The organism is Clostridium tetani (genome assembly GCF_900167265.1).
Classification (GTDB): Bacteria; Bacillota; Clostridia; order Clostridiales; family Clostridiaceae; genus Clostridium_G; species Clostridium_G tetani.
In genome coordinates, this window is record NZ_FUWT01000011.1 from 57,672 (window position 1) to 115,342 (window position 57,671).

Sequence of the window (57,671 nt, forward strand, 5' to 3'; positions counted from 1 at the left end):
AAGGGTAAAGGGGATAAAGGGGACGGTTAATAGAATTTGGATAGAATTTGGATAAAGGGGACGGTTAATAGAATTTTATAAAGATAGAAAGTAAGAATAAATCCAGAGAAAGGGATGATTTGAAAGTGTTTTTATATTTACGAAACAACAAGTTATTAAATAAATTTAAAAGCTAAAAAGCTTGTCCATTAAAAGTGTAATATGTATTATGTAAAAAGAAAATAAATTAAATTAGAGAAAGTAATAAAGTAACAAAAATTAATAAATTAGATATATGAATTATATATAAATCAAGAGGCTAAGTGGAGTATATTTCTACAAAATTATTTATAATATTTCTAAAATTTTTATCTTCATCAATAGCATTAATAGCCAGTTTACACATATTAGATACAGTAGATTGAGTAATGTTTCCAATTGATTTACATATATCTGCACATCTAAAATCACAAAACCCTCTCATTAAAAGAACAGCTAGGGCTCTTGGTTTTATAGTGTTTCTATTATTTTTAATATAAAGTTTTATTTTATCTGTTTTAGTTTGCTTTGATATGAAGTTTATCACATCTTCTGGTGTGCAATCTCTAATTATTGATTTTCTTTCACTATTATAAATAGTTTTTTCATTTTGGAATTTAAAAGAGTTAATTGATTCTTCATCATTAGACATACATATAAGTCTTATGTAATTTTTACGGGCTGCTTCTAAATTATTTCCTAAAAATTGCATTATATAATTTTCATCTAATATTTTAAAAGGGTCTTTTTTAAGTCCTAGATATACTGCTAAGCTTGAAAATCTATATTTCTCTGGATGCTTAGAATATTTTTGTATATCTATAGGATTATTATGTATATAAGCAGAAGCGGTAATTAAATATTTTTGACTATCAATTATCTTGCTTTTAAACCTATCTTGAAAAAGGTGACCACGTCTTTTATATCTTTTATTAAAATTTAGGGAATATTTTAGATTAAGACCATGCATAATCTTTGATATATCAGCACCATTGGCATCTATTATGAAATGTCCATGGTTACTCATAAGACAATAGGCGTAGACTTTAAAATTAAAGATTTCTTTATAAAACTTCACAAAATTCAAGTATTGTATTTTATCGAAGTCAGTTTGAAAAAGATTTACTTCACTTATACTCCTTACCATTATATGAAATATTGAGTTATCAGTTTTTACTCTTGCAGATCTAGGCAATAAAAACACATCCTTTGATATATTATTTTCTAAAATTATTACCAAAGCATGTGTTTTTATTCAATTATGAGGATTTTTATTTAAATTAATTAACCGTCCCTCGTTTTTCCCTTGCTTTCCTTTTATAGGATTTCATAACTACTCATTATTACAGGCATATTTAAAGTATTTAAAACTCTTTCTAAAAGTACACCTTCTCTATTTGGATATTTAAATCCATAGCTCGCTTTTATGCAGGTAGTTATAAATTGGGTACTTCTATCTAGGGCTATAGGAAGGCTGTCTCCTTGGAGAAGACTTCCTGTAAGTACACTGGTAAATATATCTCCAGTACCAGGATAAGATGCAGGAATATATTTACAACCTATTTTCCAGAACATATCATCTTCTTTATTATAAGCCATTACGTTGGTGCATTGGTTGTGATTAATATCTGGTACACTTGTTATTATTACTATTTTAGGCCCATTATCGGCAAGCTTTCTAAGCCAATCTTTTATAGTGCACTCATTTATATCATCATCTATATTTTTATCTAAAAGGTATGCAGCTTCAGTAAAATTAGGTGTTATTATATCAGCTTTTTTGATAAGTTTCCTCATATTTTCTACCATCTTACCACCCATAGTAGAATAAAGTCTTCCATTATCACCCATGACAGGATCTATAACTTTCAAGTTATTTTTATTTCCAAATATGTCTATAAACTCTGATACTATTTCTATTTGCTGTGAAGATCCCAAAAATCCACTATATATGCAATCAAACTCTAAATTTAAACTTCTCCAATGGTTCATGAAATCTATCATGGAGTTTGTTAAGTCTAGAAAAGTATAATCCTGAAATTCACCAGTGTGAGTTGAAAGTATAGCTGTAGGCATAGGACATACCTGAAAACCCATGGTAGATAGTATAGGTATTACAGTTGCAAGAGAAGCCCTGCCAAAGCCAGACAGATCATGAATAGCTGCAATTTTCTTTACAGGTTGTGTCATATTTATCATCCTTTCTATTTCAACCTATAGGTGTGAAAACCTTTATAGTTTAAAATTTCTATATTATTATCTTCTTTTAATCGGAGAAAAAGATTTTGAATCTCTTCTTCATTTATTCCTCTTATTGATAAAAATCCTTTTAGCTCATGTTGATTCATTGGATGTCTTTTTATTATACTTAGTATAGCTTGATAATTATCTTTTATTTCACTGATAAAGTTTCCATTACTAAGCATATCGATAGAAATTCCATCTAAAAGACTTACAGCAAAATCTATGGTCTCTTTAGATGCAGGTTTTACCCAAGATTCAGCAGGAGGTCTTACGGCAGTATTAATATATATTTTTGAATAATTTATGTTTTTTATAAGTTCTTTTAATTTTAATAAGTCTTTTTTAGAGCTATTTATATTTTCGATAAGCATTACCTCAAGCCATAGTTGTCCTTTGAATTTCTTTGAAAATTCTACTAGACCATCGTAACTTTGTTGAAAATCTAGTTTCCCATAAGGTCGATGAAGAGATCTAAAGGATTCTTCATTAAAAAAATCCATGGACGGTAAAACTATATCAGCATTTAAAAGTTCTCCTTGTACATTTTTATCATATAATAGTCCTGTATTAGTTATAACTGCGATTGGTTTATCAGTAAGGTTTTTTAATGAACTTATAAGTTTACCTAGTTTACTGTATAAAGTAGGTTCACCTTCTCCAACTATTGATATTACGTCAAAATTTTTATCATAAGAAATATACTTTTTAAACTCATTTATTATATCTTCTAAAGGAAAAAATTCCTTCCTAGTATTTGTAAGATTATGAGTTAAACCTATTTGACAATATACGCAAGAGTAATTACAAAACTTTTTTGGGATGGGGCTTACCCCTAAAGATAGTCCCAATCTTCTAGATGGAATAGGACCGTAAATATATTTAAAATTATCCACAATATTCACCTCTTAGTTAACTTTTTCTTAACTTTCTATAAAAGCTATTTTTAAAACTCTAACTTTGATGTAGAATTATATAGTACCATGCATAGGTTATAGGCTAGAGTTTATAATATAATTTATTTCAATGTAGGTACTATAAATATTATTTCATAATATTTTAAATACTTCAAATGTATTGGTACACTTAATAAGTTCTGTATAAAGAGAACAGTTTTAAATAGGAGGAAATTATATGGAAAATAAAATTAAAGGATTTAATAAAAAAATTGTTGCATTAATCATGATAGCATCAATATCTGTAGCAGGAATAGGATGTTCAAGTAAAAAAGGAGATGCTTCTTCTAATAAAGATAATAGAACTAAACAAGAAGAAAGTGTTAAAAAAGATGTAGAAGTAAAAGAAAAGGAAGATCCAAAGAATAAAATAGAAGAGGATGAGAAGTTAACTAACAAAATAAAGAAAGAAAAGATAGTTTCAGATGGACAAGTATATGAACAAGGGGAATATGTATATGCTACCCTTATAATAAAAGAAGATGCTAAAAAAGAAGAAATAGACAAAGTAGCTAATGAGTATGCAAAAAAGCTAAAATCAGAACATAAAGATAAAAAAGTAAGTGTTCAAGCAGTTCAAGGTGGGAAAAACGTAGCAGATATAACTTTGAAATAAAATCAGGAAAATTAGCGGAAAAATTAGGGACAGTTAATAAAAATAACTAAAATACCAAGGGGGATACTCTTGGTATTTTTTCGTAGGCGTAAGGGATAAGGGTAAGAGGGGACGGTTAATGAAAGAATACCAAAATAAGCAGATTGAATGGAGATATAATGATGAATATAAGTAAAAATTGTAAGAAAGTTTTTAAATATATTTTAGTAATAGTATGGATGGTTATAATATTTAAATTTTCATCAGATCCTGGAGAAATATCAGATGGTAAAAGTGGACTTATTGTAGAAGTTATAAACAGTCTGGGGATAAATATGAGTAGTGTATTAGGAGAATGTGCTAATTTCATCATAAGAAAAACAGCACATATGGGAGAATATTTTATATTAACTCTCCTTTTAATAGTATCTTTAAAAGAGGACTTTAATTTGGAAAAAAACTGTTGGATAAGCATTTTAATAACTTTTTTATATGCATGTAGTGATGAAATACATCAAAGATTTGTACCAGGAAGATGTGGGCAATTTTCTGATGTATTAATTGATTTATTTGGAGGGATATTAGCTATTTTTATCGTTAAAGTTGTTAATAATTTTAAAAAGCAAAAATGGGGGAGTCAACAAAGGAAATAAGAAGGAAATAAGGGACAGTTAATAAAAATAAGTAAAGATTTGAAAATAAAATTTAGAAATAAAACTAAAAACTTAGAATAACAAAAAGAGAATTTAGATGGGAACTTAATGAAAATTCTTAAAAGAAAATGCAAATTTTGATTAACCGTCCCCATAGCTTATAATATAATAAAAATTATATAACAAAAAAAGGGGGAGAAAAATGAACAAAAAAAGAACAATTTTAAACTTACTTGCAACCATAACTATTTCAGTATTTTTATCAGGTGTATGTGTAGAGTCAAAAGTATCAGCTGCTACTTACTCAAAAAGTGAAAGAATTTGGGGGAAAGATAGATATGAAACAGCAGTAAAGATATCACAAAATGGATGGAAAGACGGTGCAAACTGTGTAATATTATCCTCTGGTGAAGGATATGCAGACGCATTATGTGCAGCTCCATTAGCTAAAATTAAAGATGCACCTATACTTCTTACAAAAAAAGATACATTAGATTCAAATACTTTAGAAGAATTAAAAAGACTTGGAGTTAATAGAGTATATATTGTAGGGGGACAAGGCTCTGTTGCAAAAGAAGTAGAGAACAAAATAAAATCTGAAACAAATTCAAAAGTAGAAAGAATAGAAGGAAAAGATAGGTATGAAACATCTATAAAAATTGCAGAAAAATTGGGGACGGTTAATAAAAATAACCAACCCAAAGAACTAATATTAGCTTCAGGAGAAAATTATGCAGATGCTTTATCAGCAGCACCAGTTGGAGCTATAAGAGAGATTCCTATTATACTTACAAAATCAAATGAACTTCCAAGTAAAACAAAAGAATATATAAAAAAGTGCAATGCAAATAAAACATATGTAATAGGAGGACAAGCTTCTATTAGTAATTCTATAAAAAATTCACTACCAAGAAGTAAAAGAATATATGGTAATGATAGATTTGAAACCAATGTAGCTGTAGCAAAGGCATTTCCATCTGATTTTGAATTTAGAAAACCTTATGTAGCTCTAGGAGCAGGTTCTACAGGAAATGAATTTGCAGATGCACTTGCAGTATCAGCTTTGGCAGCTAAAAATTCAGCACCAGTAATTTTAACAGGAAAAAACTTAAGTGATTCAACAGAAACTTTAGCTAAAGAAAACTTTTTACCTTCAAGTAAAATTACAGTTTTAGGTGGAATTAATAATGTACCAGAAAAGATAGTACAGGACATAAGAGCTGTAGCAGAACTTATGAATGAAGAAGAGGGTTTATATGATCAAAATATAGAAGGAAATGCAGCAATTACTGCAAAAGATATAACAGTTAATTATATAACGATAAATGGAAACCTATATATAGAAGAAAAGGATGCAGAAATAGTAAAAGTAAAAGTAAATGGAACAATATTTATAAATCCAGGTGAAAATGGAGAATGTAAATTAGAAGATGTAGAAGCAGATAAAGTAGTAATATTATCAGGAACAGAAAGAGGAATTTTCTTTAAAGATGTTAGAGCAAATGAGTTAGAACTAAGAAATAAAAATAAAACAAGAGTTGTACTAGAAGAATTATCAAAATTTAATAAAACAGAAGTATTAACAGCAACAATTCTTCAAAATGTGGTAGGTTCCTTTGGAGAAGTTACTATAAAGGATACATTAAAAGATAAAGATGTAGAACTTCATGGATCATTTCATGAAAAAATAGTATTAGAAGGATCGGTTAACTTAAATGCATTTCCAGCAAATTATATAGAAAAAATAGAAGTAAAAACAGAAAAAGGTGAAGATATAATGTTGGATGGAGATTGTAGGGAAGTAGAAGTATATAGTGGAGTTAATATAAAGGTTACAAAAAACACTAAAGGAGACATAATAGCTAAAAGCTTAGAAGCAGAAAACTATGCAACAATAGATATGCCTAAAAACTTAGATATAAAAGTGAAGAATTTTAAATTGGATAATATAAAAGGCCAAGGCAAGGAACAGTTTATATAAGTTGAGTTTATAAATAAAGAAGAGTTATTAATTTTAAAATAGAAAAGGAGCTGTCTTTTGCATTGATTAAAAAATCATTCCAAGAGAGCTCCTTTTATATCTAATCTATAAATTATCCGATATAATAAGTTCTATATTATTTTTATTAAAAAAGTCTAAATAATCATTATTAAGAGGTTCATTTGTAATAAATGTATCTATATCTTCTAAATTACAATAAGTCATTAAAGAAGCCACTCCTAACTTTGAACTATCTGCAAGTAAGATAATTTTAGAACTTTGTTTTACTACAGTTTTTTTTATTTCATATTCAAATGAAGAGGAGTTAGTAACACCTTTTTTTATAGATACTCCTGTAGAAGCCATAAAACATTTAGATATATTATAATTTTTTAAAAAGTTTATTGATTCTATTCCGATTAAAGAATTAGTATTTCTAGAAAGAGAACCTCCAGTTGATAATATATTTAGATTTTTATATGGAAATGAATTTACTATTACATTTACATTATTAGTTATTATATTTACATTTTTTTTATCGGATAAAAACGGAATCATGTGCATAGTTGTAGTTCCGGAATCTATATATATTATGTCACCATTTTCCACTAAATTACTAGCGGCTTTAGCAATAGTTTTTTTAGTTTCTTTGTGTTTAATTTCTCTTTGTTGAAAAGGAACAGTGGATGTTTTATTTTTTAAGGTTATACCGCCATATATCTTTTTTATTACTCCCTTTCTTTCTAATTCTGAAATATCTCTTCTTATAGTATTTTTTGATACATCAAATAAAGAACATAAAGTATTTATAGATACATTCTCATGTTTTATAACATAATTTTCTATTCCTTTTATTCTATCTTCCTTTAACATTAGAACCTCCACTAATAAAACATTAAAATAAGTTTCATATGTAATTATATAATAATGACATGAACATTACAAGCAAAGTTTTGAAACATAACCAACAGTTAACTATAACATACAAATAAGAACATAAATTATTGACAGAATATTAATTAAATGATAGAATGTAATCAAAAGTTAACCATAAGATGGGAATATATAATCATAAATGTATCAATATGTACTATTGATTTGAAATGGAGGGGGATTAATGGCATATAAAATTAATATTCCTGGAAATATTATATATGGAAAGAATGCTCTGAAGGAATCATCAAAAAACATAAAAGAGCTAGGAGGAAAAGCTTTAATAGTTACTGATAAAATAATGATTGAAATAGGTAATGTTAAAAAAGTCAGTGAAGTTCTTGATGATATTGGTATAAAATATGAAATATATGACGGAATTAATTCAGAACCTACAGACGTAATGGTAGATAAAGGAATAGAAATATATAATAATTCTCATTGTGATTTTTTAATTGCTATAGGAGGAGGAAGTCCTATAGATGCTTCAAAGGCAATTGGAGCTATGATAACAAATTTAGGAAATATAAATGACTACATGGGAAAAATAATAGAAAATGCCTCGCCAAGCATTGTAGCAATTCCAACCACTGCTGGAACAGGATCAGAAGCAACCGAATTTACAATCATATCAAATACAAAAGACAACATAAAAATGTTGCTAAAAGGAAAAAGTTTAATTCCTACTTTGGCAATAGTTGACCCGCAATTTTCTATAACAGTACCCCAAAACATTACGGCAACTACAGGAATAGATGCTTTGACGCACGCCATTGAATCATATACATCAAAACATGCAAATTCATTTTCAGATACCTTCGCACTATCAGCAGTAAAGCGTATTTTTAATAATTTAATAAAAGCATATAAAGATGGGAAGAATTTTGAAGCTAGAAATGAAATGGCTCTAGGTGCCTTAGAAGCAGGAATTGCTTTTAATAATTCTTCGGTAACTATAGTTCATGGAATGAGTAGACCAATTGGAGCTTTATTTAAAGTACCACATGGGCTTTCTAATGCAGTACTTTTACCCAAATGTTTAGAATTTGCAATTCAAGGGGAAGAAAAAAGATTTGCAGATATTGCAAAAGCAATAGAAATATGTAAAGAAGAAACATCAGATAAAGAAGCTGCAGAAAAACTTGTAAAAGAAATTGAAAGTTTGTGCAAAGATATTAATATACCAACCTTGGAGGAGTACGGTATAGAAAAAAATGAATTTTATGAAGAAATAAATAAGATGGCAGAAGATGCATTAAATAGTGGAAGTCCTGCAAATACTAGACGACAACCTACTAAAGAAGATATTGTTAATATATATAAACAGTTGTATATATAAAGAATTGAGAAGTTAAAGTTCTTATATTCCTAATATGGTTTTGAGAAAAAGGAGTAAATATCATGTCGATTGTAAAAATGAAACAACTTTTAAAAAATGCTCAAAAAGGTCAGTATGGAATAGGGGCTTTTAGTATATCCAACATGGAAACCATTATTGGAGCTGTAAGAGCAGCTGAGGAGTTAAAATCTCCAATAATACTTCAAATTGCGGAATCTAGACTAAAGCATTCGCCCCTTTACTTAATAGGACCGGTAATGATTGAAGCAGCTAAAAAATCATCTGTTCCAATAGCGGTACATTTAGATCATGGCGAAAGCATTGATACCATAAAAGAAGCTTTAGATTTAGGTTTTACTTCTGTAATGTATGACGGTTCTCATTTTAATTTAAGTAAAAACATTGAAAACACAAAAGAAGTTGTAAGTTTAACTAAAGAATATGGAGCTTCTGTAGAAGGAGAAGTTGGAAAGGTTGGAAAAAAAGAAGATGGTTTAGGAGATGACACTATATCAATAACAACTGTAGAAGATGCGGAAAAGTTTTATAAAGAGACAAATGTAGATGCTTTAGCTATAGCTATTGGAAATGTTCATGGTATGTATGTTGGGAAACCTAATCTTGACATCAAAAGGTTAATAGAGGTTAATAGTAATATAGAAGTGCCTTTAGTTTTACATGGTGGATCAGGTATTACAAAAGAGGAGTTTAAAAATTGTATTAAAAACGGTATAACCAAAATAAATGTAGCCACAGCAACTTTTAATAGTGTGATAGATAAGGTAAATGAATTATTTAAAACTTCTAATTCAGTTGATTACTTTACTTATCATGATGTTGTTATTAATGCAGCCTATGATAACGTAAAAAAACATATAGACATATTTGGTAGTAGTAACAAAGCATAAATTTTAAGGGGGTATTTTAGTGAATTATATTAAGTTTGACGAAAAAAAACCACTAGATGTAATTCCTATTGGAAGGGTAACCATAGATTTTAATCCTAATGAGATTAATAGACCTTTAGAGGAAAGTAGAACCTTTACTAAATACTTAGGAGGATCTCCAGGAAATATAGCAGTTGGATTAGCAAGACTTGGGAAAAAGGTAGGTTTTTTAAGTACAGTATCTGATGATCAATTTGGAAATTTTGTGGTAAATTATTTAAAAAATGAAGGAATAGATATATCTCAAATAAATAGAGCTAAAAACGGGGAAAAATTAGGTCTTACATTTACAGAAATTTTAAGTCCTAAAGAAAGTAGTATATTAATGTATAGAAAAGGAATAGCAGATTTACAGCTATCATCTAAAGAAGTAAGTGAGGACTATATAAAAAGTGCAAAAGCTATAGTTATATCTGGTACAGCTTTATCAAAAAGTCCATCAAGAGAAGCAGCTTTTGTTGCATTAGAATATGCTAAAAAACATAATACTAGGATAATATTTGACTTGGATTATAGAGAATATACATGGAATTGCAAGGAAGAAATAGCTATTTATTATTCATTAGCAGCAAGAATGAGTGACGTTATAATGGGTTCAAGAGAAGAATTTAATCTTATGGAAGGTCTTATAAGTCCAGAGGAAAGTAATGATAAAGAAACAGCAGAAAGATGGATAGGATATGGAAACAAAATTGTTGTAATAAAACATGGAAAAGATGGTTCAACTGCATATTTACATGATGGTACAAGCTATAAAATAAAACCATTTCCAGTAAAACTATTAAAATCCTTTGGTGGTGGAGACGCATATGCTTCAGCATTTATATATGGAATTATGGAAGGATGGGATGTTATAGATGCATTAGAATTTGGCAGTGCTTCAGCAGCTATGCTTGTAGCAAGTCACAGTTGTTCTGAGGCTATGCCTAAAGTAGAAGAAATTAAACAATTTATAAAAGAAAAAAAAGAAGAACATGGTGAGATGGTAGTAAGGGGGTAATAATTAATGCTTGAAAAACTTAAAGAACTAGAGAAAGGGCATAATATTTTAGTAGAATCTAATGGAAAACATAGTGAAATGATGATGGATATAAGTATATGTAAATTAGAAATTGGACAGGAAGAGTTTTTTATAGAAAAAAATAAAGAAAGTTCATTTTTATTACTTTTAGGTAAGGTGTTAATTAAATGGGAAGATAAAGAACAGGAAATAGAAAGAAATTCTTTATTTGATGAAGACCCTTGGTGCTTACATGTACCTAAAGGTGTAAACGTTAAAATTACAGCTTTGACTGATGCGGAAGTGTTGGTTCAAAAAACAGAAAACTCTAGAGTTTTTTCATGTAAATTATACTCCCCAAAAGAGTGCAGAAGTGATGTATTTGGTAATGGAGTTTGGAATGACACAGCCAGAAGAATTGTAAGAACAGTTTTTGACTATTCAAATGCACCCTATTCAAATATGGTAATGGGAGAAGTAATAACTTATCCAGGCAAATGGTCAAGTTATATTCCACACCATCATCCACAACCAGAAGTGTATTATTACAGATTTAATAAACCTCAAGGGTTTGGATGTGCATTTATAGGAGAAGAAGCTTATAAAATTACAGATAATTCTATAGCAACTATTCCAGGGGGACTAGTGCACCCTCAAACATCTGCACCAGGTTATGCAATGTATTATTGTTGGATGATAAGACATTTAGAAAACAATCCTTGGACAGATAGGATTAATGAAAAAGAGCATGAGTGGCTTTTAGAATCAGATGTTAAGATTTGGCCTCAACAATAGTAAAAGGAGGAATTATGGTGGAAACTATCAAGATAACAACTGCTCAAGCACTTATAAAATTTTTAAATCAACAATATGTAGAATTAGATGGACAGGAGTATAGATTTGTACAAGGAATTTTCACAATATTCGGACACGGCAATGTTTTAGGAATAGGACAAGCACTAGAAGAAGATCCAGGTCATTTAGAAGTTTATCAAGGACATAACGAACAGGGAATGGCTCAATCAGCTATAGCCTTTGCAAAACAAAGTAATAGAAAACAAATATATGCGTGCACATCATCTGTTGGACCAGGTGCTGCTAATATGGTAACAGCAGCGGCTACAGCTACAGCAAATAATATACCTGTATTGTTGTTACCAGGGGATACTTTTTCAACAAGACAACCAGATCCAGTGCTCCAACAGGTAGAGCAAACATATAACTTATCTATTACTACCAATGATGCCTTTAAGGCAGTAAGCAAATATTGGGACAGAGTAAATAGACCAGAACAGCTTATGACAGCTATGATAAATGCTATGAGAGTATTAACAGATCCTGCAAATACAGGAGCAGTAACCATAGCATTACCTCAAGATGTGCAAGGAGAAATTTATGATTTCCCAGAATATTTTTTTAAAAAACGTGTTCATAGAATAGAAAGAACACCTCCTTCAAAACAAGCCATAGAAGATGCTGTAGAGCTTATAAAAAGAAAAAAGAAGCCATTAATAATATGTGGTGGTGGTGTTAGGTATTCAGAAGCAGCAGAATCACTTAAAAGATTTTCAGAAAAGTTTAATATTCCTTTTGGAGAGACGCAGGCGGGTAAAAGTGCAATTGAGTGGAGTTATGGATTAAATCTAGGAGGAATAGGGGTAACTGGAAATTCTGCAGCTAATAGTATAGCAAAAGATGCAGACTTGATAATAGGAGTAGGAACTAGATTTACTGATTTTACAACTTGTTCAAAGTTTTTATTTCAAAATGATGATGTAGAGTTTTTAACTATAAATATATCTAGTTTCCATGCTAATAAATTAGATGCGCTAAAAGTTATTTCAGATGCAAAAGTAGGACTAGATACAATAGCAAATGAGCTAGAAAGACAAGGATATTCTTCAGATTATGAAGATGAAATAAAAAAAGCTAAAAATGAATGGGAAAAAGAACTTAATAGGCTTTTTAATATAGAGTATACAGAAAAAGAGTTTGTACCTGAAATAGCAGGTCATTGTGATAAGGTAGTAGAGGAGTTTTATAAAGAATTTGATTCCTGTTTAACACAGACAAAGGTTTTGGGAGAACTAAATGAGCTTTTAGATGATGATGCAATTGTAATAGGAGCTTCGGGAAGCTTACCAGGAGACCTACATAAGGTATGGTGTCCTAAAAGGAGTAATACTTATCATATGGAGTATGGATATTCTTGTATGGGGTATGAAGTTTCTGCTGCATTAGGAGTTAAATTGGCAGAAGAAGATAAGGAGGTTTATTCCTTGGTAGGAGATGGAGCGTATTTAATGCTTCACTCGGAGTTAATTACTAGTATAAAAGAAGGAAAGAAAATAAATATATTGTTGTTTGACAATGCAGGTTTTGGATGTATAAATAATCTTCAAATGTCTAATGGTATGGGAAGCTTTGCTACTGAATTTAGACATAGGAATAGTGAAACAGGAAAACTTGATGGAAAGCTTTTAAAAATTGATTTTGCAAAATCTGCTGAAGGATATGGGGTTAAAACTTATAAAGTAAATACAATAGATAAGCTTAGATATGCAATAGAAGATTCTAAAAAGCAAAAAATATCTACATTAATTGATATAAAAATACTACCTAAAACTATGACAAGGGGATATGAATCCTGGTGGCATGTTGGGGTATCAGAAAAATCAAAAAATCCTAAAATAAATAAAGCGTATGAAAGTAAAATAAACCATTTAGCCAAAGCTAGAAAATATTAAATCAATAATAATTTAATTCAAAGATAAAAAAGGGGATGAAGGTAATGATTAATTTAGGAGTTATTGGATTTGGAAGAATAGGTAAGGTACATGCAGAAAGTTTAACTAAATATGTTCCTAATGTATCACTTAAAGCTGTAGCAGATCCATTTATGAACGAAGAAGGTATAAATTGTGCAAAATCCATGGGAGTTGAGAATGCATACAAAGATTATAAGGAAGTATTAAATGATCCAGAAATAGATGCTGTTTTAGTATGTTCATCTACAGATACTCATTCAAAGATATCTATTGAGGCATTAAAAGCAGGTAAACATGTATTTTGTGAAAAACCAATTGATCATGATATTGAAAGAATAAAAGAGGTATTAAAGGAAGTTGAAAAATCTAATCTTAAATTTCAAGTAGGTTTTAATAGAAGATTTGATCATAACTTTAAAACTATTAAGAATACTATAAAAGCGGGTAAAATTGGAGAACCTCATATAATAAAAATAACATCAAGGGACCCAGAAGCACCTCCAATAGAATATGTAAAAGTTTCAGGTGGAATTTTTTTAGATATGAGCATACATGATTTTGATATGGTTCGTTATCTATCTGGAAGTGAGGTAGAAGAAGTATATGCTATAGGGGATGCACTTATAAATCCAGATATAAAGAAGGAAGGGGATGTAGATACTGCAATAATAACATTAAAATTAGCAAATGGAGCTTTAGGTGTTATAGATAATAGCAGAGAGGCAGCTTATGGCTACGATCAAAGAGCAGAAGTATTTGGTTCAAAAGGATCAGTTCAAATAAGTAATGATGCTAATTCTACAGCTGTGGTTAGTACAAAAGATGGTGTAACTGGAGAGAAACCATTATATTTTTTCCTAGAAAGATATATGCAATCTTTTGCTGATGAAATAAAAGAATTTGTAAAAGCTATAGAAGAAGACAAAGAAGTTCCTGTAACGGCTATAGATGGACTTAATGCAGTATTAATAGGAATTGCTGCTACAAAGTCATTAAAAGAAGGAAGAGCAGTTAAGATCTCTGAAATAGGTTTATAACAAATCAGATTAAAGGATTGGGGGAAAATTTATGTTTAATAAAGATAAAGTGAAAATTGGAATAGCGCCTATAGCATGGACTAATGATGATATGCCAGAACTTGGAGCAGAAAACACTTTTGAACAATGTATAAGTGAAATGGCATTGTCAGGTTTTAAAGGAACAGAAGTGGGGAATAAATACCCAAGGGATACTAAAGTTCTTAAAAGGGCTTTAGAGCTTAGAGATATGCAAATTGCTAGTGCATGGTTTAGTGCTTTTTTAACTACAAAACCTTATGAAGAAACAGAAAAAGCTTTTATAAAACACAGGGATTTTCTTTATGAAATGAGATCAAAGGTAATAGTTATATCAGAACAAGGACATAGTATACAAGGGAAAATGGAAACACCTATATTTGAAGAAAAACCTATATTTACAGAAGAAGAGTGGAAAGATTTAGCTAAAGGTTTAAATAAGCTTGGAAAACTTGCAAAAGAAAAAAATATGAAAGTAGTTTATCATCATCATATGGGAACGGGCGTTCAAACTACAGAAGAAATAGATAAACTGATGGAAATGACAGATCCTACACTTGTATATCTATTATATGACACTGGGCATCTTGTATTTTCCGGAGAAGATCCTATAGTTGTTTTAAGAAAATATATAAATAGAATAAAGCATGTTCACTTGAAAGATATAAGAGAAGATGTAGTAAAGATAGTAAAGCAAAAGAAGATGAGTTTTTTACAGGCTGTTAAATTAGGAGCATTTACTGTTCCAGGAGATGGAGATATAGACTTTAAACCCGTATTTAACATATTAGCAGAGAATAATTATGAAGGATGGCTTTTAGTAGAAGCAGAGCAAGACCCTGCAAGGGCAAATCCACTTGAATATGCTATAAAAGCTAGAAAGTATATACAGGAAAAGGCAGCGATTTAATCAATATCTTACAGATTTTAATGGAGGAAAATATGAATAAGATAAAGGTTGGCATTGTTGGTTTAGGAAGACTTGGAAGAAAACATGCAGAAAATATAGCTTTAAGAATATCTAATGCAGAGCTTACTGCAGTTTGTAGTGTAATAAAAGATGAAGTTGATGAAGCTCAAAAAAAACTTAATGTTAAGTATGGATATACGGATTTTGATGAAATGATTAAAAATAAGGAATTAGATGCTATATTTATATCATCGCCATCAGGATTTCATTGTTCACAAATAGAGAAAGCCCTAAAAGCAGGATTTCATGTATTTAGTGAAAAACCTCTTGGATTGCATTTAGAAGAAACTAAAAAACTAGCTAAAGTAGTTAATGGATATAAGGATAAACAGATATTTATGCTTGGATTTATGAGAAGATATGATAAATCCTACTTATATGCAAAGGAAAAGATAGAAGATGGGGAAATTGGTAAACCAATGCTTATAAGATGCTATGGATTAGATCCATCTTGTTCTATAGAAAGTTTTTTGAATTTTGCTAAAAATAATTATAGTGGTGGGTTATTTTTAGATATGGCTATACATGATTTAGATCTTGCAAGATGGTATTTAAATTCAGAAGCTGAAAAGGTGTGGGCTATAGGAGATGCCTATGAGTATGAAGACTTTAAAGAAATTAATGATGCAGAAACAGGAGCAGCCCTAGTTAAATTTAAAAATGGAACAATGGGTATATTTGTGGCAGGAAGAAATTGTGCCCATGGATATCATATAGAAACAGAAATAATAGGCACAAAAGGTACTTTAAGAATAGGAACCATACCAGAGAAGAATATGGTTACTGTATTTAATGATAAGGGGGCTATAAGAGAGTGTTCTCAAGGATTCTTAGAAAGATTTGAACAAGCATATTTATCTGAAACAGAAGATTTTATAAATTGTATAATGGAAAAAAGACAACCTAAAATAACTGTAGAAGATGGCGTGAATTCAACAGCCTTAGCCTATGCATGTAAGGAATCTTTTGAAACCGGAAAGTTAATAGAATTAAAATAGTAGTTATAAAAAAAGGGCATATTACTTTCAAATATAACCATATGAAAGCAGTATGTCCTATAAAATAATATAAATGTTGAAAATTTATATAAACACTATACCCCATATTATAAATGTAAATTTAAAATTTGCAAATCAAACCTTTACTATATATAAAATAATGGGATTTTTAGGGGGGGAGAATAAAGTTGAGCATAATAACGTGTATATCATTTGTAACTTTTACAGCCTTAGTTGCAGTTTTATCATGGTATAAAACCCGAAATGATGATTTATCTAGCCAAGACGGATATTTCCTTGCAGGGAGAAGCTTAACGGGAGTTTTTATAGGTGGATCTTTAATGCTAACCAATTTATCTACAGAACAAATGGTAGGATTAAATGGACAAGGATATAAATATACAATGGCAGTAATGGCTTGGGAAGTAACTTCGGCTTTTGCTTTGGTACTTATGTCTCAAGTATTTTTACCTAGATATTTAAAAAGTGGAATAACAACTATACCAGATTTTTTAGAAGAAAGATATGATTCATGTACTCGTAGGATAATATCTATATTATTTTTAATTGGATATATGGCAGCTTATTTACCTACGGTATTATATTCAGGGGCTGTAGTTTTAAATAGTATATTTAATGTACCAGAAGTATTTGGAATTGGGCAAATGCAAGCTTTAATTATGACAGTTTGGGCCATTGGAATAGTGGGTTCTATATATGCTATATTTGGTGGACTTAAAGCCGTTGCAGTATCAGATACTTACAATGGAGTGGGACTTTTAATTGGTGGATTTATGATTACTGTATTTGCATTAATTAAATTAGGGGGAGGAAGTCTTGCACAGGGAGTTGACACATTGATTACAGTTCATCCTGAAAAATTAAATTCTATAGGAGGAGCTGATTCACCCGTTCCTTGGACCGTATTATTTACTGGAATGCTTTTTAATAATTTATTTTATTGGTGTACCAATCAATCTATAGTACAAAGAACTTTTGGAGCAAAAAACTTAGCAGAAGGACAAAAAGGTGTTCTTTTAGCAGGATTTTTTAAACTATTCGGACCCTTATATTTAGTTTTGCCAGGGATTATTGCATTTCATTTATATGGAGGGTCACTGTCTAATCAAGATATGGCATATCCTACTTTAGTAGTGGATGTTTTACCAAAATCTTTAGCAGGATTCTTTGCAGCAGTGTTATTTGGAGCTATTTTAAGTTCCTTTAATAGTGCTTTAAACAGTTCAGTAACCTTATTTACTTTAGATATTTATAGACCAATATTTAAACCAAATTCTACAGATGAAGAGTTAGTTCATGTTGGTAAAAAGTTCGGAGCTATTTTAGCTATAATATCAATGGTTATAGCACCGCTTATAATTAACGCACCATCAGGTTTATATAATTATTTGCAAGAATGTAATGGTTTTTATAATGTACCTATTTTAGCAGCTATTTTAGTTGGATTCTTCTCAAAGAAGGTTCCTTCAATAGCACCAAAGATAGCATTGGTATTTCATATTATATTTTATAGTATATCTAAGATAGTTTGGGGACATGTCAACTTCTTACATGTATTAGGCTTTTTATTTCCAGCGTGTGTAGTTGTAATGCTTATAATAGGAAAAATCAAACCACGTGAAAATGATTATGTTCAAAAATATACTAAACAAGTTGATATAACACCTTGGAGTAAATCTAAATTAGTTTCAATAGTTATAAGTATATTAATGATTTGTGTATATATTTTATTTTCAAAGATTGGAATAGTATGTAAGTAAAATAAAAAGTCGGAATATTCTAAAGTGTTAGGATATATCAAATAAAGTCCAGTGAAGTTGTTTCATTGGACTTTATTTGATATATAGAATTATAATTGATAATAGGAGTATTAAGGAAATGGAGGGATTTAAATTATAATCTTAAAATATTGTTATAATGTAATAGATTAAGAGATTATGGACTAAATCATAAAGGAGTGGTTCCAATTGAAAAGAAATTTTATAATTGCATTAATAGCATCTATGCTATTAACAAGTTTTACTTCATTAGGAAAAGTACAAGCATCTGATATATCTCATGAAAGATATTGGGGAAAGGATAGGTATGAAACTTCTATAAAAATATCTCAAAAAGGTTGGGAAAACGGAGCTAAATATGTGGTACTAGCATCAGGACAAGGTTATGCCGATGCATTATCTGCATCACCCTTTGCAAAGCTTATAGATGCACCCATACTACTTACCAAGGGGGATAAATTAGAGGAGAAAACCTTACAAGAAATAAAAAGATTAAATCCATCAAAAGTTTATATAATAGGGGGCGAAGGTTCTATATCACAACATATTGAAGATGAAATAAAATCTAAGATAAGTAATGATGTGGAAAGATTTAAAGGTGAAGATAGATATGAGACCTCTATGAAAATGGCGCAAAGATTTCCTAATAAAGAAAAGGTGATATTAGCCTCTGGAGAAGGGTATGCTGATGCTTTATCTGCGGCACCTATAGCTGCTATAAACAGTATGCCTATTATATTAACTCCTAGGGACAGGTTACCCAAATTAGCAGAAGATTATCTAAAAAAAGATGAAGTTAAAACTATTTATATAATAGGAGGAACTGCATCTATAAGTGACACAATTGAAAAAGAACTTCCATTATCTATTAGAATTTATGGAAAAGATAGATTTGAAACCAATGCTGAAATAATAAGAAATTTTATATTAGATTTTGATTATAAAAATGCATATATAGCCTTAGGAGCAGGAGAAACAGGCAATGAGTTTGCAGATGCTTTAACTGGAGCAGTTGTTGCAGCTAAGGACAGAGCACCTGTTTTATTAACAGGAAAAAACTTAAATAGTAGTACAAAAGCTATATCAAATGAAGTGTTATTTCCACATACTAAGTTTAAAGTATTAGGTGGAGCTAATAATGTATCAGATAAGCTGGTAGAGGATATAAAAGTTACAATAACGGATAATTTTTTAAATAAAGATAAGGAATATACTAGAAATACCGCTGGAAATGCTATGATTTCAGAAGATGGTATAAGGTTGAAAAATAGTAAAATTAAAGGTAACTTATATGTAGAAAGCGATGATGTGTCCCTAAAAAATGTAGAGGTTAGCGGAACTATATATCTTGACCCAGGAAGAAAAGGACAGACTAGATTAGAAAAGGTGAAGGCTGATAAAATCATAGTTTTATCGGCAAGAAATGAAAATGATGGGATTTATTTAGAAGATGTAGATGCAAATTTACTGGAAATTAAAAGTGGAACAAAGGCAAAGATAAGCATAAGAAGAGGGACGGATCTCAAAAAAATTAAAGTTTTAGCTAATACTTTAATTGAAAATTATCAAGGTGATTATAAAGAAATAATTATTCCTAAAACTCCAAACTATAAAGAACTTGAGTTAACAGGAAGTTTTACTGAAAATATAATAGTAGAAGGTCAAACTGAGCTTAAAACCATAGGTGGAGCCTATGTTACAGATGTTTTAATAAAGACAAATAAAGAAGATGTAGTTATATTAGATGGAAAGTTTGATGATGTAAAAGTTTATACAGCAGCAGATATAAAAATTACAGAAAAAGCTTCTGCTAGAATATTTGGAGAAACTATTGAAGCACAAACAAAAGCCGAAATTTATGTTCCTAAAGGGGCAGATGTTAATATAAGAAGAATTAGGCCGCATAATATAACTGGAGATGGAAAAGATAATGCATTAAATTAATAAAAAACCGATGGTTATTTAATTAAATAGCCATCGGTTTTTATTATGTATGGGAGAGTTATATGTAGTAAAAGATTATGATAGTTCATATATTTTAACTATAAATGAAATTTATTACTAATTATTGGGGAGCGATATTATACAAAAATGATAAAATGTATTAAAATAGTATTTATAGAATGTAAAGTAAAATTTAAGATATATATGTAAAAATGTATTTATATTTTTAATTGAGATGAGGGGGAGGAATTTAAGATGTTTAAAAAAGGTAAAAAATTTTTATCTATTTGTATTACCACAATGCTAAGTTTAACAACTGCTATAACAACTACAAAAACATCAGCAGCGGAATTGGCGAAAATTACAAGAATCTGTGGAGTAGATAGATACCAAACAGCTGTAAAAATATCGCAAAATGGGTGGAAATCAGGATCAGATTACGCAATACTAGCATCAGGAGAAGATTATGCTGATGCTCTATGTGCAACTTCACTAGCAAAAGCTAAAGATGCTCCTATATTCCTTACAAAGAAGAATTCATTAAATGAAGAAACTTTAAAAGAACTAAAAAGGTTAGGAGTAAAAAAGCTTTATATCATAGGTGGATATGGTTCTATATCAGAGGAAATAGAAAATAAAGTTAAATCAGTAGTAAAAAATACTGAAAGACTACAAGGAAAAGACAGATATGAGACTTCAGTTAAAATTGCAGAAAAATTAGGGGAAAGTAATAAAGTTATATTAACATCAGGAGAAGGCTATGCAGATGCTTTATCAATAGCACCAGTTGCAGCAATAAAAGGAATTCCAGTAGTTTTAACAAAGGTTAGAGAACTACCAACATCTACAAAAGAATATATAAAATCCATAGGTGCAACAACAACTTATGTAATAGGTGGAACTGAAGCTATTAGTGATACAGTAAAAAATTTAGTACCAAGTCCAGAAAGAATATATGGACAAGATAGATTTGAAACTAATTCAGAAATTATAAAAGCTTTTGCCATAGAATTTGATTTTGAAAACGCATACGTGGCATTAGGGGTAGGTTCTACAGGAAAAGAATTTGCAGATGGTCTATCAGCTTCAGCCCTATCAGCTAAAAATAGAGCACCAGTAATTTTAACTGGACAAACCTTAAATAGCGTAACAAGAGATTTAGCAAGAGAAAAACTTTATCCAACAACTAATTTAACAGTTTTAGGTGGAGTTAAAAATATTTCAGATACAGCTGTAGGTGAAATGAAAGTAACAGGTGAAATTATAAAAACTGAAAAGGAGCTTGAAGATAAAAATATAGATGGAAACTTAGCAATTACAGTTAAGAATGCAGAGTTAAGAGATAGCAAAATAAAGGGAAATTTATATATTGAAAATGATAATATATTATTATCAAATGTAAAAGTAGATGGAACTATTTATATTAATCCTGGAAGTGAAAATACATGTAAATTAGAAAATGTAATGGCTAATAAAATAATAGTATTATCAGGTAGAGAAGAAGGAATAAATTTAATATCAACTAAAGCAGAAAAATTAGATATATTAAATAGGGATAATGCAAGAGTAATTTTAGAACAAGACACAGATATATCAGAAACAAAATCTTTATCTAGTGCAATACTTCAAGTAGAAGATGGATGTTTTGGAGAAGTTATAATACCAGAAACACTTAATGAAAAGACAATACAATTTAAAGGGAATTTTGATAAAACAATAAAAGTAGAAGGACAAGCATATTTAAAGACATACTCTAATGCTGTTATTAAAAATGTTGAAATAAGATCAGATAAAAATAATGAAGTCGTATTATATGGAAGATTTAATGATGTAGATGTATATAGTAATGCAGATATAAAAACTAAGGAAGATACAAGTGCTATAATAAGGGCGAAAAATTCTGAAGCAAAATTAAATGCTAAAATATATGTACCTGAAGATACAGATATAAAAGTTAGAGAGTTTAAAGAAAAGAATATATCAGGATATGGGAGAAAGAAAGCATTATTTTAATTAAAAGATAGATAGTGAAATTATAACCATATATTGACAAAACACACGGGAAACGCTAAAATTAAATTGTGTATTAAGAATAGTCAGAAAAATGTAAAAACGAAAGGAAGTGCTGTAATGTTTAATCAAAGAAGAGTTAATAAAATTATAACAACTATGGCCTTAACATTATCATTAATTTTATCATCATTTTCCCAGGTGTTTGCAGCTCCATATTTACCAAATGATTATAATAAGCAACCTGAAAATATAATTAAAAAACATTTTCCAAAACCAGCAGGACCTATATTAACTCCAGCTTTTAAAGAAGGTAAGAAAGATTTTACATCTCATGATGAAATGATGGAATTTATCTATGATCTTCAAAAAACTAGTAATCATATGAAGGTTTCAATTATTGGACAAACCCAAGAAGGCAAACCAATTCCTTTATTAATATTTAGTAATCCATCTTATTCTAATGCAGCAGATATATTAAAACTTGAAAGACCAGTTGTATGGCTTCAAGGGCAAATACATGGAAATGAACCTGCAGGAGGAGAGGGTGCCCTAGGGGTAGCTAAAAACCTTGCAGGTAAATTAGGAGATGAAGTATTAGGAAAGGTTTCAGTGGTGATACTTCCAAGATTCAATGGGGACGGTTCTTTTTATTTTCAAAGACAAATGGCATCAAAATTAGATAGTAACAGAGACCACTTAAAATTTGATATACAAGAAACTATTTTAGTTCATGAAGCCTTTAATGAATTTAAACCGGAAGTTGTAATAGATGCTCATGAATATTCAGTTTTTGGTAAGTTTAAAAATGTAGGAAGTAAAGGTGGTTTAGTCTACCATGACATTTTAATATCTTCTGCTAAAAATTTAAATATACCAAAGGATGTAAGAAAGGTTTCTGATAATTTATTTGTAAATAATGCTCAAAAAGATTTAGCTTCTAGAAATTTTTCAAACTATGATTATTATACTTTTACTGAAAAAGGGGGCAAGCCAACTATATTTGAAGCGGGGACAGATCCTAAAATAGGAAGAAATGCCTATGGGCTTCAACCTTCATTTTCATTTTTGGTTGAATCAAGGGGCATAGGTATTGGTAAAGAAAATTTTGAAAGAAGAGTACTAAGTCATATAGTGTCAGCACAAAACATAATAAGAAGCACTGCTAATAATGCAGATTTAGTAAAGAAAACTATAGATAATGCACGAAAAGAAATAACTAAATTAGGTAAAACTGTAGATCCTAATGACAAATTAGTATTAAGAGATCTACATAAGAAAGTTGCCAATGATAAATTAGATATTATAGATATTGGTACGGGAGAAAAAGTAAAACTAGATGTAGAAGTTTTTAGCAGTAAAGAAGCAATACCAACTTTAGAAAGAGTAAGACCAACAGCCTATATACTTCCTCCAGCCTATCATGAAGTAGCTAAGAGATTATCTTATTCAGGGGTGGTTGTAAGAAAGTTAAATAAAGATATGGAGCTTCCAGTAGAAGCATATAAAGTTAAAGATAAAAAGATTGACACAAATTATTACGAAGGACATTTAAGAAATGATGTTACTGTAGATGTAAATAAAAAGAATGCAGCCTTTCCTAAAGGAAGCTATGTATTTACAATGGATCAACCAAATGCCAATTTAATAGCTATGTGTTTAGAACCAGATGCTGAAGATAGTTTTGTAAAGTTTAATATAATTCCAGCGGAAATAAATAATGAATTACCAGTTTATAGATATGTAGAGAATAAAAGTATAGATGCTAAGATAATTAAATAAAAATATTAAATGTAGTGAAGAATTTAAACTTTTATTTTAGATTCTATACATTAGTAATATACGAACCCAGGACTTTTATAAGTTTTGGGTTTTTTATTGTTATTTATATATGGAATCATCTTGTTATAATGTTAATTATATAGATGTATGTTAAGAATTAAGAAATTTCTACGATAACAATAGAAAAATGGAGTATTGGTCTGGGAACACATATAAATATTATAAGTTACTTAATATTGTGTTCATGATCATCTGATTATATTAAGAAGGAAGGATAGGTTTATGATTAAAAGTAAATGTGAAAAAAGAATTGCAAAGATTTTATGTGGTACTTTTTTAGTTACTACTATGATTTTACAACCTCTAACTGCTGTTAAGGCAGCTAAGAAAGATAGCGATAAGGAAAAAAAATATGTTAGAAAACCAGCTAAAGTAAGAATTTATGGTAAAGACAGATATGAAACGTCATCAAAGATAGCAAAAGAAGGATGGAGTAGTTCCTATTATGCAATAATAGCATCTGGCGAAGATTTCCCGGATTCTCTAAGTGCAGTTACATTATCTAAAAGGCATGATGCTCCTATCTTATTAACTAATAGTAAAAGTTTAAATAGAAATACAAGAGAAGAATTAACTAGAATGAGAGTAAAAAAGGTATTTATAATTGGAGGACAGGTCGCAATTTCTCCTAAAGTAGAACAAGATATAAAAGCTATGGGAATTACTACAGAAAGGCTGGGGGGCAAGGATAGATACGAAACATCTATTAAAGTTGCAGAAAGACTGGGAAACCCAGGAACATTATTTGTAGTTACATCTAATCATTTTGCAGATGCATTATCTGCAGGACCAATTGCTGCTAAAAAAGGAGCACCTATAATATTAACTTCTAAAGATCGTTTAGCGGATGTTACTAAAAAATATCTAAATAAAAAAGTGTTCAATAAAGTGTATATAGTGGGGGACAGGTCACAAATAAGTGATAAAGTAGCAAGTGAATTTGAAATACATGTACGAAATCATAAAAATGGTTTAGAAAGAATAGATTCTAAAGCTAGTGAATATGTTAAAAATTCCACTGTATATGAAAGGAATATAAACATAATCAATAAATTTCCGAATGAGTTAAATTCATATAAAGAAATATTTGTAGCTTCTGGTGTTGCATTTGCGGATGCTCTTTCTGTAAATGCATTAGCTGCTAAAAGAGAAGCACCTATTGTAATAGGAAATACATCTGATGGAAACTTATTAAAGAGTTTTATATCTGACAATTTTTCAAAAATAGCTACAATGAATATTGTAGGTGGACAGGGTGTTATATCTGAAAACTATGTAAATAATATAGTAGATTATATAGAAGATGAAGAAATTAAATTTAAAGATGGCAATATGGAAAGAGCTGTTAGAGAAAAGCTAGGTATAACAAATGAAAATGAAAGAATTTATAAATCTAAAGTAAGGGATGTTAAAATATTAGATTTATCAGGATTCAACATATCAAAAATAGATGGAATTCAATTGTTTGAAGGTCTTAAAGAGTTAAATTTAAGTAATAATAAAATAAAGAATCTAGAACCTTTAGAAGATATGTTTTATTTAGAAAGTCTAAATCTATCAGAAAATAAAGTAGAAGATTTAGAACCTCTAGAAGAGCTTCGTAGTTTAAATTATTTGAATTTAAATAACAATAATGTAAGGTATGTGGATTCTCTTAAAAAATTAGAGTACCTAAAATATTTAAATTTAGGTAAGAATGATATAAGCTATATTGAAGATTTTAAAGATTTAACTTATCTTTATTATTTAGATTTATCACATAATAACAACATAGGTGGGTTAAGTGATTTATCTGATTTAAAGAATTTAACTACATTAAAATTAAGCAATACAGGTATATCAAGTTTAGGATTTTTAGAAGATTTAAAGAGATTAACAGAGTTAGATTTAGCTAAAAATAGCATAAGTAATTTAGATAGCTTAAAGAAGCTAGATAATTTAAAAACTTTATATTTAAATGATAATAACATATCTTATATAGAGGATTTAAAAGATTTAAAGGATTTAGAAGAGTTAAATGTATGGGGAAATAATATAAAGGATGTTGAGAAGTTTAAAAAGTTTAAGACACTTAGAAAGTTGACAATACAGAGATCATTATTAGGGGATGATGATAGAAAACAGTTAGATTTAATATCAAATATTCCACATGTTTTTGACAAGAAGAATACTTATGTAGCATCTAAAAATGATATAGATAGTAATTTTAAGGATATACCAGGAAAAACTTATAAGGACAAGGAATTAGATGATATTTCAAAGGAATCTAAAGATCTTAAAGATACTTATAAACATGAATACAATCCTTATGAGGTGATATATAAATCTAACTCTGGATATAGCAATGCGTTTACAGCTAGAGAACTTCTTAACCGTGAAAAAGATCTTAAATCTATGATAGAAGATTCTACCTACTCTATGCAAGTTAGAAAAATGATGCAAGAAGATTTAGAGAAAGTAATAAATCGATATGGAATGGTTAATAAAACTAATAGAATGAATGATAAAGTCATGGAATTAGAAGCTAAAATTAATATGTACTTTGAAGAAAAAGAAAAGAGAAAAGCAAGAAATAGAATAAACTATGTGTATTCAGATTATAAATATGACTTTTATAAAAATGCAGCTATAGAATGTGAAAGGGACATGTCACAATTAAAATCACAAATTGGACAACTAGAATATAGCAATAGCTATAGTAATAATGAAAAGGCTAGACTTTTAAAAGGTGAGTTAAGAAACAAGGAAATAGAATACTACATGATTAATAAAAATTTAAAGAAATATGATAAAGATAGAAGTTTCTTTGCAGCTATGGATTCTATATTAGATAAATAGTGCTTGTAGATTAATTATGATAAAGGAGGTATTTACATTAATGAAATATAAAAAAGGCAAAATTAATACTTTTAAATTAGTTATACTATTACTTGTGATTTCAGCTATAAATATATTCCCAGGAAATAAAGTAGCAGCTGCAGAGATAACAACTAAAAGATTTAATGGAAGAAATAGATATGAAACAGCAGCTAAAATATGTGAAGATGGTTGGAGTGAAGAAAGTGACTGGGCAGTTGTAGTAAACGGGGATAATTTTGTAGATGCTTTAAGTGTTGCACCCCTTGCAAAGAAACATAATGCACCGATACTCTTAACAAATAGCAGAGTTTTGAATGTTTATACATCCATGCAGTTAAATAGACTTAAAGTTAAAAATGTATATGTAATTGGAGGAAAAGGGGTAATATCACAGAATGTAGAAGATGGCATAAAAGCTAAAGGTATTAAAGTTACAAGGCTTGGAGGGAAGGATAGATATGATACAGCTCTAGAAATTGCTAAAAAACTTGGAAGGCCAAAGCAAATAGCTGTTATAAATAGCGCAAGTTTTTATGATGGAGTTTCTATAGCTCCAATAGCTGCTTTAAAGCAAATGGCAGTAATTCCCGTTGCTAAAAATGATATACCAAAGTCTATTGAAAAGTTTTTAAAAAGCAATAAAAGAGCTGAACAAATATATGTAATAGGTGGACAAGATCAGATAAGTAACAAGATTTTTAATAAAATACCTAATGCAATAAGAGTAGGAAATGGAGATATATATAAAAGAAATATAGATATAATAAATGCATTCCAAAATGAATTGGATTTTGGTAATGTATATGTAGCTTCCTCAAGGGATTTTGCAGATGCTTTATCTGCATCAGCATTGGCTTGCCAATCATCGTCACCTATAGTACTTGCAGGAGGTAATTTAAGTAATAGTACCAAAAGTTTCATGAAGTCAAAAATAATAAATAATGTAAGTATTTTAGGTGGAAGTGCTTCTGTAAGTTATAACGTAGAACAAATATTAAAATATTTACCTTTAAGAGTGGCAGATACAGAAAATATAAGAAAAGAAATATGGCAAAATGAAAGCTTTACACCACCACCAACTATAGTAGTAACAGCAAACAATGGAAATATGGAAGAGGTTTCAGTAACTTGGAATTTAACAAGAGTTGATACTACTAAGCCAGGAATTTATAGCTTTGTGGGAGAAATAGACGGATACAACAGACAGGTTGATTTAATATTAATAGTAAGACCATTACCAGTTAAAATAGAGGATATAAATAAAGAAGCTAAGAGTAGAGAGAGATTTGTATTACCTGAAAAGGTTGAAGCAGAGATGAGTGATGGTAGTAGAAGTGAACTTTCTGTTATTTGGGATTATGGAACAAAACAAAGCAATAAATCAGGAGTTTATGTTTTCTATGGTACTGTAGAAAAGTATGATAAAAAGGTTAAATTGACTTTAACAGTAACAGAATAGGGGACAGGTCAAAAAGGTAATAAACAATTAAATTTAAAGTACCAAGAATAAATTTAATATTCTTGGTACTTTAAGTATTAAATAAAGGGGAATAGGGACAGATCGCAAATCTAGATAAAATTATTTATAATAAATTAAATATCTCAATCATTTAATTTGATGGCATAATCTGATAAAATATAATATAGTATATGTAATTTATTTAGTTATAATTACAATAAATTTAATTATAATTTAGATATAAATACATAAGTGCACTTTGGATTAAATTACAAAAAAATTATTACATATAAGTCTTTACTAATATAATGTAATAATGGTAACATTAAATTAATATTGGAATAAAATAAGGCTTTATTAAATCCTAGTGGATAAATTGTAAGGTTTTAATTGAATATGGGGAATGTGGGTACAAAGAATTAAAAATTATTAGTAATATGATTAAGATAAAATTAGACATATTATAATTGTAGAATAAAAAGGTGTTACTATAGTTATAGTGTGTTTTTTATTAAAGGAGGAAGAATTTGATGTTAAAAAAGAGATATTTTAAGTTTTTAGGAGCAATGGTTTTATCTACGGTGCTAGTCACAACTGTCAATGCTGGAATAGTTAAGGCGGCAACATTAGATAGACTAGGAGGATTAGATAGATACAATACAGCTAGACAGGTGGCAGAAGGCGTTTTTAGTCAATGTGAAAATGTTATTTTAGTAAATGGACAAGGTTATGCAGATGCTGTTAGTGCTACACCTCTTGCAAAAAAGTTAAATGCACCTATACTATTGACTGAGGCGGATAAATTAACTAGTGGAGTTTTAAATACGATAAAAAAGATAGGAGCTAAAAATGTATACATAGTTGGAGGAGAAGGTGTTGTAAAGCCATCTATAGAGTCAACTTTAAAATCCAGTGGATTAAAAGTAAATAGATATGCTAAAAGCGGAGGAAATAGATACGATACAAATGCTGTAGTTGCAAAGGAAGTTATAAAGAGAACAGGGGCTAAAAAAGCTATATTAGTAAATGGACAAGATGGATACTCTGATGCATTAAGTGTTGCATCTATTGCTGCAAAACTAGAAATTCCTGTTTTGATTTCTAGTTCCAAAAAAATGGATCCAGAGGTTAAAAAAGTTATAGATGATAGCAAGTTAGAAGTTATGGCAGTAGGTGGGGCAGCTGTATTACCTGATACAGTAATAAAATCAGTTAATGGAAAGAGAGTTGCTCAAGGAAAAAATAGATATAAAACAAATATAAATGTATTGAACTATTTTAAATCAAATCTTTCATTTAATAAAATTTATATGGCATCAGGAGGCAATGACAATGTAAGAAATTTTGCAGATGCTTTAGTTGCTTCAGCTGCAGCAGCAAAAGAAGGTTCACCATTAGTTTTAAGTGGGAATTCTGCAGGTAGTACTGATAGGGAAGCTTCAGAAAGTTTTGTTAGAAATAATATAACTAAAGATAGCAAAATAACTTTAATAGGTAGTACTGGGGTGTTGTCTAAAGAAATCGAGAACAAAATGAGAAAAATTGCTGAATATGCTTCAGAAGGAGATTTAGAAATTATAGGAATAGAATAGAAAAAATAATGAACAATTAACAATGAATAATTATGGATATTTTTTCTTCATTGTCATTTCGAAAAAAATTTTAATTGCATAAAATTTTTCTGAACTAAGAGAAGAAAAATCTACTTAACTATTCACTAAAATAAATGGTTTTATTTACAGAATTGGAGGATATATATGAAAGACAGAGAAAGTAGGGACAGTTCGCAAAAATATATAGATGTAGAACTCTATTTAGATGAAGATTCCAAAAGAAAAATTTCTGATGTGCAAAAGGAGTACTTGGAAGAAGAACTAAGAGAAGTTATTCCTAAGGTAGAGGAAGGAAAAATAAATATAGCTGGAATATATGCATTTGATCAAGGAGATAAAGTTGAAGTTAAAGCATATTTAGCAAATGGTTTAAGTCAAAAAATTAATTTTGAAGATGTTCCAATATACATCATAAATTCGAAAGAAGAAAAATTAGCATATCAAGTATTTGACCTTTCAGAAGAAGGTGATATACCATCAGGCAAGGCTATACCTGTAAAACTTAATTTTAATAAACAAAATATACTTGTGGATAAGATACCACAGGATGATTGGAAGGTAGTTTTTGGAGGTAATGATGTTAAAGGAGTTAGATATGTAAATATAGAATTAGAATCTATACCAGAAGGAATAGAAGAAAGTGAAATAAAAGTATTTAAAGAGTTTTTGGAATCTTTACCTAAGCTTGAAAGAGGACAAGGGAGTATTTCAGTATTTACAATTACTCAATATGAAAATGGAGACTTACTTATGACTTTACTTGTGAGAAATGCTACAGATGAAGCAGTAACTATGACAAAAATGCCTATAACTCTAAAAACCCAAAAAGGAGAAACAATTTTATCAGGAGTATTTGATATAGAAAACTTTACGGTAAATCCTTATAAAGCTAGAGTTTTAAGTCTAATTTTCAAAAAAGAAGTTGTTAATATAGAAGAAGACTTTGACTTAAGTACTTGTAAGATTATATTCGAAAGAGAATAAAATATTAAGGAATACTAAGGGACAGGTCACAAGAGAACTTCAAAAAATTATAAGAATTTAAGAAGTTCTCTTTATTTTTATGGGAATTTAAAGCAACAGAAATAATGAATTTAATATTTTCATATGGATGTATAATTTATATTAGTATGATTTTTAGTAATATAATATTTTTAGAAATATTTATATTTTCATCAGTAAGATCAATATCATTTCCAACAAAGTTAGCATATCGTTTTTTAGATAGTAATATATCAGAGTTGAAATGGCATAGAATATAGGAATAATCAATTAAATTAATATTAAAAATTTGAATTTATCGTGACATGGCCCCATTAATAGTATGAATAGGAGAAGATTACTTATGGATTTTTATTCTTTGTTTTTAATAGCAATAGCTTTATCATTAGATGCATTTGGAGTAGCACTTTGTATAGGATTAAATAATAATGTAGATTTAAAATATAAATCATCTTGTGCAATATATTTTGGTTTTTTTCAGTTTCTATTTGCTATAATAGGAGGATATGCAGGATTTTTATTTAATAAATATATTGCGACCATGCCTCAGATTGTTGGAGGAGTTGTTATATGTATTGTTGGTATTATAATGATAAAGGAAGGAATTGAGAATGAAGATAGTTGTAAAATATTAAAACCAGGTATGAATATAATTCTAGGTATTTCTGTGAGCATAGATGCTATGGTTGTAGGATTTACAGCTTTAAATAAAATACAAAGCGGATTATTGATTCTTAGAGATACTTTATTTATCGGAATTGTAACTTTATTTGTAAGCATATTAGCATTTATAACTTCAAAATATTTAAAGAAAATAGATGTTATAGGAAAATATGCGGATTATATTGGTGGAATAATTTTAATATTTTTTGGTTTGAAAATGATATTTTTTTAAAGAAAAATAGAAACAATTTAAAATAGGTATATGAATGATAAATAATTAATATAATATTTATTTATAAGGTGATATTATGAATATTGAAAAGTTTTTAAAAGAAAATAAATTGAGAGTTACAAAAGGAAGAAGAAATATACTTTATATATTAAGTGACAATAAAGATGCTATTACAGCAGAGTATATACACCATAAGTTAATAGAAAAAAATATTAACATTGATTTATCAACAGTTTATAGAAATTTAGAGTTATTTAATAAAGAAGGTATAATAGATAAATTTGATGTAGGAGATGGTAAGTATAATTACTTGATAAATCCAGATAAACATAAGCATATTTTAGAATGCGCTATATGTCATAAAGAAATTGAAATAGATTGTCCTATTAAACAATTGGAACAAATTATAAAAAGCAGAACAGGATTTACAATAGAAGAAGAGTTAGATATAAAGATAAAAGGCTTGTGTGAGGAATGCAGTGAGAAATAAAGTTTTTGTATATAAAAATATAAGAGACAGCTTTTTTATAGTTATAGATTTATAAAAAAGCTGTCTCTTATAATATTTTTAGGGGACAGATCACAAGAAATGAGAAGATATAATCTATTTTATTTTATATAAACGTTTTACTTTCCATGAATGATTTTTGTTTTTTTGTAAGAATATCTCGTAAGTAGTACTAGCATGGGGAGATCTTTTAGAAAGACCGTTAATTTGTACAACAGAAGTTTGTCCATCAGAGAAAATTACATTAAAATTGTTTATTGAGTATAACTTATGTTTTACATTAGTGAGCTTTTTAGTCATATGGTGTTCTACAACAAATTCTATATCTTTATATTTTTTAGAGAATAGGTATTGGTTGAATAAAAATAATAATAGGATAAAAAAGAATAAAAAAATATTTTTTTTATTAAATAATTTTTTTTTCATACAAATAATATTCCTTTCTTAGAATATGTATAGTATATTTTATAATGGTAAGTATTCTATAATGAAAATAAAATATAATAGGAATAAATCCTTTTTAAAAATATATATATATTATAACACTAAAGTAAATAAATGTAAATAAGGAGTGATATAAATGGAATTTAAATCATTAATTCTAATAGAAAAAGATATGGAAAGTAATGAATTTATAAGAGAAATGGATAGCTATGAATTAGGAGAAGGAGCCATGTATATAGAGAAGTTTTATTATGATGGAAGTTTTGTGAATATAGTTTTTAATATAGATGAAGATATGGAGGATTGGAAATATAACTCTATATTAGACCATTTTAATACAGAAGTATTTGAAAAATATACATGCTCTATAGAAGAAGTAGAAGGAGAATATAATCCAACTTGGATAATAAAATTTAAATATACAGATGATTTTGATTTAATGAGTGAAAAGTTAGAAGATATATGTGAAGAAATCTATAATCAGATAAAAATAGTAATGGAATTTGTAGAAAAAAATAGAGACCAACTTATTTAACTAATATGGAAATATTTGTAGCCTAAATTATTAGAAAGAATGTAGAAATATTTAAAACTCGTGACTATTAAGATGAATAAATTATATGAAAGTTTAATTAAATATTAACTATAATAAAAAGAAAATTGAAATATGTATGTTCTATTTTAAATTATAGAAAAATGTGGTACTATATTGTTAATATTTATCTATAAAGAGAGAAATTATATTTTAATGTATCTAAATAGTATTTAATGAGGAGAAATATTATGAGGTTAGAGTTCATTGACAAAGTCAAAGACAACGAGGTGCTGGGTAAAAGTATATTGAGTTCAGATGGTCAAATGCTGCTTAGAACAGGTATTAAATTAACTAATAACTATTTATCAAAACTAAAAGATATGGGTGTCTTATATATATATGTAGAAGATGAAAGATTAGAGGATATAAATGTAGAAGATGAAAGGCTTATAGAATTAAAGCAAAGGACAATTAAAAGTGTAGCAGATATTAGTAAAAACATCCATGGATACTCTGGGAAAAAGTTTAAAAAAGCTATATCATCAATAGAAAATCTTGTGGATTATATAATAGATATTGGTGATGTTAATAAAAGTCTATATGATATAAAAACTCATGATAATTATACATACCTTCATTCTCTGGATACATGTGTAATGACTTCTTTTTTAGGAATTTCATTGGGCTTTAAAGAGGACGAGTTAAAAGATCTTGGTATAGGGGCTTCACTGCATGATATAGGTAAAACACAAATACCTTTAAAGATATTAAATAAAAAAGGAAAATTAAATGATGAAGAATTTGCCGAAATAAAAAATCATACATTATATGGTGGCAAATTATTAAGAAATAATAAACAAATTTCTGAAAATGTAATAGATATTGTAGAACAACATCATGAAAGAATCGATGGTAAAGGATATCCTTATAAATTACATGGAGATGAAATATCAAAATATGCTAAAGTAGTTAGTTTGTGCGATGTATATGATGCCGTTAGCAGTGATAGATGTTATAGAAGGAAGTTCTCTCCCAATGATGCATATGAGCTAATACTTGGGAATTCAGAAACAATGTTTGACATTGAGGTAGTTGAAAAATTTAAGGAAACTTTCTCAATATATCCTTTGGGAGCTTGCGTTAAACTATCTAATGGAGTTGAAGGGTATGTTATACATCAAAATAGAGGTTTTCCAGATAGGCCTTTGATAAGGGTTTTATATGACAGTGACACAAGGGAGCCAGTCCAATTTTATGAAATAGATTTATTAAAACACAAAAATCTAGTAATCAAAACTATAGTTTAATTACTATAGATTAAAGTGAATATATTGAAATTTAAGACAGCTGTAATTTATTAATTAGTAGCTGTCTTTGTTAATAAGTTTTTATATACTTATAATAAATTCAAATATAAATGTTATAATAGGTATATAAAAATATTCATATAAGGAGGTATTTAATGCAAATAAATAATAGAAATAACAGATATGCTTTTGATGAAGCAATAAATTTTATTATTGAAAGCTCTGTAAAGGCGTTAAGATACAGTTTATTTGAATTAAATAATATAGATAATGAAACCATACTAAGTCCATGGATGTTAGTAAGATTTCAAGAAGATATAAATGAAGTTATTATATTTTGTAGTGAAAAGTATAATAGTTCATATGACTACGACACTAAATTAAGTGTAGTTAAGAGTCTACAGAATAAATTTCCTAATTTATCAATATATAATATAACTCTTATAAAAATTAAATTCGTGAGACAGGTCTCAAGCAATGGTAATTATTTTGAGGAAAATTGTGTCTTAGTAAATTTAAGTGAAAAGAAAATAATTCAGTATAGCAACGGTTTAGAAGATTTAATTGAAATAATAAGATTTTATATGAATAATACTTATTCTAGGGAAAATGGAAATAAGAAAATAAAGAGATTTATTAAGGAAAATACTATAACATTTATATTAATAAGTATGAATATAATTATGTATTTCATAACAGCGTTACTTTCTGGAAACATAATCGATAGTAATATAGATGTTCTTATATTTTTAGGTGCCAAGGTAAATCCTCTAATTGATATAGGGCAATACTATAGATTATTAACTTGTATTTTTTTACATGGAGGATTAATTCATTTAGCTCTTAATATGTATGCTTTATCTGCTATAGGACCATTAGTAGAAAAAATATATGGAAAGTTTAAATATTTAGCTATATATTTTTTATCAGGAATATGTTCATCTCTATTAAGTTATTTTATGTCATCAAGTATTTCCATCGGAGCTTCTGGAGCAATATTTGGTTTGCTAGGGGCATGTCTTATAATTTCTTTAAAATATAAAGACAGGGTAGGAAAAGCTTTTGTAAATAATATAATATCAGTAATTTTTGTGAATTTAATTATAGGATTTTCAATTTCCAATGTAGATAACTTTGGACATATTGGAGGATTAATTGGAGGAGTAGTAATATCAACATTAATTTGTAAATAAAAATGTATTGAATATGTGATAAAAGTTGGGGACAGGTCGCAAAATATAGACTAGTAATTTTTGCGACCTGTCCCCAATATACCCAGCATATCTACTAATTACAAAGTGATATTAAATCATCTGAATAAAGAGTTTCTTTTTCTAATAGTTGCTCAGAAATTGATTTTAATATAGATGTGTTGTCACTTAATAATTGTTTAGTTTGAATATAAAGATTATCAACAAGATTTTTACATTCTAAAATTATATTATTTTTATCGATGTTCAGACTCATTAATTCTTCTAGATTTAAAAGACCTAATGAATTACCCATACCATATTGAGTTATCATATGAAAAGCAATATTTGTACATTGTTTCAAATCATTATGGGCACCTGTTGTTATAAAGTCGGCACCAAAAGTTAATTCTTCTGCTGCTCTACCAGCTAACAAGACCATTATTTTTTTATTTAAGTAATTTTTATTTTTGTATAATTTATCTTCAGGTATGCTTAAGGTATACCCACCAGCACCTTTATTGCTTGGAATTATTGTTACTTTTGAGACTTTTTCTTCAGGTAGCATTAGCATAGATACAAGAGCATGTCCAGCCTCATGGAAAGCAGTTATTTTCTTATCAGTATTGTGGATAAAATCTCTATTTTGTTTTTCATAACCAGCTAAAATTATAGAAAAGGCTTTTTCGAAATGAATATTTTCAATATATTCACTTTCCTCTTTACATGCTAATATAGCGGCTTCATTAACTAAATTTTCTAGTTTTGCACCTGAAAAATAAGCTGTTTTTTGAGCAAAATCTTTTATATTAAAATTTTTGATAGGTTTATTTTCACAGTATAATGATAATATTTTTTCTCTAGCTGAAATATCTGGAAGATTAACTTCAATATGTCTATCGAATCTCCCGGGTCTTAATAATGCATCATCAAGCATGTCTAATCTATTGGTAGCAGCGATTACAACTATGCCTTCGCTTTCATTGAACCCAGACATCTCAGTTAAAAGAGCGTTTAGAGTTTGATCTCTTTCGTCTGAATTACCATTCTTAGAATTAGATCTTTTTTTACCAATAGCATCAATTTCATCTATAAATATTACTACTTTTTTATGGTTTCTAGCCTTTTTAAACAATTGACGTATTCTGCTTGCACCAACACCTACATAAACTTGTACAAAATCAGAACCAGATAAAGCATAGAAAGGTACACCAGCTTCTCCAGCTATAGCTTTAGCTAATAAAGTTTTACCTGTTCCAGGTTCTCCATAAAGTATAATGCCTTTAGGCATTCTAGCACCATAAGATTCATATTTTTTAGGATTTTTTAAAAAATCAATAACATCTTGTACACTTTCTTTTGCTTCTTCATTACCTGCTATGTTTTTAAACGTAAAAGCAGTTTCTTCTGTAGATGATACATCTAAGGCATCTAGAGAGAATGCCTTTTTAGAAGTGATGTTAGAGGATTTCATCAAAATACCTACTAAGAAAGCTACAGATAATATAAAAGATGCTGAAAAAGTAAGAGTTAAATAGTTTAGAGGAGAATTTTCAGATACATGTACACCCTGTCTTAAAAGAGTTTCCTTAAAATTATCGGTTCTTGGATTGTCCATTTGATATAAATTTCCATCACTTAATTTAATTTTAATTTTTGGAGTATCAGTTAGATAAACGGATACAACTTTTTTAGAAGACAAGGCATTTAAAAACTCCACATAATTTTTATTGGTGACTGATCGTGTTTTATAGTTAAAAAACAATAAAAATATTAAGGATAGTGATGCAATTATAATAGGTAAAATAATTTTTTTATTCTTAAACATTGATTTTTAACCTCCAATCATGATATTTCTAAAATAAATTTTTATACAGATATAACACAATACTATAATAATTATTTTATATAGTCTAATGAAAATCATAAATTTTGTTAAAGTAATTTATGGTATTGTTTTCGACCTGGCTCTAAATAATATTGCAGAAAATATTATTTAATGTATACTTTTATATATAAATACTTTAGTAAATTTTTAAATAGTAATTTAAAATTAGTAATTAGGATGGGGGGCATTTTATGAATATATCATCGGTTGTAGTAGCTTTAACTAGTGAAGATATATTAAATATGATTAAAGAAAATTTAAACATAGAATATTTATCTATAGATAAAATTGAAATTAATAATTTTATAAAAATAGAGGGAACTTATAAAAAAATATTGAAGATTCCTTTTTATGCAAAGATAGGATTTGGCAATATACAAGAAAATAAATTGAGTGTTAAGATTTTTAGTATAAAAGTGTTAAAATTAGGAATAATAAAGCCTATAAAAAGTATAGCTTTAGACAAAGCATTAAAGAAATTTAAAGATTATGGTGTTAATACTGATAAAGATAATATATTTATTAACTTAAATGAAGTAACTAAGCTAATACCTAATTTTTATTTGAATTTAAAAAACATAAACTTAGAAGAAAATATTGTAAAGGTAGAAATAGAGGATATTAAATATGATAAACGTAAGCCAAAAGTAGATTTAAATAAAGAAAAAGAAGAGGTTATACCTTTAGAAGATTCTTATACAGAGGTAAGAGAAGGTATTATAAATAATACACCAGATAAATATAGAAAGATAATTGAATATAGTATGGTAGTTCCAGATATAGTTTCATTATTGTGGAGAATATTTAAAGATAAGAGAGTTAGTATTACTACGAAAGGGAAGGCAGCAGCAGTACTAGCTTACTTAGCTATGCCTTTTGATATTTTGCCAGATTTTATACCTTTTATAGGTAAAATAGATGATGTGGTTATAGCATTTTATGGATTAAATTCTTTGATAAATGAGGTTCCAGAAGAGATAATAAAAGAAAACTGGCAAGGAGATAAAGATATAATAGTTTTAGTAAAAGAAGTTGTAAAATACATATCGCAAACTGTTGGAATACAAAATGTTAAACTCATAGTAGATAGCGTTAGTGGTATTATAAATAATTCTCTAAAAAGAGAAAATAAAAGCAATAATAGGAAATATGTGAAAAGAAGTAAGAACAATAAGAAAGTATAGGAATAGAAATAATTTTATAGCAAAATTTAAAAGAAGAGAGATAGGACAATCCTATGAAAAAGGTTGTACTCTATACAGATGGTGCACTTGCATAGGAAATGGAAAAGAAAGCTGTAACGTTAAAGTCTACAGTGATTCAGCTTATGTTGTAAATGCTATAAATAATAGATGGATAAACTCATAGGTTAAACATGAATGGAAGACTGAAAATAAAACTCCAGTTGAAAATAAAGAGCTGTGGCAAAAGTTATCCATAATTATTCATTATTAGTCATTCACTGTCAATTTCCTTTGGAAATTGACAAAATATTCTTGAGTAAAAAATGCTAAAGATACATAAAATACTTACAAAATAAATATTTTAAGAGGTGAATGTATTATGATGCAAAAAAGATTTATGGCAGGTATGATTTTAGGAGCAGCAGCTACGATACTTATGGCTCCACAAATGGATAGAAGAACAAAAAGAAAAATGAAAAGAACTGCTAGATATATGAGAAGTATGGCTCAAGATGCTTATGATGGAATGACAAGATATATGAGATAAAAATTCATTAATTTAATTAAATATGTAAATATAAAGTTAAATAGACTATTGTAGTAATAATCAAAGGTGTAATTTTATAAATAATAAAAATAAAATTATACCTTTGATTTTTTACTGAAAAGAAAAGTAAAAAAATTTAAAAAAAAGAAAAATAAAATTTAAGATATATAATAAAAACAGTAGTATCATGTAGATAAAATACTCTAAAATTATAATAATATGGTATAATAGACATAATAATTACAAAAAGCTTTGAATTTATTATATGCAAAATTATAAAGAATTTAAACAAATAAAGTAATACTTTAAGTAATTAATATATTAAAATAGCGTATTAAAATAACTTATTGATAGTAAAGGAAGAATGAATATGGAAATATTATCTCTTGGCGAAAAGATAAAAAGAAGAAGAAAAGAACTTAATATGACATTAAAGGATTTAGCAGGAGATAGAATTACACCAGGGCAAATAAGCCTTGTGGAGTCTGGAAAATCAAATCCGAGTATGGACTTATTAGAATATCTATCTGAAGCTTTAGATGTATCTATAGAATATTTAATGGAAACAGAAGAAACACAAGCAGAAAAAGTATGCTACTATTTTGAAAATATAGCAGAAGCTCACATTTTAAATAATGATTTAAGTTTAGGTGAGGAATATACAGAAAAAGCTTTATATTATGCAGAGAAGTATAATCTAGAGTACAAAAAAGCTAAAAATTTTTATTTAAGAGGCTTAATATATATGAGAGCAAAGAATCCTACCCTTGCTCAGCAAGCTCTTTTAGCAGCTAATGTTGTATTTATAAAAAATAATAAATATGAGGAAATTATAAAATCCTTTGTTAATTTAGGAAAGATAACTTTAGAGTTAAAGGCATATCACTCATCATATAGTTATTTTCAGCAGGCAGAAAAAGTTTACAATGATAATAATATAGGAGACGATTTTTTATTAGGAGAAATTTATTACTATATGTCTTATACTAATTTAAAACTAGAGAATTTAGATAAATCTATAAATTACTTATTTCTAGCAAAAGAAAAATTCAAACAATTAGATAATGAAAAAGAGTATGGTAGGATTCTAATTATGATGGCAGAACAATATAGTAAAAGTGGTAATATAACAGAATCAGTGAAGTATTCTCAAAAAGCATTAGGTATATTTAAGAAGATGGATGATAAATTTTATATGGCTCAAATAGAGAATAACCTAGGAAAATTATTTTCTGAATTTGAAAATATCGAGGAGTCTTTCATTCATCTTAATAAAGCAAAAGAGCTAAGACTTATTATGAAAGATGATAAACTAATAGAAACGCTAATAAATATATGTGAAAATTATATAAAAATAAGAGACATAGATGGATCCAATAGAGCATTGGAAAATATATTTAAAAATATAAAAGATGATGATAAAGAGTCTTTGATAAAATATTATATATTAAAATACAAAATACATATGTTAGAAGGTGAGCTAAATAAGGCGGAAAATACTTTAGTTCAGACATTGAGCTTTGTTAAGAATGTTGATTATTTAAAAGATGCAGCTGAGATATCTATAATGTTAGGTAAATTTTATATAGATATAGGTAAAGAAAAGGATGCAGCAACGTACTTAAATGAGGGAGTAACGTTATTTAAAAAAATAGGTGTTCTTAAAGAAGGATAATGGATGGTGGGTAATATGGAGATATTTTCTGTTGGTGAAAAAATAAAGAGAGCAAGGATTTATAAAGGATATACATTAAAAGATATATGTGGTGATAAAGTATCTGTATCCAAAATGAGTTGTATAGAAAATGATAAAATACCTGCAGAAGGCTGGATTATAGATTATATAGCATCTAAACTAGATTTAGATATAGAGTATTTGAAATGTGATGTAAAAACTCAAATTACAAATAATGTAGGACAAATAGAAAACAATAAAGAAAATGCAGAATATGAAAGTAAATTAAATTATAATTTAGCTTTCGCTTTAAAATATGAATATTATGATGAGGCATTTTATATAATGCATTTATTGTTTTTATATAATATAGAAAATAATAGGCTTGAAAGATTACAAGCATTAATTCCAGGATATTATGAAATAAGTATAAAATCTTCATTAGAAGAAAATCAATTAAAGTACTATATGGATATTGGCAAATATTTGTACAAATCTAAAGAATATGTACAAGCAGTTAATTATTATAATATGGTAAAGAAAGGCGCAGAGCAAAAAGGAAAAAATTATATTTCAGCTAAGGCAACTTTAAATGAATGTAAATGCTATATTATGTTAGAAAACTATGAAAAAGCTTATGAATTAAGCCAGAAACTTTTAGATATAGTAAATTATTTTCAAAGAGATATTGAAAAAGCAGATACCTATAGTATCATTGCAACATTAAGTATTATCAATATGGATATGGATAAATTTGAAAAATATAAGTATATAGCTTATGAATTTTATGGACAGGAAACATATAAGAAAGCTAGAGTCACATATGACTTTGCAATAGCTATGATGAATGTAAATTTAAAATACAAAGGAACAGAATATATAAAAAAAGCTTTAAAATATTACCCGAAAGATGATTTAAATAAATTTGCTGTATTTATGATGACATGCTTAGATAATCTTATAAATAATGACAATATAGAGAAATTTGAAAGTATAATAAATGATGCAATTGACTATTCAATAAAAACAAATAATATGAAGTGTATAGAAAAAGCCTATCATTATAAATCTATATTATCGGAAAGAAAACAAAATACACAAGAACAAGAAACTTATATGAATTTATCTTTAGATGTTCTTATGAAATTTGGAAAGAAAAAGGATTTGTATGAGAGATATATTGATATAGGAAATATGTATTATAATATGAATAACATAGAAGAATCTATTGAATATTTTAATTTAGCAGTTAAATTAGGTAAAAAGATTTAAAAATTAAAATATTAATTACAAATATAAACATATATAATATATAAAAGAGATTATTAAAATGACCTATAATCTTTTATGAACTACACCTCAATAAAAAATGAGGAGAATATCATAAAAGATTATAGGTTTTTGTATTGAAATAATAAGATTTATTTTAAAGAGAATTTTAAATGTATAGCTAGAAAATGTAATATAAATTAAAAAAAATCACAAAATAAGTAAAAACGACAAAAAATAGAGTTATATAGACTTTGACTTTCTTTGACTATTGTTTTAATATAAATATAGGTAAATATAGGGACAGGTCGCAAAAATTAAGTACAAAACTTTTGTAACCTGTGCTCAATAAGGAGGTATATATATATGGATATAGAAAAATTAACACTAAAAGTTCAGCAAACAATAAATGATTCTCAAAAAATTGCAGTAAAGTATAATCATCAGCAATTAGAGCCATTTCATCTTTTTGCAGCTTTAGTTTTTCAAGAAGACGGATTAATCCCAAATATTTTAGGGAAAATGAATATAAATATAAAAGTTTTAAGAGATGAAATAAAAAGAGAATTAAATGAAATGCCTAAGGTATTAGGAGATGGAGCGCAAAATAGTGGAGTATATGCTACTAGATCCTTTGAAGAAATTTTTATTAGAGCAGAAAGTATAGCTAAGGATTTTAAGGATTCATATATTAGCGTGGAACATATAATGCTTTCTCTAATGCAAGGAAGGTCTACTTCTATTAAAAAGATATTAGATAAATTTAATATAAGAAAAGATAAGTTTTTAAATGTATTACAGCAGGTGAGAGGAAACCAAAGAGTTGATACTCAGGATCCTGAAGGAACTTATGAGGCTTTAGTAAAATACGGAAGAAACTTAATAGAAGATGCTAAAAAACATAAATTAGATCCTGTTATAGGTAGAGATGAAGAAATAAGAAGAATTGTAAGAATTCTTTCAAGAAGAACTAAAAATAATCCAGTATTAATAGGAGATCCGGGAGTTGGTAAGACAGCTATTATTGAAGGACTTGCTGAAAGAATAGTAAGAGGAGATGTACCAGAAGGGCTAAAGAATAAAATTATATTTTCCTTAGATATGGGTGCTTTAATTGCAGGAGCTAAATTCAGAGGAGAATTTGAAGAGAGATTAAAAGCTGTACTTAAGGAAGTCGAAAATAGCCAAGGAAAAATTATATTATTCATAGACGAAATACACAATATAGTTGGAGCAGGAAAAACTGAAGGATCTATGGATGCAGGTAATTTAATAAAACCAATGTTAGCTAGAGGAGAGCTAAATTGTATTGGAGCTACTACCTTTGATGAATATAGAAAATATATAGAAAAAGATAAGGCATTAGAAAGAAGATTTCAACCAGTAATTATAGATGAACCAACAGTAGAGGATACTATATCAATAATAAGAGGTCTTAAGGAAAGATTTGAAATACATCATGGAATAAGAATTCATGATTCAGCTATCGTGGCAGCAGCAAAATTATCTCAAAGATATATAACAGACAGATATCTTCCGGATAAGGCTATTGACCTAATAGATGAAGCAGGGGCTATGATAAGAACTGAAATAGATAGCTTACCAACAGAACTAGATTCTATAAAGAGGAAAATATTTCAAATGGAGATAGAAAAAGAAGCTCTAGCTAAAGAAAAAGATAGTAGATCAAAAGAAAGATTGGAAGATTTAGAAAAAGAATTAAGCAATTTAAAAGAAAAAGATAAAGAGATGACTGCAAAATATGAAAAAGAAAAAGAACAAATAATTAATATGAGAAATTTAAAGCAAAAGCTAGATGAAGTTAAGGGACAGTTAGAAAAAGCAGAAAGAGAGTATGATCTAAATAAAGTAGCAGAATTAAAATATGGTATAATACCAGGGATTAAAAGTCAAATAGAGGAAAAAGAAATTCTTATAAAAGAAAATAGTCAAGGGAATATGCTAAAAGAAGAAGTAACAGAGAATGAGATATCTAAAATAATATCTCATTGGACAGGAATACCAGTAACAAAACTTATTGAAGGAGAGAAAGACAAATTATTAAGATTAGAAGATGAACTTAAGAGTAGAGTTATAGGTCAAGATGAAGCAGTAGAAGCTGTTTCAAATGCTGTATTAAGAGCAAGAGCTGGTATGAAAGATCCTCAAAAACCAATAGGATCATTTATATTTTTGGGACCAACTGGAGTTGGTAAGACTGAATTAGCTAAAACTCTATGCAAAAATTTATTTGATAGTGAAGAAAATATAATAAGAATAGATATGTCAGAGTATATGGAAAAGTATTCTGTATCCAGATTAATCGGAGCTCCTCCAGGATATGTAGGATATGAAGAAGGTGGTCAACTTACAGAGGCAGTTAGAAGAAAACCTTATTCTGTAATACTTTTCGATGAAATAGAAAAAGCTCATGATGATGTGTTTAATATATTCTTGCAAATATTAGATGATGGAAGATTAACAGATAATAAAGGAAAAACAGTTGACTTTAAGAATTGTATAATAATAATGACATCTAATATAGGTAGTTCCTATCTTTTAGAAAATAAAAAAGAAGACGGAATAGATGAAACAGTTAAAAATAAAGTATCTAATGCCTTAAAGGATAGATTTAAACCAGAATTTTTAAATAGATTAGATGATATAATAATGTTTAAACCACTTACAAATAGAGAAATAACTAAAATAATAGATATATTCCTACAAGATATTGAAAATAGGCTAAAAGATAGAAATATAACTTTGATTGTAACAGAAAATGCGAAAGAACTTATGGCAAAAGAAGGATATGATGCAATTTATGGAGCTAGACCTTTAAAAAGATATATTGAAAATATATTAGAAACTAAAATAGCAAAACAAATAATAAAAGGAGATATATACGAAGGATGTAAAATAGGAGTAGACATAAAAGGTGAAGAAATAATAATAGGAAAAATATAATAAATAAAAGCTACAGCTTTAACTTTATAAATTTTAAAAAGTTAAAGTTGTGGCTTTTTTTATTAAAAGTATAAAAACTTACCTAAAGAAGTTATATAGATTTTAGAATTAATAAAAAACTAAAGGAAATTCTATATATGAGGAGATTTATAAATATCATAAAGAAAGTAGGTATATTCTGTGTTAGTTTTTAGAAGAAAAACAAAAATTAAGAAAGAAAAAATAATATATATTTTATTATTAGCAGTTATAATTTCATTATTTACACCTTCTAAAACTATGGGGAAAAACTATAATTTAAGGGGACAGGTCGTAAAAAATAATGAAAAAATAGTATTTCTAACTTTTGATGATGGACCTTCAGCAAATAATACATTAAGAATACTAAATATATTAAATAAACATAATGTAAAGGGAAGTTTTTTTGTTGTAGGAAGTGAATTAGAAAAATATCCCAATGTAGTAAAGGAATTAAAAAACAGTGATATGTGTATATTACCTCATAGTTATTCCCATAACTATAAAGTGATATATAAAGACACCAAAAGTTTTTTTTATGATTTAAATAAGTGCAATGCAGCAATAGAAAAAATTACTGGAGAGAAAGCTAAAAACTATGTGAGATTACCTGGAGGATCAGATAATTTAGTATCCAATGCTAAAGTTTTAGGGGATATAAGAAATAAATTAATATCTAATGGAATAGACTATGTGGATTGGAATGTGTGTTCAGGAGATGCAATAAGTAGAACAGTAGATGCTAAAATTTTAAAGAAAAATGTGATAAATCAATGTAGCATGAAAGACTTTGCAGTAATACTTATGCATGATGGATATTATAAAACAACTACAGTAGATGCACTTAGTGATACTATAGAATATTTAAAAGAAAATAATTTTAAATTTAGAACTTTTGATGATTTAACAATAGAAGAAAGAAAGAAAATGATACAACTGCGTTTGATAAATAGAAAATAATAAAGAGAGTGTTAAGATAAATTAAAACATTTCTTAACACTCTCCTTATATATTAAAAAGAAATTTTTGAGATATTTCTTTACTAGTGGTTAGGTTTATATTTTTTATAATAGTTTTTAAAATAGTTACTTCTAAGCATTATATCAGATATATTAAGTCCCTCTACTAGCTTTTTCTTTTCATTTTCTGTTTCATAGTCTCCAATGAAAACACCATTACTTAAAACTACAAAATTTTTATTTGTATTTAAAAGATTTCTCCCCATGGAAGTGTTGATATATTCTTTTTTATCCACACCCATAAGATATGCAACTGTTGGTAAAATATCTATTTGTCCACCAATAGTTTTTATTTCTTTACCTTTTAAATCCTTAGAATATATAAGTAGAGGAATTTCATAGTCGTTTTTAAACCACCAATCTTCTCTTGGTTGTATTTCATTAAGTTTATCTTTGTAATATTTATGTACACCACAATGATCTCCATATATGACTACTACAGAATCATCTAATACACCGTTTTTATCTAAAGAAGCTAGAAAGTTTCCAATATGCTTGTCTGTATAGTGAATACTTTGAAGATAATCGCCTAAAACATTTTTATCCATAGTATCAGATAATTTCATATGTCTATGCTCTTTTGGTAAATTAAATGGCATATGACTAGTTAAGGTAACAAAGAATGAATAAAAAGGCTTAGGTTGATTGCTTATTTTATCTGCTAACTGTCTTAAATAAGTTCCATCGCTTATACCAAGACCTATAGTTTCATCTACGTTAAATCCAGTAATATCTGTGCATTTATCAAAACCCATGGACTGTAGCGCAGGCATCCAGTTCCAATATCCTCCACCATCAGGATGGAATGCAGATGTTTTATAGCCTAATTTACTCATCATCATAGGTAGAGAATTATATTTATTATCTGGGAATCTAAAAAAAGTCGCTCCATTTTTTACAGGATATGTGGAGGTATTAGCCATTAAATCTGAATCAGAACTATTTCCACCAGAAACCTGTTCGTATATTGATGAAAAATAAAAGCTATTTTTTAAAATTTTATTTAAAGTAGGGGTTATTTCTTCACCGTTAACCTTTTGTCCTATTACAAATCTTTCTAAGGATTCAACTTGAATAAATATTAGATTTTTACCTTTAAAAATTCCTGCCTGTTCATTATCAGGTAAATCTTCTTTAGCTGTGGTAAACCATTTATTTATAGAGGTCTTATCTTCAGTGTTAAGAGCTAGTCTCTTAGAATTTTTAAAATATAGGTAGCTATCATATATATGGTATCCAACAGGAGACATTTTAGAAATATTATAAAGAGGAGACCAATATATATGAAAATATTTTCTATTAGGACCATGCTTTTCTAAAATATCATAAGTATAATGATAATAAGAAGGTACAGAAATACTTATAAGTAAAATGCAAATAGATAAAGCCACCTGTTTTTTTGGTAAAATAAAATCTCTTTTATATTTTATTAAAATAAATACAATAACAAATATATCTAAAAAGAATACTATATCCAAAGGTTTTATTAAAGAAATTATAGTGGAACCTAAATTTTCAAGATTTCCTTTTTGTGATAAATTATATATAGATATAAAACTTTGGAAGCCCCTATAATAAATTAAATCACAAAGCATAAAAAGGGAAAACATAAAGTTAACAGTTAAGAATGCTATTATTTGTTTTTTCCCCTTAAATAGATAGCAAAAGGATATAAAAATAGAAATTATAGATATATAAAGTAAAGTATTTATAAGATAAAATGGAAGTCTTGCTATGGATATTTTGGCTCCAGTAGGTGAAGCTACATATGCTATAAAAATTAAAGATTTTAAAAATAGTGATAGTAAAGTTATTAAAAAAATAAAATGATTTTTAAAAATGTGTGCAAGCTTATTGCGTAGGTTATGTTTTAAAATATTATTTTCTATACTGCTTTCGATATTATTTTGGATAGATTGCATTAAAAAAATTCCTTCCTATTATTTTTTATCTTTTAATCTGTTTATCATAAAGTCCTTCCCTTTGAATTCTAGACCATCATCAATAAAAGATAATTTTATTTCTTCATTATATTTATTTTTTAAAGCGATTTTTATAAGTCTATCTGCTAATTCAGGATTTTTAGAGAGTAATGCTCCATGAAGATAGGTTCCAAAGGTATTTTTATAAACGCATCCTTCAAAGCCATCTCCTCCATTGTTTCCAGAACCCTTAATAACTTTACCCAAAGGTTTTAATTTTCCTATATAGGTTTTACCTGAGTGATTTTCAAATCCTACATAATTTTCATTAAACTCTTCATTATAAATTACTACATCACCAATTAGTCTATCAGAAGAGGATTCTGTATGTATATCAAGTATACCAAGACCTTCTAACGTATCTCCATTAGATGTAGTGTAGTGATTTCCTAGGAGTTGGTATCCTCCGCATATAGCTAGAAGAACTTTTTCATTTTCTATATATTCTTTAATAGCATCTTTTTTATTTTCTAATAAATCCTTAGATACTATTGCTTGTTCATAGTCTTGACCTCCACCTAATAGTGTAATATCAAAATCCTTTGGTGAAAATTCATCATTAATAGATACATTGAACACATTTACTTTTATATTTCTTTGTTCACATCTATATTTTAATATAAGGATATTTCCATAATCTCCATAAACATTTAAAAGATCTGGATATAAGTGGCATATATTTAATTCCATATTTAACACCTCCTAAAACTACCAAAGATTTTCTATATATTTTTTATTGTGAAGAAACTTTCTAAATTCTAACATAGCAGTGTATGTAACTAAAACATAGAAGGTATCTCCATTAGAAGATATTATTTCTGATAAAACACCTTCATAATCTTGACAAATGGAAAATTCATCATGAGAAAGACCAGCTATTTTAAGTCTAATTGCCATATCATAAAGTCTACTACCAAATATTATTGTTTTAGATATATTTAAAGAATTAAGTTTTTCAAAATTTACATCCCATATCCAAGAAACATCTTTTCCGTCGCCGGTATTATCATTTAAAATAGTTATTAAATTTATTTCTCTATTATCTAAGGCTATAGTATCTATTGCTTGGTCACAACCAGCGGGATTTTTAACTAATATTATTTTAACTTCTTTTCCTTCAATATTTAACTCCTCTTGTCTACCAAAGGAACTTTTTTGGTTTTTAAAGGAAGAAGTTATTATATTTTTTTCTATTCCTAATTCTCTAGCTATAGAAAATGCAGAAAGAGCATTGTAAATATTATAGGCACCAGGTTGATTTATGTAGTATTGAGTTCCATTTATAACAACAGTAGATCCTTCTGAGGTAAGTTCTAGTACTTCGTTTATAAAATAATTAAGAACAGGTCTTTTATTTCCACAATTTTCACAATAGAAATCACCTAAATTATTATAAGTTAAAAAATTATATGTGTAAGGATGATTACATTTTTTACAAAGCTTAGAGTCAGTATTTATATTTTCTTCTTTATTATTGGTAATTGCCTCTTTAAAACCATAGTATATTTTTTGATTAGGTAAATTAGTTTCACTAAATAGTGCCTCATCTCCATTTAGAACTAAAGTAGAAAAGGGAACTTTTTTTATTCCTTCTAATATTTTATTTAAAGTAGTGTAAACTTCTCCATACCTATCTAATTGATCTCTAAAAATATTTGTAATAGTTATAAATTCAGGGATTACATACTCTGTTACAAGAGGAACATTTGCCTCATCAACTTCTATAACAGCATACTTTTCCTGTGGGAAAGGGTTTTTCTCTTTATTAAACTTATAATTTTCTACAAAACAAGTTATTATTCCTGGCAACATATTTGCACCAGAGGCATTTGTAATAACCTTTTTTCCACTATCTTTTAACACATTATAAATCATACTAGTAGTTGTAGTTTTACCATTAGTACCAGTAACCAATATAATTTTGTAGTCTTTTGCTACAGTTTTTAAGATATTATTGTCTATTTTTAATGCCACTTTTCCTGGGAAATTAGTACCTCCTTTTAAAAGTTTTCTAGACAAAAATATTACAAATTTAGATAATAAAATGCTTAAATAAGATTTTATACTAATTTTAGACACTTCCTTCGTATAAATTTTGTTTTATTATACACTTTTATTTTACATTTACCTTATAGAACTTATCAGATATTTCAAAATAAGCTTTAGGAGATAAATCTTTAATCTTCTTTAAAACTCTATCCTTTTCATCTCCCTGTAAAGGAGTGGGACAATAATCGTTCATATAAGTAACAGAAGATATCCTACAAGGAATTATTTTAACTTCATAGTTTTCGATTTCTCTATTCTTAAAATTATATTTTATTTGAAAAATCATTGTATCTTTATCTTTGGGATTAAAATTTCCACCAAAGCAAAAGTTACCTAAACTATAGCATATTATAGCATTTTTGTACTTTTCTATACTCTGAAGTACATGAGGATGATGACCAATTATTAAATCAGCTCCCTTATCTATAGCATAATAAGCTAAATCTTTTTGCGTTTTTATAGGATAATATTGAGACTCTAAGCCCCAGTGAAAACTAACTAAAACCGCATTGCATCCCTTATTTTTAAGTTCTTTTATTTCATTTTCTATTTGAGTTCTAAACTCTGGATAGTCATTGAACCCCCTATAGCCTAAAAAACCTAATTTAACTCCTTTAACTTCCTTTATCCACTTAAATCCTTCTCCAAAGTAATTTATATTGTTTTCTTTAAGGCTATTTATTGTGTCATCAAATCCTTTTTGCTTATAGTCATATATATGGTTATTGCCTATATCTACACCATCTATATAGCCAGCAGGCAAAGTTTTGGCATAGGAAGGAGGAGCTTTAAAGTTAAATTGTTTTTTTGCTTTATCTTTAGATTCAGTAAAATTATTTTCCAAATTTACAATGGTTAAATCATCTTCTTTAAATATATTAGCTACATTTTTAAAAAAGTAAGAAGGGTCTTGTCCGTTTTTGTTATAAATATGGACAAGGCTATTTTCATAAGCAAACTTAGAATCAGTAGCTATAGTACAATCTCCTGCAAAGCTAAGTAACACTTCAGATAATATATCTTTTTTTGGAGAATCTTCTTTTTTATTTTTAGGTTTATCTCTTTTTATCTTACCACCATATTCTACCTTAGACAATTTATCTTCATTATTAACTGAATAATAAATAATGTAAGAAATAGTTCCTGTTAACATAAGAAGACCTAATAAGATAAAGATAAGAACGTTTCTACCAATTCTTTTATTATTTTTTACCATTAAATTCCCCCTAAAGAACTAAGTTCCATTATGTATTATAATATAATTTTATATATATGCATATTATACATCATTTTTAATTAATATTGTTAATATAAAATTATTGAATTTAATATATTATCTTGTCTATAATTCCAAATATTCCATGAATATTTATATAGCTTTTTAAATATATATTTGATAATATTTACTTAATATATAAGGGGGAGGTGCTCCATTTGAACAACTTGAAACCTGAAAACAATAGTGAAAACAGTTCTATAGAATCCGGATTGAAAGATGGGATCATGGATAAATCTATAACGATCTTAATAATTTTATCTATAATTGTTGTACTATCGGCTCTAGTTATATATAGATTTTCTTTAAAAAATACACAGCATATTTCTAATAGTAAGGGAGATAAATATTTAATAGAAGGTAATTATGATAAGGCTTTAGAAGAATATGAAAGATCTTATAAAAAAGATGGTGCTATAATATGGAAAGCTAAGGCAGCAGAAGTTTACTCATTAAAGGGAGATAAATATAAAGCAATACAAAATATAGAGGAAATAAAAAATAATGATAAAAAGGATTCAAAATCCTTAAGTTATGTAACGTACATTCAATTAATTAATGAGGATTATAAAAAGGCATTGTCCGATGGAGAAGGATTCTTAAAAGAAAATCCAAAGGATAAAACACTTATAGCATCTATGTTTTCTGCATATATTTTTAATAGAGAGTATGAAAAGGCAAAAAAGTTATTAAAGTCTTATCCCTTAGATGAAAAATCTTCTTATGATATGGCTAAATATTCTGAGATGCTTATGAGTGTTGGAGAAGAAGAGAAGTCAATAGAACATTTAAAAAAAGCTTGGCATTTAAATAAGGATGAATACAAAGTTTATGATGTAATCATTCATGAAGCTATAAATGATAAAAATAAAGTATTGGATACAATATCTAAATTATCTATAAAAGAGCCCGAAGAATTAGCTTATAGAATTTGGAGAGCTAAAATATATTCAAGAAGTTTAGAAACAACAGAAGAAGCACAAAAAATAATGGATAGTTTAAAAGGACAGAATATAGGCAAAATAATTCCAAAAGCTATAGAGGCTTCTATACTAGTGAACAAAGAAGAAAAAGATAAGGCAGAAGAGGTAATAGACAAGCTATTAAAGGAAAATAAAAAGGACTACAGGGTATACCACACAGCTTCTTGGTTCTACTTGTCAATGGGAGATTTAAATAAGGCAGAGGAATATTGTATAAAATCTATTTATGAAAACCAAGACTATGTAGACAATTATGCCTTTTTAATGCCTGAAATACTTAAAAGACAAAAGAAGAGTTTAAAAAATAAAGAGGAAAAAAATAATACTAAAGAAAATCAAATAAAAAATGTAGATACATTTTTTAATATAGCTTTATGTAAGGAACCTTATAATAAAAATATAATGATAAATACAGCAAATTACTCCTTAGAAAGAGGAGAAGATATGGATAAAACATTAAAATACTTAAAAATGGCAGAGTTAGTAAAACCTTTAGATGCAGAAGTAAAATATAATATTGCTTTAACTTATATATATCAAAACAAAGATAAAGAAGCGGAAAAAACTTTAAAGGAATGCATTAAAATTAAATCACAAATTCCAAAGTATCATAGAACTTTAGGAACGATATATTTTTTAAATGGTAAAAATAATGAGGCAATAAAAGAAATAAAAGAAGCTTATGATAAGGACGAAAATGACCCATTAACTCTAAATAATGCAGGTTGCTACTATATGATGGTTAATATGGATTTGGAAAGAGGAATGTATAACTTAAGGACAGCTAAAAACTATATAAGTGGAAATATGGATAAATACAATAAAAAAACCATAGAAGAAAATTATAAAAAAGGAAAAAAACTTTTAGAACAATATAAAAAGGCTAAAGGCAATGAAAAATTGGAAATACCAGAGCTTAAATTGTTTTACTAAAATACAAGGAAAACTGTGAATATATGATAATATATAGATGTAGTATTGTTTATAGAAACAATACTACATCTTTTTTATATTGATAAAAGTCTTTATTTAAATATGGTTTGGTCGATATAGACTATTAGTGAATTAGTTTTAAGATTTGAGGTGGATATTTTATGAAAAATAGTGGTTTTGGTTTTAGTAAGATTTCTAAAAAATTTATAATTTGTTCTCTAATTTTAGCTATAGCTAGTGGTAATTTTATTGGATGTGGTAATAAAAAATCAGAGGAAGGTGTATTCACCACTAAATGGGAAAATTTTTATGATGGAGACAATATAGTTTTTTATTATGAGTCAGAGAAAAATCCTAATCTACAAAAGTTAAAAGCAAAATATGATTTAGATGAGATAGTTAAAGATAGCACTGATGAATTAGATAAAGCTTTAAAGATAATGGATTGGATAAATCAGAAAATGGAGTTTAATAAGGGAAGTATGAGCACAAAAAATGATGCTATAAATATACTTAAACAAGCGGAAAATAACAATAGTTTTTCTGATAGAGAATTTTCAATAGTGTTTAGTCAATGTGCATCATCACTAGGTTTATATGCAAGAAGAGGAGAGTTTAGAATAAAGGGGAGTCAACATAATGACAAGGATTATTATTATAAAATTTGTGAAGTTTGGAGCAGCAAACATAATAAATGGATAATGTTAGATGTAGCAAGTAATACTTATATGGAGAGTGAAGGAAAGCTTTTAAGTGCAATAGAATTATTAAATAAGGGTCTTGATAATGTAAATACAAAAGGAATAAAGAATATAGAAAAGTATGTTAAAAAGATGAAGCCTTATATGTATACATATACTATACAAATAGATAATAATCTTTATGGGTTACCTAAGAGTAATTCTTTTATTACTTATATACCTAAAGGACCTATACCAGAGATTTGTATAGAAGGAAGAATAATTCGTCCTACTATATTTGTAAATAATGATATAATATTTAAGAAACCACCAACAGCTGCAAGGAAAGAATCTGATAATAAGGATAAAATACCTACACTAATATTATCTAAAAAAGTATCAGAAGATAATAGAAAAGATAATGAGGTAATAATCTATGGAGCAGCTTTTAAGGATAGTGGAATGTTGAAAGGATTTTATATAAGTATAAATAATGATGAGTGGATGGATATAAATAACTATTTTACTATACCTTTAAAAGAAGGAGAAAATAATATAAGATTATCTTTAGATAAGAAAAATATATTAAGAGAAGTAAATTTAAAGTATTTAACAGCTGATAAATAAATTATTATAATAATTTTACTAATATCCATACTATAATCATGAAAAAAGTAGTATAATATATAGGATTGTTTTTAAAATTTATGTATAGAGAGCGAGAGTGATGGAATGCTTCTAATATTAAAAGCAATAATACTTGCAATAGTAGAAGGGCTAACAGAGTTTGTTCCTGTATCATCAACAGGACATTTAATACTTGTATCCGATGTTATTAATTTTAAAGGAGATTATGCAAATTTATTTAATGTAGTGATACAGTTAGGAGCTATATTAGCAGTAGTTGTGGTTTATTGGGACAAGCTACTCAACAGTGTAAAAGATATATTTGCACCAGACAGAAGAGGATTAAGATTTTGGATAAACATAGTTGTAGCATGTATTCCAGCAGTTATATTTGGTTTTTCATTAGATGATTACATAGACAAGTATTTATTTAATCCAATAACAGTAGCAATTGGACTTGTAATTGGTGGTATACTTATGATTATTGTAGAAAATAAATACAGACGAAGAAGTAAAACTAAAAATATATATGATATGAAATTAAGACAATCTATATTTGTAGGAATGTTTCAGTGTTTAGCGCTATGGCCAGGAATGTCTAGATCAGCCTCTACTATTATGGGGGGATGGATAGCTGGGCTTTCACCAGTAGTTGCAGCAGAATTTTCATTTTTCTTAGCTATACCAGTTATGGTAGGAGCATCAGGTTTAAAATTAGTGAAAAGTGGATTCTATATGACTAATATAGAATTTATAGCATTGATAGTAGGTTTTGTAGGAGCTTTTCTAGTATCCTTAGTAGTTATAGAAAAGTTTATAAAATTCTTACAAAAAAAACCTATGAGAATATTTGCTATCTATAGAATATTTATAGGAGCTATACTATTAATATTAGCTATTTTTAAAATAGTTACAATATAGTTTTGAAGAAGACTTATGTCTTCTTTTTTTATGCTCATTTTAAGGGGATTAATCATAGTATGTATTATGAAATTAAAACAGAGGAGGTACTTATAATGGAGAAGTATGACATAATTGTCAAAGGAATCACTCCTGAAAATAGAATTCCTAAGTACATTAAAGATATTCCAAAAGCGGAAAAGTGGGAATGGGATACATTAAAAATATCTGATGAGGTATTTGACATAGATAAAATAGAAAAAATAGATATAAAAATTGGAATAGAATCCATAGAAAAAGATGAATTATATAGAGGATGTAATTTAAACATAGCAGCATATAAAAATATAGAAGTTTCTTATATATCTATGGAATCTGAAAAGAAATGTCATAAATTATATTATAAAATTCCTTTTTATAGAAAGTTACATTATGATAATAAAAATATTAATATGAGAACAGCATATGTAGCTTTAGAAGATGTATCTGTAAAAATAGTAAGCAAAAGAGAGTTTATATTAAAAACAAAGATTTTAGTAGCACCAGTAATAAAATAAAAAACTGTGTCCAGTTTTTTATTTTAATGAACAACAATTATTCACTATTCATTGTTCATTATTCATTAATTAAGGAAAGGGGTAATAAGTATGTATGTAGAAGGAATTACTTCTCAAGATAAAATAAGTAAGTATGAATTAGACTATCCAAGGAAAGAAATCTGTTTAAACTTTCAATTTAGAATTCCTGAGGAAGATCAAGATATAGGAAAAATAGAAAAAGTTATTTTAGAAAATTCTATAGTAGAAAATAAAAGAATAGAGACTCAAGGACAATATAAAGTTTTTTTTCATGGGCTTATAGATATAAAATTAATATATACATCAGCAAAAGAAGATTCAAAAAGGTATTTAAGTAATATACAAAAGTCTCTTGCGTCATTTATACCAGTTGAAGTCAGCTCAATCAATGGGGAAGGGGACAGTAAAAAAGAGCCAATTATGTTTGTAGAAGAGGTCTTGGTTAATAAATTAAATAATAGGGAAATTAGTATATCTTTACTTATTCTAGCATGCACTGTAGATAGGAAAGTTGAAGAAAAGGAAAATAAGGCTACACCTTTAAAAATAATGGAAGAAGAAACAAAGAAAATGCTTGAAAGAGCAGAAGATAAAAATAAAATAAAAGAAAAAAATATAAAAATAGATAATAGCAAATCAGGAGATGTAGACATAGAATTAGAATATGATATGGCAAAAGAAAATGGATTTTTCGAAATTAGTTGGGAATAATGTAAACAAATTAGGATAAACGTCATATACTGTATCATAGGTATTAAAAATACTAACTAATATTATTGGTGGTGAGATATATATGGATGATATAAATATTTATAAAGGAAATATAGAAGTTGATAACTTTTCTGTTGCTGAAGAATTTAATTTAAGTAGCTTTTGTGAAAATGATTCAATGACACAATCTGTTCATTTTAGTCCTTGTGAATTGTGTAAAAGTACTAGTTTAGACCCTATGGATATTAGTAAATCAGAAACTAGGTTACTAAGGACAAGAGTAGTATTAAGAAATGTATGCTATGGTAGAGAAATAACTGTAGGATGTATAGTTATGAATAGATCTGGCCAAGTTTTAGCTTTTAAAGCAGACACATTTATTGCAAGTAGAAATCAATATACATCTAATGTAGATGATGATTTAGTATATGATAAAGGTTGTTGTGGACATGGAAACAGTTGCGGAACAGTGCGCAGATCATTTGACTTTTTATTACCACAACATGATTTATGCGAGGCATTAGATT

The 57,671-nt window shown here is 27.8% G+C and carries 46 protein-coding genes (1 of these 46 only partly in view); 36 read left to right on the forward strand and 10 right to left on the reverse strand.

Going from position 1 to position 57,671, the window contains the following annotated elements; genetic code table 11:
• Nucleotides 1–298: 298 nt before the first annotated feature.
• The 3 genes from B5D21_RS09360 to B5D21_RS09370 form a co-directional block, all read right to left on the reverse strand.
• Nucleotides 299–1,222, reverse strand: coding sequence for a transposase (locus tag B5D21_RS09360; protein ID WP_035111241.1), 924 nt, complete (start codon nucleotides 1,220–1,222; stop codon nucleotides 299–301).
• A 113-nt stretch (nucleotides 1,223–1,335) separates the two neighbouring features.
• Nucleotides 1,336–2,208: a pyridoxamine kinase gene (locus tag B5D21_RS09365; protein WP_035124711.1), complete on the reverse strand. Its 873-nt coding sequence runs from the start codon at nucleotides 2,206–2,208 to the stop codon at nucleotides 1,336–1,338.
• Between the two features lie 14 nt (nucleotides 2,209–2,222).
• A complete protein-coding gene (locus tag B5D21_RS09370; protein WP_035124714.1) occupies nucleotides 2,223–3,155 on the reverse strand; it encodes a radical SAM protein in 933 nt (310 codons plus the stop codon).
• A gap of 238 nt (nucleotides 3,156–3,393) precedes the next feature.
• Here B5D21_RS09370 and B5D21_RS09375 point away from each other — a divergent pair, with 238 nt between their 5' ends.
• The 3 genes from B5D21_RS09375 to B5D21_RS09385 all read left to right on the forward strand — a co-directional run bounded on the left by B5D21_RS09375 (nucleotide 3,394) and on the right by B5D21_RS09385 (nucleotide 6,444).
• Nucleotides 3,394–3,831: a hypothetical protein gene (locus B5D21_RS09375; RefSeq protein ID WP_011098795.1), complete on the forward strand. Its 438-nt coding sequence runs from the start codon at nucleotides 3,394–3,396 to the stop codon at nucleotides 3,829–3,831.
• A gap of 143 nt (nucleotides 3,832–3,974) precedes the next feature.
• Entirely contained in the window at nucleotides 3,975–4,463 is a 489-nt protein-coding gene (locus B5D21_RS09380) for a VanZ family protein (RefSeq protein ID WP_317723870.1), read from the forward strand.
• A gap of 202 nt (nucleotides 4,464–4,665) precedes the next feature.
• Nucleotides 4,666–6,444, forward strand: coding sequence for a cell wall-binding repeat-containing protein (locus B5D21_RS09385; RefSeq protein WP_011098796.1), 1,779 nt, complete (start codon nucleotides 4,666–4,668; stop codon nucleotides 6,442–6,444).
• Between the two features lie 105 nt (nucleotides 6,445–6,549).
• Here the strand turns inward: B5D21_RS09385 and B5D21_RS09390 are convergent, their stop codons facing one another.
• A complete protein-coding gene (locus B5D21_RS09390) occupies nucleotides 6,550–7,317 on the reverse strand; it encodes a DeoR/GlpR family DNA-binding transcription regulator (protein ID WP_035124718.1) in 768 nt (255 codons plus the stop codon).
• Between the two features lie 244 nt (nucleotides 7,318–7,561).
• On the opposite strand from B5D21_RS09390, the gene B5D21_RS09395 reads away from it, so the two are divergent.
• The 18 genes from B5D21_RS09395 (at nucleotide 7,562) to B5D21_RS09480 (ending at nucleotide 32,367) form a co-directional block, all read left to right on the forward strand.
• Entirely contained in the window at nucleotides 7,562–8,716 is a 1,155-nt protein-coding gene (locus tag B5D21_RS09395) for an iron-containing alcohol dehydrogenase (protein ID WP_011098798.1), read from the forward strand.
• A gap of 62 nt (nucleotides 8,717–8,778) precedes the next feature.
• Nucleotides 8,779–9,624: a class II fructose-bisphosphate aldolase gene (locus tag B5D21_RS09400; protein ID WP_011098799.1), complete on the forward strand. Its 846-nt coding sequence runs from the start codon at nucleotides 8,779–8,781 to the stop codon at nucleotides 9,622–9,624.
• Nucleotides 9,625–9,643: 19 nt separating this feature from the next.
• Complete coding sequence (gene iolC, locus B5D21_RS09405) at nucleotides 9,644–10,663, forward strand: 5-dehydro-2-deoxygluconokinase (protein ID WP_011098800.1); 1,020 nt, start codon at nucleotides 9,644–9,646, stop codon at nucleotides 10,661–10,663.
• Nucleotides 10,664–10,669: 6 nt separating this feature from the next.
• Nucleotides 10,670–11,458, forward strand: a complete 789-nt coding sequence (locus B5D21_RS09410; protein ID WP_011098801.1) for a 5-deoxy-glucuronate isomerase — start codon at nucleotides 10,670–10,672, stop codon at nucleotides 11,456–11,458.
• A gap of 17 nt (nucleotides 11,459–11,475) precedes the next feature.
• Nucleotides 11,476–13,410, forward strand: coding sequence for a 3D-(3,5/4)-trihydroxycyclohexane-1,2-dione acylhydrolase (decyclizing) (gene iolD / locus B5D21_RS09415; protein WP_035124721.1), 1,935 nt, complete (start codon nucleotides 11,476–11,478; stop codon nucleotides 13,408–13,410).
• 44 nt (nucleotides 13,411–13,454) lie between these two features.
• Nucleotides 13,455–14,468: an inositol 2-dehydrogenase gene (gene iolG, locus B5D21_RS09420; protein ID WP_035124725.1), complete on the forward strand. Its 1,014-nt coding sequence runs from the start codon at nucleotides 13,455–13,457 to the stop codon at nucleotides 14,466–14,468.
• Between the two features lie 31 nt (nucleotides 14,469–14,499).
• The gene (iolE, locus tag B5D21_RS09425) at nucleotides 14,500–15,396 is read left to right on the forward strand and encodes a myo-inosose-2 dehydratase (RefSeq protein WP_011098804.1); all 897 of its coding nucleotides are present in this window, start codon (nucleotides 14,500–14,502) and stop codon (nucleotides 15,394–15,396) included.
• 32 nt (nucleotides 15,397–15,428) lie between these two features.
• Complete coding sequence (locus tag B5D21_RS09430; protein ID WP_035111133.1) at nucleotides 15,429–16,454, forward strand: Gfo/Idh/MocA family protein; 1,026 nt, start codon at nucleotides 15,429–15,431, stop codon at nucleotides 16,452–16,454.
• Nucleotides 16,455–16,642: 188 nt separating this feature from the next.
• Nucleotides 16,643–18,235 (forward strand): solute:sodium symporter family transporter, encoded by a 1,593-nt coding sequence (locus B5D21_RS09435; RefSeq protein WP_011098806.1) that lies wholly within the window; start codon nucleotides 16,643–16,645, stop codon nucleotides 18,233–18,235.
• A 207-nt stretch (nucleotides 18,236–18,442) separates the two neighbouring features.
• Nucleotides 18,443–20,197: a cell wall-binding repeat-containing protein gene (locus tag B5D21_RS09440; RefSeq protein ID WP_011098807.1), complete on the forward strand. Its 1,755-nt coding sequence runs from the start codon at nucleotides 18,443–18,445 to the stop codon at nucleotides 20,195–20,197.
• A gap of 255 nt (nucleotides 20,198–20,452) precedes the next feature.
• Nucleotides 20,453–22,210: a cell wall-binding repeat-containing protein gene (locus B5D21_RS09445; RefSeq protein WP_011098808.1), complete on the forward strand. Its 1,758-nt coding sequence runs from the start codon at nucleotides 20,453–20,455 to the stop codon at nucleotides 22,208–22,210.
• A gap of 117 nt (nucleotides 22,211–22,327) precedes the next feature.
• On the forward strand, nucleotides 22,328–23,989 hold the full coding sequence (locus B5D21_RS09450) for a M14 family metallopeptidase (protein ID WP_035111139.1): 1,662 nt from the start codon (nucleotides 22,328–22,330) through the stop codon (nucleotides 23,987–23,989).
• A 282-nt stretch (nucleotides 23,990–24,271) separates the two neighbouring features.
• A complete protein-coding gene (locus B5D21_RS09455; RefSeq protein WP_011098810.1) occupies nucleotides 24,272–26,887 on the forward strand; it encodes a cell wall-binding repeat-containing protein in 2,616 nt (871 codons plus the stop codon).
• 40 nt (nucleotides 26,888–26,927) lie between these two features.
• Nucleotides 26,928–28,367: a cell wall-binding repeat-containing protein gene (locus B5D21_RS09460; RefSeq protein WP_035125490.1), complete on the forward strand. Its 1,440-nt coding sequence runs from the start codon at nucleotides 26,928–26,930 to the stop codon at nucleotides 28,365–28,367.
• Between the two features lie 530 nt (nucleotides 28,368–28,897).
• On the forward strand, nucleotides 28,898–29,959 hold the full coding sequence (locus B5D21_RS09465) for a cell wall-binding repeat-containing protein (RefSeq protein ID WP_035111142.1): 1,062 nt from the start codon (nucleotides 28,898–28,900) through the stop codon (nucleotides 29,957–29,959).
• A 165-nt stretch (nucleotides 29,960–30,124) separates the two neighbouring features.
• Complete coding sequence (locus B5D21_RS09470; protein ID WP_011098813.1) at nucleotides 30,125–30,964, forward strand: SLAP domain-containing protein; 840 nt, start codon at nucleotides 30,125–30,127, stop codon at nucleotides 30,962–30,964.
• A 361-nt stretch (nucleotides 30,965–31,325) separates the two neighbouring features.
• A complete protein-coding gene (locus B5D21_RS09475; protein WP_035111146.1) occupies nucleotides 31,326–31,877 on the forward strand; it encodes a manganese efflux pump MntP in 552 nt (183 codons plus the stop codon).
• Nucleotides 31,878–31,953: 76 nt separating this feature from the next.
• A complete protein-coding gene (locus B5D21_RS09480; RefSeq protein WP_011098815.1) occupies nucleotides 31,954–32,367 on the forward strand; it encodes a Fur family transcriptional regulator in 414 nt (137 codons plus the stop codon).
• Nucleotides 32,368–32,481: 114 nt separating this feature from the next.
• Here B5D21_RS09480 and B5D21_RS09485 read toward each other — a convergent pair whose 3' ends face one another.
• A complete protein-coding gene (locus tag B5D21_RS09485; protein WP_035111150.1) occupies nucleotides 32,482–32,811 on the reverse strand; it encodes a hypothetical protein in 330 nt (109 codons plus the stop codon).
• A 154-nt stretch (nucleotides 32,812–32,965) separates the two neighbouring features.
• On the opposite strand from B5D21_RS09485, the gene B5D21_RS09490 reads away from it, so the two are divergent.
• The 3 genes from B5D21_RS09490 to B5D21_RS09500 all read left to right on the forward strand — a co-directional run bounded on the left by B5D21_RS09490 (nucleotide 32,966) and on the right by B5D21_RS09500 (nucleotide 35,864).
• Entirely contained in the window at nucleotides 32,966–33,364 is a 399-nt protein-coding gene (locus B5D21_RS09490) for a DUF6762 family protein (protein ID WP_011098816.1), read from the forward strand.
• Nucleotides 33,365–33,612: 248 nt separating this feature from the next.
• Nucleotides 33,613–34,671, forward strand: coding sequence for an HD-GYP domain-containing protein (locus B5D21_RS09495; RefSeq protein ID WP_035111153.1), 1,059 nt, complete (start codon nucleotides 33,613–33,615; stop codon nucleotides 34,669–34,671).
• Nucleotides 34,672–34,826: 155 nt separating this feature from the next.
• The gene (locus B5D21_RS09500) at nucleotides 34,827–35,864 is read left to right on the forward strand and encodes a rhomboid family intramembrane serine protease (protein WP_011098818.1); all 1,038 of its coding nucleotides are present in this window, start codon (nucleotides 34,827–34,829) and stop codon (nucleotides 35,862–35,864) included.
• Between the two features lie 94 nt (nucleotides 35,865–35,958).
• On the opposite strand, the gene B5D21_RS09505 is transcribed toward B5D21_RS09500, so the two are convergent.
• The gene (locus tag B5D21_RS09505) at nucleotides 35,959–37,689 is read right to left on the reverse strand and encodes an ATP-dependent metallopeptidase FtsH/Yme1/Tma family protein (protein WP_011098819.1); all 1,731 of its coding nucleotides are present in this window, start codon (nucleotides 37,687–37,689) and stop codon (nucleotides 35,959–35,961) included.
• 251 nt (nucleotides 37,690–37,940) lie between these two features.
• On the opposite strand from B5D21_RS09505, the gene B5D21_RS09510 reads away from it, so the two are divergent.
• From B5D21_RS09510 to B5D21_RS09530, 6 genes are all read left to right on the forward strand, one after another.
• A complete protein-coding gene (locus B5D21_RS09510; protein WP_011098820.1) occupies nucleotides 37,941–38,933 on the forward strand; it encodes a YkvA family protein in 993 nt (330 codons plus the stop codon).
• 379 nt (nucleotides 38,934–39,312) lie between these two features.
• Complete coding sequence (locus tag B5D21_RS13955) at nucleotides 39,313–39,480, forward strand: YtxH domain-containing protein (RefSeq protein ID WP_242651240.1); 168 nt, start codon at nucleotides 39,313–39,315, stop codon at nucleotides 39,478–39,480.
• 370 nt (nucleotides 39,481–39,850) lie between these two features.
• Nucleotides 39,851–41,155 (forward strand): helix-turn-helix transcriptional regulator, encoded by a 1,305-nt coding sequence (locus B5D21_RS09515; protein ID WP_035125488.1) that lies wholly within the window; start codon nucleotides 39,851–39,853, stop codon nucleotides 41,153–41,155.
• A gap of 3 nt (nucleotides 41,156–41,158) precedes the next feature.
• Nucleotides 41,159–42,427 carry a helix-turn-helix domain-containing protein gene (locus tag B5D21_RS09520; RefSeq protein WP_011098822.1) on the forward strand — a complete coding sequence of 423 codons (1,269 nt, stop codon included), beginning with the start codon at nucleotides 41,159–41,161 and terminating at the stop codon, nucleotides 42,425–42,427.
• A 363-nt stretch (nucleotides 42,428–42,790) separates the two neighbouring features.
• Entirely contained in the window at nucleotides 42,791–45,388 is a 2,598-nt protein-coding gene (gene clpB, locus B5D21_RS09525) for an ATP-dependent chaperone ClpB (RefSeq protein WP_011098823.1), read from the forward strand.
• A gap of 180 nt (nucleotides 45,389–45,568) precedes the next feature.
• Nucleotides 45,569–46,366 carry a polysaccharide deacetylase family protein gene (locus B5D21_RS09530; RefSeq protein WP_011098824.1) on the forward strand — a complete coding sequence of 266 codons (798 nt, stop codon included), beginning with the start codon at nucleotides 45,569–45,571 and terminating at the stop codon, nucleotides 46,364–46,366.
• An 82-nt stretch (nucleotides 46,367–46,448) separates the two neighbouring features.
• Here the strand turns inward: B5D21_RS09530 and B5D21_RS09535 are convergent, their stop codons facing one another.
• From B5D21_RS09535 to B5D21_RS09550, 4 genes are all read right to left on the reverse strand, one after another.
• Nucleotides 46,449–48,020 carry an LTA synthase family protein gene (locus B5D21_RS09535; RefSeq protein ID WP_159444395.1) on the reverse strand — a complete coding sequence of 524 codons (1,572 nt, stop codon included), beginning with the start codon at nucleotides 48,018–48,020 and terminating at the stop codon, nucleotides 46,449–46,451.
• 345 nt (nucleotides 48,021–48,365) lie between these two features.
• The gene (locus B5D21_RS09540; protein WP_035111160.1) at nucleotides 48,366–49,097 is read right to left on the reverse strand and encodes a type 1 glutamine amidotransferase; all 732 of its coding nucleotides are present in this window, start codon (nucleotides 49,095–49,097) and stop codon (nucleotides 48,366–48,368) included.
• An 18-nt stretch (nucleotides 49,098–49,115) separates the two neighbouring features.
• Nucleotides 49,116–50,486 carry a Mur ligase family protein gene (locus B5D21_RS09545; protein ID WP_011098828.1) on the reverse strand — a complete coding sequence of 457 codons (1,371 nt, stop codon included), beginning with the start codon at nucleotides 50,484–50,486 and terminating at the stop codon, nucleotides 49,116–49,118.
• 34 nt (nucleotides 50,487–50,520) lie between these two features.
• A complete protein-coding gene (locus B5D21_RS09550) occupies nucleotides 50,521–51,672 on the reverse strand; it encodes a CapA family protein (protein ID WP_011098829.1) in 1,152 nt (383 codons plus the stop codon).
• A 218-nt stretch (nucleotides 51,673–51,890) separates the two neighbouring features.
• Here B5D21_RS09550 and B5D21_RS09555 point away from each other — a divergent pair, with 218 nt between their 5' ends.
• The 6 genes from B5D21_RS09555 to B5D21_RS09580 all read left to right on the forward strand — a co-directional run.
• Nucleotides 51,891–53,648: a tetratricopeptide repeat protein gene (locus tag B5D21_RS09555; protein ID WP_035111162.1), complete on the forward strand. Its 1,758-nt coding sequence runs from the start codon at nucleotides 51,891–51,893 to the stop codon at nucleotides 53,646–53,648.
• 161 nt (nucleotides 53,649–53,809) lie between these two features.
• Nucleotides 53,810–54,955, forward strand: a complete 1,146-nt coding sequence (locus B5D21_RS09560) for a transglutaminase domain-containing protein (protein WP_011098831.1) — start codon at nucleotides 53,810–53,812, stop codon at nucleotides 54,953–54,955.
• Nucleotides 54,956–55,060: 105 nt separating this feature from the next.
• Complete coding sequence (locus tag B5D21_RS09565) at nucleotides 55,061–55,876, forward strand: undecaprenyl-diphosphate phosphatase (protein WP_011098832.1); 816 nt, start codon at nucleotides 55,061–55,063, stop codon at nucleotides 55,874–55,876.
• A 95-nt stretch (nucleotides 55,877–55,971) separates the two neighbouring features.
• Nucleotides 55,972–56,412 carry an SPOCS domain-containing protein gene (locus B5D21_RS09570; protein ID WP_035111164.1) on the forward strand — a complete coding sequence of 147 codons (441 nt, stop codon included), beginning with the start codon at nucleotides 55,972–55,974 and terminating at the stop codon, nucleotides 56,410–56,412.
• 90 nt (nucleotides 56,413–56,502) lie between these two features.
• Nucleotides 56,503–57,144: a hypothetical protein gene (locus B5D21_RS09575; protein WP_011098834.1), complete on the forward strand. Its 642-nt coding sequence runs from the start codon at nucleotides 56,503–56,505 to the stop codon at nucleotides 57,142–57,144.
• A gap of 82 nt (nucleotides 57,145–57,226) precedes the next feature.
• On the forward strand, nucleotides 57,227–57,671 hold the 5' portion of the coding sequence (locus B5D21_RS09580) for a hypothetical protein (protein WP_011098835.1). 44 nt of this gene lie beyond the right edge of the window; the window shows 445 of its 489 coding nt (coding positions 1–445); it begins with the start codon at nucleotides 57,227–57,229; its stop codon lies beyond the right edge, outside the window.

Excerpts from the sequence above, each read along its gene's own strand:
- B5D21_RS09365 (WP_035124711.1), bottom strand. The coding sequence starts at position 2,208 with ATGACACAACCTGTAAAGAAAATTGCAGCTATTCATGATCTGTCTGGC.
- B5D21_RS09375 (WP_011098795.1), top strand. The coding sequence starts at position 3,394 with ATGGAAAATAAAATTAAAGGATTTAATAAAAAAATTGTTGCATTAATC.
- B5D21_RS09385 (WP_011098796.1), top strand. The coding sequence starts at position 4,666 with ATGAACAAAAAAAGAACAATTTTAAACTTACTTGCAACCATAACTATT.
- B5D21_RS09390 (WP_035124718.1), bottom strand. The coding sequence starts at position 7,317 with ATGTTAAAGGAAGATAGAATAAAAGGAATAGAAAATTATGTTATAAAA.
- B5D21_RS09395 (WP_011098798.1), top strand. The coding sequence starts at position 7,562 with ATGGCATATAAAATTAATATTCCTGGAAATATTATATATGGAAAGAAT.
- B5D21_RS09400 (WP_011098799.1), top strand. The coding sequence starts at position 8,779 with ATGTCGATTGTAAAAATGAAACAACTTTTAAAAAATGCTCAAAAAGGT.
- B5D21_RS09410 (WP_011098801.1), top strand. The coding sequence starts at position 10,670 with ATGCTTGAAAAACTTAAAGAACTAGAGAAAGGGCATAATATTTTAGTA.
- iolG (WP_035124725.1), top strand. The coding sequence starts at position 13,455 with ATGATTAATTTAGGAGTTATTGGATTTGGAAGAATAGGTAAGGTACAT.
- iolE (WP_011098804.1), top strand. The coding sequence starts at position 14,500 with ATGTTTAATAAAGATAAAGTGAAAATTGGAATAGCGCCTATAGCATGG.
- B5D21_RS09430 (WP_035111133.1), top strand. The coding sequence starts at position 15,429 with ATGAATAAGATAAAGGTTGGCATTGTTGGTTTAGGAAGACTTGGAAGA.
- B5D21_RS09445 (WP_011098808.1), top strand. The coding sequence starts at position 20,453 with ATGTTTAAAAAAGGTAAAAAATTTTTATCTATTTGTATTACCACAATG.
- B5D21_RS09450 (WP_035111139.1), top strand. The coding sequence starts at position 22,328 with ATGTTTAATCAAAGAAGAGTTAATAAAATTATAACAACTATGGCCTTA.
- B5D21_RS09455 (WP_011098810.1), top strand. The coding sequence starts at position 24,272 with ATGATTAAAAGTAAATGTGAAAAAAGAATTGCAAAGATTTTATGTGGT.
- B5D21_RS09460 (WP_035125490.1), top strand. The coding sequence starts at position 26,928 with ATGAAATATAAAAAAGGCAAAATTAATACTTTTAAATTAGTTATACTA.
- B5D21_RS09465 (WP_035111142.1), top strand. The coding sequence starts at position 28,898 with ATGTTAAAAAAGAGATATTTTAAGTTTTTAGGAGCAATGGTTTTATCT.
- B5D21_RS09470 (WP_011098813.1), top strand. The coding sequence starts at position 30,125 with ATGAAAGACAGAGAAAGTAGGGACAGTTCGCAAAAATATATAGATGTA.
- B5D21_RS09475 (WP_035111146.1), top strand. The coding sequence starts at position 31,326 with ATGGATTTTTATTCTTTGTTTTTAATAGCAATAGCTTTATCATTAGAT.
- B5D21_RS09480 (WP_011098815.1), top strand. The coding sequence starts at position 31,954 with ATGAATATTGAAAAGTTTTTAAAAGAAAATAAATTGAGAGTTACAAAA.
- B5D21_RS09485 (WP_035111150.1), bottom strand. The coding sequence starts at position 32,811 with ATGAAAAAAAAATTATTTAATAAAAAAAATATTTTTTTATTCTTTTTT.
- B5D21_RS09490 (WP_011098816.1), top strand. The coding sequence starts at position 32,966 with ATGGAATTTAAATCATTAATTCTAATAGAAAAAGATATGGAAAGTAAT.
- B5D21_RS09495 (WP_035111153.1), top strand. The coding sequence starts at position 33,613 with ATGAGGTTAGAGTTCATTGACAAAGTCAAAGACAACGAGGTGCTGGGT.
- B5D21_RS09500 (WP_011098818.1), top strand. The coding sequence starts at position 34,827 with ATGCAAATAAATAATAGAAATAACAGATATGCTTTTGATGAAGCAATA.
- B5D21_RS09505 (WP_011098819.1), bottom strand. The coding sequence starts at position 37,689 with ATGTTTAAGAATAAAAAAATTATTTTACCTATTATAATTGCATCACTA.
- B5D21_RS09510 (WP_011098820.1), top strand. The coding sequence starts at position 37,941 with ATGAATATATCATCGGTTGTAGTAGCTTTAACTAGTGAAGATATATTA.
- B5D21_RS13955 (WP_242651240.1), top strand. The coding sequence starts at position 39,313 with ATGATGCAAAAAAGATTTATGGCAGGTATGATTTTAGGAGCAGCAGCT.
- B5D21_RS09515 (WP_035125488.1), top strand. The coding sequence starts at position 39,851 with ATGGAAATATTATCTCTTGGCGAAAAGATAAAAAGAAGAAGAAAAGAA.
- B5D21_RS09520 (WP_011098822.1), top strand. The coding sequence starts at position 41,159 with ATGGTGGGTAATATGGAGATATTTTCTGTTGGTGAAAAAATAAAGAGA.
- clpB (WP_011098823.1), top strand. The coding sequence starts at position 42,791 with ATGGATATAGAAAAATTAACACTAAAAGTTCAGCAAACAATAAATGAT.
- B5D21_RS09535 (WP_159444395.1), bottom strand. The coding sequence starts at position 48,020 with ATGCTTTGTGATTTAATTTATTATAGGGGCTTCCAAAGTTTTATATCT.
- B5D21_RS09540 (WP_035111160.1), bottom strand. The coding sequence starts at position 49,097 with ATGGAATTAAATATATGCCACTTATATCCAGATCTTTTAAATGTTTAT.
- B5D21_RS09550 (WP_011098829.1), bottom strand. The coding sequence starts at position 51,672 with ATGGTAAAAAATAATAAAAGAATTGGTAGAAACGTTCTTATCTTTATC.
- B5D21_RS09560 (WP_011098831.1), top strand. The coding sequence starts at position 53,810 with ATGAAAAATAGTGGTTTTGGTTTTAGTAAGATTTCTAAAAAATTTATA.
- B5D21_RS09565 (WP_011098832.1), top strand. The coding sequence starts at position 55,061 with ATGCTTCTAATATTAAAAGCAATAATACTTGCAATAGTAGAAGGGCTA.
- B5D21_RS09570 (WP_035111164.1), top strand. The coding sequence starts at position 55,972 with ATGGAGAAGTATGACATAATTGTCAAAGGAATCACTCCTGAAAATAGA.
- B5D21_RS09575 (WP_011098834.1), top strand. The coding sequence starts at position 56,503 with ATGTATGTAGAAGGAATTACTTCTCAAGATAAAATAAGTAAGTATGAA.